This is a genomic window from Streptomyces sp. NPDC053076 (assembly GCF_044546845.1).
Taxonomy (GTDB): Bacteria; Actinomycetota; Actinomycetes; order Streptomycetales; family Streptomycetaceae; genus Streptomyces.
The window spans coordinates 55,954-112,059 of sequence record NZ_JBITZL010000006.1 but is presented as its reverse complement, the minus strand read 5'-3'; the positions used below and the strand labels follow the sequence as shown (position 1 = coordinate 112,059).

Below are 56,106 nucleotides of genomic sequence, written 5' to 3'. Positions count from 1 at the left end.
AAGGTGCCGGCGAGCACCGGGGCGACTTTCTGCACGCCTCCGTAGTCGGCGATGAGCCGCGAGCCGCGCCGGGAGATGAGGAAGCCGGCGACGAGCATCAGCGCGGCCGTGGAGATGCCGTGGTTGACCATGTAGAGCGTGGCACCGGACTGGCCCTGGCTGGTCATCGCGAAGATGCCCATGATGATGAAACCGAAGTGCGAGATCGACGCGTAGGCCACCAGGCGTTTGATGTCCCGCTGGCCGACGGCGAGCAGCGCGCCGTAGACGATGCTGATGAGTGCCAGTACGAGGATGACGGGTGTCGCCCACTTGCTGGCCTCCGGGAACAGCTGGAGGCAGAAGCGGAGCATCGCGAACGTGCCCACCTTGTCGACGACCGCGGTGATGAGGACGGCGACCGGTGCGGTGGACTCCTGCATGGCGTTGGGCAGCCAGGTGTGCAGCGGCCACAGCGGCGCTTTCACGGCGAAGGCGAAGAAGAAGCCGAGGAACAGCCAGCGTTCGGTGCTGGTCGCCATGTGCAGCGAGCCGCTCGCGCGGGCCTCGGCGATCTGCTGGAGGCTGAAGTTTCCGGCGACCACGTAGAGGCCGATCACCGCGGCCAGCATGATCAGGCCGCCGACCAGGTTGTAGAGGAGGAACTTCACCGCTGCGTACGACCGCTGCGTGGCGGCCGCCTCCTCGCCGTGCTCGTGGGCACGGTCCCCGAAGCCGCCGATGAGGAAGTACATCGGGATGAGCATGGCTTCGAAGAAGATGTAGAAGAGGAAGACGTCGGTGGCCTCGAAGGAGATGACCACCATCGCCTCGACCGCCAGGATGAGCGCGAAGAAGCCCTGGGTGGGCCGCCAGCGTCGGCTGCCGGTCTCCAGCGGGTCGGCGTCGTGCCACCCCGCGAGGATGATGAACGGGATGAGCAGGGCGGTCAGCGCGAGCAGCGCCACGGCGATGCCGTCGACGCCCAGCTCGTACCTGACCCCGAAGTCCTTGATCCAGGAGTGGTTCTCGGTGAGCTGGTAGCGGGTGCCGTCCGGGTCGAAGCGGACCAGGATGACGACCGCGAGGGCGAGGGTGGCGAGCGAGACGAGCAGCGCCAGCCACTTGGCGGCGGTGCGCTGTTTGGCCGGTACGGCGGCCGTGGCGACGGCCCCGAGCGCCGGGAGCGCCGCCGTCGCTGTCAGCAGAGGAAAGGACATCGGTATCAGACCGCCCTCATCAGCAGGGTCGCGGCGACCAGGAGTGCCGCACCGCCGAACATCGAGACCGCGTAGGAGCGGGCGAAGCCGTTCTGGAGTCGGCGCAGCCGTCCGGAGAGGCCGCCGAAGCCGGCCGCCGTGCCGTTGACGACACCGTCGACCAGGGTGTGGTCGACGTACACCAGGGACCGCGTCAGGTGCTCGCCGCCGCGCACCAGGACGACGTGGTTGAAGTCGTCCTGGAGCAGGTCGCGGCGGGCGGCGCGGGTGAGCAGCGAGCCGCGCGGGGCGACGGCCGGGACGGGCTTGCGGCCGTACTGGGCCCAGGCGATGGCGACGCCGATGACGAGGCAGACCATGGTGGCGCCGGTGACCGTCGCCGCACTGATCGGGGAGTCGCCCTCGCTGTGGCCGGTGACCGGCTCCAGCCAGTGCAGGAAGCGGTCGCCGATGCTGAAGAAGGCACCGCCGAAGACGGAGCCGACGGCCAGCACGATCATGGGGATCGTCATGACCTTCGGGGACTCGTGCGGGTGCGGCTCGCTGTGCTCGCCCTGGGTCTCGGCCGCGGGCTCGGCGCTCGGTGCCTCCGGGGAACGAGTGGGTTGGTTCCTCCAACGCTCCTCTCCGAAGAAAGTCATCAGCATCACGCGCGTCATGTAGAAGGCGGTGATGGCCGCGCCCAGCAGGGCCGCGCCGCCGAGGATCCAGCCCTCGGTGCCGCCCTTGGCGAACGCGGCCTCGATGATCTTGTCCTTGGAGAAGAAGCCGGACAGGCCCGGGAAGCCGATGATGGCGAGGTAGCCGAGGCCGAACGTGATGAACGTGACCGGCATGTACGTGCGCAGGCCGCCGTACCGGCGCATGTCGACCTCGTCGTTCATGCCGTGCATGACGGAACCGGCGCCGAGGAACAGCCCGGCCTTGAAGAAGCCGTGCGTCACCAGGTGCATGATCGCGAAGACATAGCCGATGGGGCCGAGACCGGCCGCGAGGACCATGTAGCCGATCTGCGACATGGTCGAGCCGGCCAGCGCCTTCTTGATGTCGTCCTTGGCGCAACCGACGATCGCACCGAACAACAGCGTGACGGCGCCGACGACGGTGACGGCCAGCTGGGCATCGGGAGCGGCGTTGAAGACGGCGCCGGAACGGACGATCAGGTAGACGCCCGCGGTCACCATCGTCGCGGCGTGGATCAGGGCCGAGACCGGGGTCGGGCCCTCCATGGCGTCCCCGAGCCAGGACTGCAGAGGCACCTGGGCGGACTTGCCGCAGGCGGCCAGCAGCAGCATCAGGCCGATCGCGGTGAGCTTGCCCTCGGAGGCGTCACCGGTGTGGCTGAGGACCGGGCCGAAGGCGAAGCTGCCGAAGGTGGTGAACATCAGCATGATCGCGATCGACAGGCCCATGTCGCCGACGCGGTTGACCAGGAATGCCTTCTTCGCGGCCGTGGCGGCGCTGGGCTTGTGCTGCCAGAAGCCGATCAGCAGGTACGAGGCGAGACCGACGCCCTCCCAGCCGACGTACAGCAGCAGATAGTTGTCGGCGAGGACGAGCAGCAGCATCGCCGCGAGGAACAGGTTCAGGTAGCCGAAGAAGCGACGGCGCCGCTCGTCGTGCTCCATGTACCCGACCGAGTACAGGTGGATCAGCGAGCCGACGCCCGTGATGAGCAGGACGAACGTCATCGACAGCTGGTCCAGGCGGAAGGTGACGTCCGCCTGGAAGCCGGCCACCGGCACCCAGCTGAACAGGTGCTTGACGAGCGTGCGGTGTTCGGCTCCCTTGCCGAGCAGGTCGACGAAGAGGATCACGCCGAACACGAAGGAGGCGGTCGACAGGAGCGTGCCGATCCAGTGGCCGACGCGGTCCAGGCGCCGGCCGCCGACCAACAGGACGGCCGCTCCGAGCAGGGGCGCCGCGATGAGCAGCGCGATCAGGTTCTCCACGATTCTTCCGACCCCTTACAACTTCATCAGGCTGGCGTCGTCGACCGAGGCCGAGTGGCGGGTACGGAACAGCGACACGATGATCGCGAGGCCCACCACGACCTCCGCGGCGGCGACGACCATCGTGAAGAAGGCGATGATCTGGCCGTCGAGGTTGCCGTGCATCCGGGAGAAGGCGACGAACGCGAGGTTGCAGGCGTTCAGCATCAGTTCGACGCACATGAAGACCACGATGGCGTTGCGCCGGATGAGGACGCCGGTCGCGCCGATCGTGAACAGCAGGGCGGCGAGGTAGAGGTAGTTGACCGGGTTCACTTCGACGCCTCCTCGGGCCGCTTGAACGTCTCCGGCGCGATCGCCCGGCGCTCCAGGCGCTCCTCCGCGCGCTGCTCCAGCGCCCGCAGGTCGTTGAGCGCCTCCGTGGACACGTCGCGGATCTGGCCGCGTTCGCGCAGCGTCTTGTTGACGGTCAGCTCGGACGGGGCGCCGTCGGGCAGCAGGCCCGCGATGTCCACGGCGTTGTGCCGGGCGTAAACACCGGGGGCGGGCAGCGGCGGGATGTGCGTGCCCTCGCGAATGCGCTGTTCGGACAGCTCGCGCTGGGTCTTGGCACGCTCCGTGCGCTCGCGGTGGGTGAGCACCATGGCGCCGACGGCGGCCGTGATGAGCAGCGCGCCGGTGATTTCGAAGGCGAAGACGTACTTGGTGAAGATGAGGGTCGCGAGGCCCTCGACGTTGCCGTTCGCGTTCGCCTGGCCGGTGCCGTTGAACTCCTTCAGGGAGGCGTTGCCGATGCCGGTGAACAGCAGCACGCCGAAACCGACGCCGCACAGAAGGGCCAGCCAGCGCTGGCCCTTGATGGTCTCCTTCAGGGAGTCCGCGGCCGTGACGCCGACGAGCATCACCACGAACAGGAACAGCATCATGATCGCGCCGGTGTAGACGACGATCTGCACGATCCCGAGGAAGTAGGCGCCGTTGGCGAGGTAGAACACCGCCAGGACGATCATGGTGCCGGCGAGGCAGAGCGCGCTGTGCACGGCCTTCTTCATGAAGACGGTGCACAGGGCGCCGATCACCGCGACGGTGCCGAGGACCCAGAACTGGAACGCCTCACCGGTGGAGGTGGTGTAGGCGGCGAGGTGGTGCGTCATCATCGGCCGATCACCTTCTCCGAGGCCGGCTCGTCCTCACCGAAGGTGGATGCGGCCTCCTGCGGGACCTCTCCCTTGGAGACGGCGACCTGCGGGACGGTGCCGGGCGCGGCCTGTGTCACCAGGCCGCGGTAGTAGTCCTGCTCGTCCGTCCCCGGGAAGATCGCGTGCGGCGTGTCGACCATGCCCTCTTCGAGGCCGGCGAGCAGCTGCTCCTTGGTGTAGATGAGGTTGGCGCGGCTCGAGTCGGCCAGCTCGAACTCGTTCGTCATCGTCAGCGCGCGCGTGGGGCACGCTTCGATGCACAGTCCGCACAGGATGCAGCGGGCGTAGTTGATCTGGTAGACGCGGCCGTACCGTTCGCCCGGCGAGTAGCGCTCCTCGTCGGTGTTGTCGGCGCCTTCGACGTAGATGGCGTCGGCGGGGCAGGCCCAGGCGCACAGTTCGCAGCCGACGCACTTCTCCAGGCCGTCCGGATGGCGGTTGAGCTGGTGCCGTCCGTGGAACCGCGGAGCCGTGGTTTTCTTCTGCTCCGGGTACTGCTCGGTCAGCCGCTTCTTGAACATGGCCTTGAAGGTCACGCCGAAGCCGGCCACGGGGTTCTGGAAGCCGGGCTTGGTCTGCCCGGACTCCTGAGGCTCCTCAGCCATCGGACGCCTCCTTTCCATCCGAAGTTCCGTCACTGACAGTGTCCGACCCGCCACTGACAATCAGCTCTCGCTGGCCGCGCGGGCGGCGCCTCGGCACCGACGGCAGCTCCTGTCCGGGCAGCGGCGGCACGGGGAAGCCGCCCGCCATCGGGTCGAAGGCCGGCTGCTCGGCGGTGGGCTGCTCGGCCGTCTTCGCCTTCTCGCGGAACATGTCGGCGACGAAGGAGATGAGCAGCAGGGCGAGGACGCCGCCGCCGACGTAGAGGGCGATGTCGGCGAAGTCGTAGTTCTCGTTGCGCAGGGCGCGGACGGTCGCGACCAGCATCAGCCAGGTCACGGAGACCGGGATGAGGACCTTCCAGCCGAGCTTCATCAGCTGGTCATAGCGGACGCGCGGGAGCGTGCCGCGCAGCCAGATGAAGAAGAACAGCAGCAGCTGGACCTTGATGACGAACCACAGAAGCGGCCACCAGCCGTGGTTCGCGCCCTCCCAGAAGCCGCTGATCGGCCAGGGAGCACGCCAGCCGCCGAGGAACAGGGTGGCCGAGACGGCCGAGACGGTCACCATGTTGACGTACTCGGCGAGCATGAACATCGCGAACTTGATCGACGAGTACTCGGTGTTGAAGCCGCCGACCAGGTCGCCCTCGGACTCCGGCATGTCGAAGGGGGCGCGGTTGGTCTCGCCGACCATCGTGACGATGTAGAGGATGAAGGAGACCGGCAGCAGCAGGATGTACCAGCGGTCGTGCTGCTGCTCGACGATCGTGGACGTCGACATCGACCCCGAGTAGAGGAACACGGAGGCGAACGCGGCGCCCATGGCGATCTCGTAAGAGATCATCTGCGCGCAGGAGCGCAGGCCGCCGAGGAGTGGGTAGGTGGATCCGGAACTCCAACCCGCCAGCACGATGCCGTAGATGCCGACCGAGGCGACCGCGAGGATGTAGAGCATCGCGATCGGCAGGTCGGTGAGCTGCATCGTGGTGCGGTGGCCGAAGACCGAGATCTCGTTGCCGGCCGGCCCGAACGGGATCACCGCGATCGCCATGAAAGCCGGGATGGCCGCGACGATCGGCGCGAGGACGTAGACCACCTTGTCCGCGCGCTTGACGATGAGGTCTTCCTTGAGCATCAGTTTCACGCCGTCGGCGAGCGACTGGAGCATGCCCCAGGGGCCGTGCCGGTTGGGGCCGATGCGCAGCTGCATCCAGGCGACGACCTTGCGCTCCCAGACGATGGAGAACAGCACCGTCACCATCAGGAAGGCGAAGCAGAACACCGCCTTGACGACGACCAGCCACCAGGGGTCGCGGCCGAACATCGAGAGGTCTTCAGCGGCGAGGTACGCGCTCATGCCTCCACCTCCTTGGGGGCCTCGTCGGCGACTGCCGCCGGGCCGATACGGACGAGGGAGCCGGGCCGCGCCCCCGTGTCGGAGGCGACGCCGGCGCCTGAGGAGTTCAGCGGGAGCCAGACCACACGGTCGGGCATCTCGGTGATCCGGACCGGCAGTTCGACCGTGCCGGCGGTGCCGGTGACGGTCAGGGTGTCGCCGTCCTTGACGCCCGCCTCGGCGGCCGTCGCGGCGGACACGCGCGCGCGTGCGGCGTGCCGGGTTCCGGCGAGCGCCTCGTCGCCTTCCTGGAGGACGCCCTGGTCGAGCAGGAGCCGGTGCCCGGCGAGCACGGCCTCCCCGACGGCCGGGCGGGGCAGCACACCCGCGGACTCCATGGGTTCGGAGGCGCGGGGGCCGTCCCAGGGTCCGAGCCGGTCGATCTCCGCGCGCGTGGTGCGCAGATCCGGCAGGCCCAGGTGGACGTCCATGGCGTCGGCGAGCATCTGCAGCACGCGCGCGTCGGTCGGCGCGAGCCGGCGGGTCATCTGGTCGGGCTTGAGCGCGGCCTCGAAGAAGCGGACGCGGCCTTCCCAGTTGAGGAAGGTGCCCGCCTTCTCGGCGACAGCGGCGACCGGCAGGACGACGTCGGCGTGCGCGGTGACCTCGCTGGGCCGCAGCTCCAGCGACACCAGGAAGCCGACGCTTTCCAGCGCCTCACGCGCGCGTGCCGGGTCGGGCAGGTCGGCGACCTCGACACCGGCGACCACGAGCGCGGCGAGCTCGCCACTGGCGGCGGCCTCGACGATCTGGTGGGTGTCGCGGCCGTAGCGCAGGGGCAGTTCGGCGAGCCCCCAGGCGGCGGCGACCTCCTCCCGCGCGCGCGGGTCGGTCGCCGGGCGGCCTCCCGGCAGCAGCGTGGGCAGCGCACCCGCCTCGACGGCGCCGCGCTCCCCGGCCCGGCGGGGGATCCACACCAGCTGGGCGCCGGTGGCGGCGGCGGCGCGTACGGCGGCCGTGAGGCCGCCGGCGACCGAGGCGAGCCGCTCGCCGACGACGATGACCGCGCCCTCGGCGCGCAGGGCCTCGGCGGCACGTGCGCCGGGCCCCTCCAGGCCGACGCCGCTCGCGAGGGCGTCCAGCCACTCCGTCTCGGTGCCCGGAGCGGCCGGCAGCAGCGTGCCGCCGGTCTTCTCCAGGCCGCGGGTGGCGTGCGTGGCCAGCGCGAACACCTGCTGCTTGTGCTTGCGCCATGCCTTGCGCAGCCGCAGGAAGACGCCGGGCGCCTCCTCCTCCGACTCGAAGCCGGCCAGCAGCACGGCGGGCGCCTTCTCCAGGGAGGTGTACGTGACGCCCGTACCGTCGAGGTCACGGCCGTGTCCGGCCACCTGGGCCGCCAGGAAGTCGGCTTCCTCGCCGCTGTGCACGCGCGCGCGGAAGTCGATGTCGTTGGTGTCGAGCGCCAGGCGCGCGAACTTGCTGTAGGCGTAGGCGTCCTCGACGGTGAGCCGGCCGCCGGTGAGGACGCCTGCCCGGGAGCGGGCGGCGGTGAGGCCCTGGGCGGCCGCTTCGAGCGCCTCGGGCCAGGAGGCGGGTTCGAGGACGCCGTCGGCGTTGCGGACGAGCGGGGTCTCGAGGCGGTCCCTCTGCTGCGCGTACCGGAACGCGAAGCGTCCCTTGTCGCAGATCCACTCCTCGTTGACCTCGGGGTCGTTCGCGGCGAGCCGTCGCATGACCTTGCCGCGCCGGTGGTCGGTGCGGGTGGCGCAGCCGCCGGAGCAGTGTTCGCACACCGACGGCGAGGAGACGAGGTCGAAGGGACGGGAGCGGAACCGGTAGGCGGCCGAGGTGAGCGCGCCGACCGGGCAGATCTGGATGGTGTTGCCGGAGAAGTACGACTCGAACGGGTCGCCTTCGCCGGTGCCGACCTGCTGGAGCGCGCCCCGCTCGACCAGCTCGATCATCGGGTCGCCGGCGACCTGGTTGGAGAAGCGGGTGCAGCGGGCGCACAGCACGCACCGCTCGCGGTCGAGCAGCACCTGCGTGGAGATCGCCACGGGCTTCTCGTAGGTCCGCTTCTTGCCCTCGAACCGGGACTCGGCGTTGCCGTGCGACATCGCCTGGTTCTGCAGCGGGCACTCGCCGCCCTTGTCGCAGACCGGGCAGTCCAGCGGGTGGTTGATGAGCAGCAGCTCCATCACGCCGTGCTGGGCCTTCTCGGCGACCGGCGAGGTGAGTTGGGTCTTGACGACCATGCCGTCCGTGCACGTGATCGTGCAGGACGCCATCGGTTTGCGCTGGCCCTCGACCTCGACGATGCACTGGCGGCAGGCGCCGGCGGGGTCCAGGAGGGGGTGGTCGCAGAACCGCGGGATCTCGATGCCGAGCTGTTCGGCGGCCCGGATGACCAGGGTGCCCTTGGGCACGCTGATCTCGGCGCCGTCGATCGTCAGCGAGACGAGGTCTTCCGGCGGGACCGCCGCCTCTCCCCCTCCCGTGGGGCGCTGGCCCGCGGCGGAGCCGCTGTTGGCCTGCTGTACGGTCATGCGTTCACCTCCGGGCGATCCGCCCAGGCCGTCGACTTGGCCGGGTCGAAGGGGCAGCCCCGGCCCGTGATGTGCTGCTCGTACTCCTCGCGGAAGTACTTCAGCGAGGAGAAGATCGGGGATGCGGCGCCGTCGCCGAGGGCGCAGAAGGACTTGCCGTTGATGTTGTCGGCGATGTCGGCGAGCTTGTCGAGGTCGGACATGCTGCCCTTGCCGGCCTCGATGTCCCGCAGCAGCTGCACCAGCCAGTACGTCCCTTCGCGGCAGGGCGTGCACTTGCCGCAGGACTCGTGGGCGTAGAACTCGGTCCAGCGGGTGACGGCCCGCACCACGCAGGTCGTCTCGTCGAAGCACTGCAGGGCCTTGGTGCCGAGCATGGAGCCGGCGGCGCCCACGCCCTCGTAGTCGAGGGGGACGTCGAGGTGCTCGTCGGTGAACATCGGGGTCGAGGAGCCGCCCGGCGTCCAGAACTTCAGCCGGTGGCCCGGCCGCATGCCGCCGCTCATGTCGAGCAGCTGGCGCAGGGTGATGCCGAGCGGGGCCTCGTACTGGCCGGGGCTGGCGACGTGGCCGCTGAGCGAGTACAGCGTGAAGCCCGGGGACTTCTCGCTGCCCATCGACCTGAACCAGTCTTTGCCGTTTTTCAGGATGGCGGGAACCGACGCGATCGACTCGACGTTATTCACCACAGTCGGACAGGCGTAGAGGCCTTCCACCGCAGGGAAGGGGGGACGGAGCCGCGGTTGACCACGGCGGCCTTCGAGCGAGTCGAGCAGTGCGGTCTCCTCACCGCAGATGTACGCGCCCGCACCCGCGTGCACGGTGAGCTGGAGGTCGAGTCCGCTGCCCAGGATGTTCTCGCCGAGGTAGCCCGCCGCGTAGGCCTCGCGCACGGCCTCGTGCAACCGCCGCAGAACGGGGACGACCTCACCACGCAGATAGATGAAGGCATGCGACGACCTGATGGCATAGCACGCGATCACCATGCCCTCGATGAGGCTATGCGGGTTCGCGAAGAGGAGCGGGATGTCCTTGCAGGTGCCCGGCTCCGACTCGTCGGCGTTGACAACTAGATAGTGCGGTTTTCCATCACCCTGCGGAATGAACTGCCACTTCATTCCGGTCGGGAATCCCGCGCCGCCCCGGCCTCGCAGCCCGGAGTCCTTGACGTACGCGATCAGGTCGTCCGGTGACATGGCGAGCGCCTTGCGGAGCCCCTCGTACCCTTCGTGCCTCCGGTAGACGTCCAGAGTCCAGGACCGGTCCTCGTCCCAGAAGGCCGACAGCACGGGTGCGAGCAGCTTCTCCGGGCTCGTGTCCTTGACCTCGGGTACCACGGTCATCACTCCCCCTCCTCGGCGGCAGGCCCTGCCGGGTGGGCGGGGTCGGAGGCCGATGTCTCCTGCGGCGCGTCATGGGAACTGAGGTGCTCGGCCGGCGAGGGCCCGTGCACCCTGTCCTGCGGTTCCTCATGCGGACCTCCGCGCGGATGGACCACGCGCGCGGGTGCGGCCTCTCCCCTTGCCAGGCGGAGGCCCACCAGCGACGCGGGTCCCGCACTGCCGCCCTCCTCGACGGCCCCGGGCCGCTCGTCGGGGAAGCCGGCCAGGATCCGGGCGGTCTCCTTGAACGTGCACAGCCGGGCCCCGCGCGTGGGCTCGACGGGCTGACCCGCGCGCAGGTCGTCGACCAGGCGCTTGGCGCTCGCCGGGGTCTGGTTGTCGAAGAACTCCCAGTTGACCATCACGACCGGCGCGAAGTCGCAGGCCGCGTTGCACTCGATGTGCTCCAGGGTGACCTTGCCGTCGTCGGTGGTCTCGCCGTTGCCGACGCCCAGGTGTTCCTGGAGGGTGTCGAAGATCGCGTCGCCGCCCATCACCGCGCACAGCGTGTTGGTGCAGACGCCGACCTGGTAGTCACCGGAGGGCCTGCGCCGGTACATGGTGTAGAAGGTGGCGACCGCGGTGACCTCGGCCGTGGTCAGGTCCAGCATGTCCGCGCAGAACTGCATTCCGGTGCGCGTGACATGGCCCTCCTCCGACTGCACGAGGTGGAGCAGCGGCAGCAGGGCGGACCGGGAGTCGGGGTAGCGCGCGATCACCTCGCGCGCGTCCGCCTCCAGACGGGCCCGGACGTCGTCCGGGTAGGCGGGTGCGGGCAGTCCGGGCATGCCCAGGCTGACGCCCCGCTCCGAAGAAGAGGTGGTCACCGGTCGACGCCTCCCATCACGGGGTCGATGGACGCGACGGCGACGATGACGTCGGCGACCTGGCCGCCCTCGCACATCGCCGCCATGGCCTGCAGGTTGGTGAAGGACGGGTCGCGGAAGTGGACCCGGTAGGGGCGGGTGCCGCCGTCGGAGACCGCGTGCACACCGAGTTCGCCCTTGGGTGACTCGACGGCCGCGTACGCCTGTCCCGGCGGGACGCGGAAGCCCTCGGTGACCAGCTTGAAGTGGTGGATCAGGGCCTCCATGGAGGTGCCCATGATCTTCTTGATGTGGTCGAGGGAGTTGCCGAGCCCGTCGGGTCCCAGGGCCAGCTGCGCGGGCCAGGCGATCTTCTTGTCGGCGACCATCACCGGGCCGGGCTGGAGCCGGTCCAGGCACTGCTCGACGATGGCGACCGACTGGCGCATCTCCTCCAGGCGGACGAGGAAGCGGCCGTAGGCGTCGCAGGTGTCGGCGGTCGGGACGTCGAAGTCGTACGTCTCGTAGTCGCAGTACGGCTGTGCCTTGCGCAGGTCGTGCGGCAGGCCGGTGGAGCGCAGGATCGGGCCGGTGGCGCCGAGGGCCATGCAGCCGGCCAGGTCGAGATAGCCGATGTCCTGCATGCGGGCCTTGAAGATGGGGTTCCCGGTGGCGAGCTTGTCGTACTCCGGGAGGTTCTTCTTCATCTTCTTCACGAACTCGCGGATCTGGTCCACCGCGCCGGGCGGCAGGTCCTGGGCGAGTCCGCCGGGCCGGATGTACGCGTGGTTCATGCGCAGGCCCGTGATGAGCTCGTAGAGGTCGAGAATCATTTCACGATCACGGAATCCGTAGATCATGATCGTGGTGGCGCCCAGCTCCATGCCGCCGGTGGCGATGCACACCAGGTGGGAGGACATCCGGTTCAGCTCCATCAGGAGCACTCGGATGATCTTGGTCCGTTCGCTGATCTGGTCCTCGATGCCGAGGAGCTTCTCGACGGCGAGGCAGTAGGCGGTCTCGTTGAAGAAGGACGTCAGGTAGTCCATGCGCGTGACGAAGGTGGTGCCCTGCGTCCACGTGCGGTACTCGAGGTTCTTCTCGATGCCGGTGTGCAGGTAGCCGATGCCGCAGCGGGCCTCGGTGACCGTCTCGCCCTCGATCTCCAGGATCAGGCGAAGCACTCCATGGGTGGACGGGTGCTGGGGACCCATGTTGACGACGATGCGTTCGTCGTCGGCGCGGGCCGCGGACTGGACGACCTCGTCCCAGTCGCCACCGGTGACCGTATATACGGTGCCCTCGGTGGTCTCGCGCGCGGAAGCGGCCGACGCGGCGGATGCTGACTGCGTGCTCACGAGTACGACCTCCGCTGGTCCGGAGCCGGGATCTGGGCGCCCTTGTACTCGACGGGGATGCCGCCGAGGGGGTAGTCCTTGCGCTGGGGGTGGCCCTGCCAGTCGTCCGGCATCATGATCCGCGTCAGGGCCGGGTGACCGTCGAAGACGATCCCGAAGAAGTCGTAGGTCTCGCGCTCGTGCCAGTCGTTGGTCGGGTACACGGAGACCAGGGACGGGATGCGCGGGTCGTCGTCGGGGGCGCTGACCTCCAGCCGGATCAGCCGGTTGTGGGTGATCGAGCGCAGGTGGTAGACGGCGTGCAGCTCGCGGCCCTTGTCGTTCGGGTAGTGGACGCCGCTGACGCCGGTGCACAGCTCGAAGCGCAGGGCCGGGTCGTCGCGCAGCGTGCGGGCGACGCGGAGCAGGTGCTCGCGTTCGATGTGGAAGGTCAGCTCGTCGCGGTCGACGACCGTCCTCTCGATGGCGTTCCCGGGGAGGAGTCCTTGCTCCTCCAGGGCGCCCTCCAGTTCGTCGGCGACCTCGTCGAACCAGCCGCCGTAGGGGCGGGTCGCCGGTCCCGGGAGTCGGACCGAGCGGACCAGGCCGCCGTAGCCGGAGGTGTCGCCGCCGTTGTCGGCGCCGAACATGCCGCGCTGGACGCGGATCTCCTCGCCGCCCTGGCCGCGCTGGCCGGGGAGGTTGGAGGCGGAGAGGTCCTTCTCGGGGTTCACCCCGTTCGCGGACCCGTTCGCGCCGTTGGTGCCGTTCGCGTCGTTCACCGCAGCAGCCCCTTCATCTCGATCGTGGGCAGGGCCTTGAGCGCCGCCTCCTCCGCCTCGCGGGCCGCTTCCTCGGCGTTCACGCCGAGCTTGGAGGACTGGATCTTCTGGTGGAGCTTGAGGATCGCGTCCATGAGCATCTCGGGCCGGGGCGGGCAGCCGGGGAGATAGATGTCGACCGGGACGACGTGGTCGACGCCCTGGACGATCGCGTAGTTGTTGAACATGCCGCCCGAGGAGGCGCAGACGCCCATGGAAATCACCCACTTGGGGTTGGGCATCTGGTCGTAGACCTGCCGCAGGACGGGCGCCATCTTCTGGCTGACCCGGCCGGCGACGATCATCAGGTCGGCCTGGCGCGGCGAGCCGCGGAAGACCTCCATGCCGAAGCGGGCGAGGTCGTAGCGTCCGGCGCCGGTGGTCATCATCTCGATGGCGCAGCAGGCCAGGCCGAAGGTGGCCGGGAAGACGGACGCCTTGCGCACCCAGCCCGCGGCCTGCTCGACGGTGGTGAGCAGGAAGCCGCTCGGCAGCTTTTCTTCGAGTCCCATGTCGTTAAAGGCCCCTCAGTCCCATTCCAGACCGCCGCGCCGCCATACGTACGCGTAGGCGACGAAGACGGTGAGCACGAAGAGCAGCATCTCCACGAGCCCGAAGATCCCCAGGGCGTCGAAGGTGACGGCCCAGGGGTAGAGGAAGACGATCTCGATGTCGAAGACGATGAAGAGCATCGCCGTCAGGTAGTACTTGATGGGGAAGCGCCCGCCGCCGGCCGGCGTGGGGGTCGGCTCGATGCCGCACTCGTAGGCCTCGAGCTTCGCGCGGTTGTACCGCTTCGGACCGATCAGCGTGGCCATGACCACGGAGAAGATCGCAAAGCCTGCCCCGAGGGCTCCCAGTACGAGGATGGGCGCATACGCGTTCACCGCTCCTCGCTCCTCTCAGTCGGCACTGACTGCTGGCGGTTGCACTGGGCTCACACCCGCCTCACCGGTCCCACGAGCCCCGCTCGTCCCGGGCGAAGATCGAGAACATGTGAAGCAGGTCACAAGCCCAACTGCCTCGCATCTTATGCCCGCCGCTCTGTGATCTGCGACACGGGGTATTACACAAGCTTTGTGATCTCCACCACCTGACGAAGGATCATGAAGTCGGATGATGAGTGATCTTCACACCCGAAGCGTTCAGTTGATCACCAGAAGTGACATTCTCGCTTGTCATCCCAGGCCAGGGGGGTCGTCTCCATATCAAGAGACTTCCGTTGCATGCAAATTGGCCTTGGACGCGAGGGCCTGATAGTGGCTCGCGTTCACACATCAGAGGGACGCCCGGGGCGGATGTGGACGCGGGTCGGGCCGCGTGCACGCGTTCACGAAGTCGGCACGCGCGGGACGCCGGGATTCCGGTGACCGTTCCGTGACCTCCGCCACATGCGTGAGAGGCTCCCGGGAACCGGGCTTGGCCAACCATCCCAACCAGTGGTAGGCGCGGGGCAATTCGGACGTAATGATCAAAGACCGTGATCAAGGGCTTGATCGCGGGCGTCCGCAATGTCCGTTACGGCGTCAATAAAGAGCGACAGGCCCGGGTTTCCCGGTATCGATTGAACAACTGTGGCGCAGCACACGTTTCTTGAAGATATGAAGGAGCCCCTGGTACCGGTTGTTCCCATGTCCCACACCGCTCACATACGCAGCCACCGGAAGCCCCGCCGCAACGCGTCGACCCTCGCCATGCGGGCCGGAGTTGCCGGTGGCGTCCTCAGCACCCTGGCCGTCGCCGGGGCGTCCGGCTCGGCGAACGCGGCCGAGCCGGTGACGCAGACCCTCGAACTGCCCACCCTGACGGCCGACCTGGCCACTCAGGCGGCCCAGTCCGCGGACGCCACCGAGCAGGCCGCCGCGCACTACCAGCTGCAGGCTGAGCGCGACGCGGCTGCCGCAAAGGCCGCGAAGCAGGCGAAGGCGGACCTCGCCGAGGCCAAGAAGAAGGCGGCGGAGGCCAAGAAGAAGGCCCAGGAGGAGGCCCGCCAGGAGGCCGCCGCGCGCGCCTCGCGCAACGCGCAGCGGACCACGCTCTCCACCACCGTGGGCGGTGACTCCACCTCGACCTCCACCTCAACCTCCACGTCCACGTCGACCTCCACCGGCACGTCCACGGCGACCGGCTCGGCCGCCGCGGTCATCAGCTTCGTCAAAGCGCAGGTCGGCAAGGCGTACGTCTCCGGCGCCAGCGGTCCCTCCGCCTACGACTGCTCCGGTCTGGTGCAGACGGCGTTCAAGCAGATCGGCGTCAGCCTGCCGCGCGTCTCCCAGGACCAGTCGACCGCCGGCACCCAGGTCTCGCTGAGCAACCTCCAGCCGGGCGACATCCTGTACTGGGGCAGCGCGGGCAGCGCCTACCACGTCGCGGTGTACGTCGGTGACGGCATGTTCGTGGGCGCGCAGAACCCCTCCACCGGCGTGGTGGAGCGCCCGCTGTCGTACGACCCGCCCACCGGCGCCGTGCGGGTGCTCTGAGCGCATCCAGCATCTCTCCACACACGTAAGGGCCGCAGCCGCTCGGGGGCAGCGGCCCTTGCGCCGTACCTGAAGCTCACGCCGGCACCCACCGGCCCACTGCCATGCCTCGTCTGCCGAGGCGCCCGGATCGCCACCTGGGCGCCCCATCGCCCACCTAGGCGCCCCATCGCCCTCCTGGGCGCCCGCAACGCCCTGCGGGGCGCTCAGCGCCTCCCCCGCGGCCTCGCAGCGTTCCCTGGCAGGCTCGGCTCGGGCCGCCGGACGGCGGTCGTTCGTGAGCGAAGGAGACAGCGCGATGCCACGCGTGTTCGTGCAGGGCAGTCCCGTCGGCCGATTCCCCCGCTACGCCCCCGAGGCCGGGCGCGGTGCGGTGCGCCGCATCACCGAGGTCGGCGAGGAGGTGCTGCACAGGCCGTGCCGGGACGTCACGGAGTTCGGGCCCGACCTCGCCGCGCTCGTCGACGACATGTTCCGCACCATGTATGTCGCCGACGGGGCGGGACTGGCGGCGAATCAGGTAGGGGTCTCTCTGCGGCTGTTCGTGTACGACTGCCCCGATGACGAAGGAGTCCGACATGTCGGGCACATCGTCAACCCGGTGCTCGAAACGCCCACGCGCGAGCGACGACTGCTGGACGAGGGCGAGGGCTGCCTGTCGGTTCCGGGTGCCGTGGTGGACGTCCCCAGGCCGGACCGGGCCGTCGTACGCGGGCAGGACAAGGACGGCAACCCCGTCGTCATCGAGGGCACCGGGTACTTCGCGCGGTGCCTGGCCCACGAGACCGACCACACCGCCGGGCAGGTCTATCTGGACCGGCTCTCGAAGCGGGACAAGAAGGACGCGTTGCGGCAGATGGCGGACCGGCGGGACGAGGTGTACGCCCGCCGGGCCGCCAAGGCGGAAGCCTTCGGCTCCTGACCGGTCCCCGGCGTTCGGTCACGCCTTCGGGGCCACCTTGCTCAGGCCGTTGATGATGCGGTCCATCGCGTCGCCGCCCGTGGGGTCGGTGAGGTTCGCCAGCAGCTTGAGGGTGAACTTCATCAGCATCGGGTGGGTCAGACCTCGCTGGGCGGCGATCTGCATGACCTTCGGGTTGCCGATGAGCTTCACGAAGGCGCGGCCGAGCGTGTAGTAGCCGCCGTAGGTGTCCTTGAGGACGCGCGGGTAGCGCTGGAGGGCGATCTCGCGCTGGGCGGGCGTCGCGCGCGCGTGGGCCTGCACGATGACGTCGGCGGCGATCTGGCCGGACTCCATGGCGTAGGCGATGCCCTCGCCGTTGAAGGGGTTCACCAGGCCGCCGGCGTCGCCGACGAGGAGCAGCCCGCGCGTGTAGTGCGGCTGGCGGTTGAAGGCCATGGGAAGGGCGGCGCCGCGGATCGGGCCGGTCATGTTCTCCGGGGTGTAGCCCCAGTCCTCCGGCATGGAGGCGCACCACGCCTTGAGGACCTCGCGCCAGTCCAGCTCCTTGAAGGAGGCGGAGGTGTTGAGTACGCCGAGGCCGACGTTGGAGGTGCCGTCGCCCATGCCGAAGATCCAGCCGTAGCCGGGCAGCAGGCGGTCCTGGGCGCCGCGGCGGTCCCACAGTTCCAGCCAGGACTCCAGGTAGTCGTCCTCATGCCGGGGCGAGGTGAAGTAGGTGCGCACCGCGACGCCCATGGGGCGGTCCTCGCGGCGGTGCAGGCCCATGGCGAGGGAGAGCCGGGTGGAGTTGCCGTCGGCGGCGACGACGAGCGGCGCGCGGAAGGTGACCTCGCGCTTCTCGTCGCCGAGCTTGGCGGTGACGCCGGTGATGCGGCCGGTGCGGTCGTCGACGACGGGGCCGGTGACGTTGCAGCGCTCGTGGAGGCGGGCGCCGGCCTTCTGGGCGTTGCGGGCGAGCTGCTCGTCGAAGTCGTCGCGCTTACGGACGAGTCCGTAGTTCGGGTAGGAGGCGAGATCCGGCCAGTCGAGCTGGAGGCGGCTGCCGCCGCCGATGATGCGCAGGCCCTTGTTGCGCAGCCAGCCGGCTTCCTCGGAGATGTCGATGCCCATGGCGACGAGCTGCTTGACCGCGCGCGGGGTGAGGCCGTCGCCGCAGACCTTCTCGCGCGGGAACTCGGTCTTCTCCAGGAGCAGGACGTCGAGGCCGGCTTTGGCGAGGTGGTACGCGGTCGTGGAGCCGGCTGGCCCCGCGCCGACGACGATCACATCGGCGGTGTGGTCGGAGAGGGGCTCGGTCACGGCGGGATCTCCCCAGGGTTCGAAATATGCGTGCCGACCGGCACTGGACTTGGGCAGTCTATTCAGCAGAATTGATCACCCGGCTGAAGGGCTGCCCTGTGAACGGACCTCTCCCCGCGGTACGGCTGCGCGTTCCCACTCACGAGGACGCCGTCGCCTGGCACCGGGTGTTCGACGACCCCGAGGTCATGCGGTTCTTCGGAGGCAGGTCGGCGGCGCTGTCCTGCTACGAGGAACTCACCGCGCGCCAGCGGCGGCACGACGCCGAGCGCGGGTTCTGCCTGTGGACGCTGCTGGACGAGTCGGGGGAGGTCATCGGCTTCACCGGCGCGCAGCCGTGGCGGCCGCAGTGGGGTCCGGTCGGCGAGACGGAGATCGGCTGGCGGCTCGGGCGGGCGTACTGGGGCAAGGGGTACGCCACCGCGGCGGCTCGGGAGACCGTCAGACGCGTGCGGGCGGCCGGTGTGCCTGGCGTGGTGGCGATGGTGATGGCGGGCAACGAGCGGTCGGTCGCGGTGGCCCGGCGGCTCGGCATGGAGCGGGCGGAGACCTATACGCACCCCACGCTGAACGAGCCGGCGCTCTGTTTCCGACTCACCCTCGGTGACGCACCGTAGTCATCTGTCACAGAAAGACACCGACGCCTTCCGGGTGGGCCGCCCGGGAGTTACCCTGCCAGTACCGCTGGGGGTGACATCTGTGCGTATAACACCCAAAACACCCGAAGTGCGTGTCCCCCGTCTGGTCGGCCTGATGGCCGTGGACGCGCGCGAAACGGCCCGGGCGCAGGGCCTGTTCCTCAACGCGCCGGACCGCCCGGACTTCCACCTCGCCGTCGTCGACCACGTCGTGCGCCAGTACCCGCAGCCCGGCGCCGAGGTGCCCCGGGAGTCGATGGTGTACGTGTGGTTCGACTTCGGGGACGGCGAGGGCGGCGGGGGCGTGCGTGAACCCCGTATCCCCGCACCGCCCGGAGGGGGACTGCAACGGGAGCTGGACCAGCCCGGCGACCCCTGCGCGGTGGCCGGATTCAGCTCGCCTTGAAGCCCCGGTGCAACGCGACCACACCGCCGGTGAGGTTGCGCCACGCCACCTTCGACCAGCCCGCCTTGCGCAGCCGCTCGGCGAGGGCGGGCTGGTCGGGCCAGGCCCGGATGGACTCGGCGAGGTAGACGTACGCGTCGGGGTTCGAGGACACCGCTCGCGCGACCGGCGGCAGCGCGCGCATCAGGTACTCGGTGTAGACGGTGCGGAACGGCGCCCAGGTCGGGTGGGAGAACTCGCAGATCACCACGCGTCCGCCCGGCCGGGTGACCCGGTACATCTCCCGCAGCGCCGCATCGGTGTCGTGCACGTTGCGCAGCCCGAAGGAGATCGTCACCGCGTCGAAGGTGTCGTCCTTGAAGGGCAGCCGCGTCGCGTCGCCCGCGGTGAACGGCAGCCAGGTGTGCCTCTTCTTGCCGACCTGGAGCATCCCGAGGGAGAAATCGCAGGGGACGACGTAGGCGCCCGTCCGTGCGAAGGGCAGCGAGGAGGTGGCGGTACCGGCGGCGAGGTCCAGGATCTTCTGCGCGGGGCGCGCGTCGACCGCCGTCGCCACCTCCTTGCGCCAGCGCCGGTCCTGGCCGAGCGACAGCACGTCGTTCGTCAGGTCGTACCGTTCCGCCACGTCGTCGAACATCGAGGCGACTTCGTGCGGCTGCTTGTTCAGGGAAGCGCGGGTCACCCGCCCATTCTTGCAGCCGCCTGTCACGGCAGGAGCCTCGGCTTCCTGCGTGCCGCGACGTCCTCCACCCAACGGCGCCGAGGAGCAGGCCGACGCGGCGCAGCGCCTTCGAGCGGCGTCCGGTGGTGTCAACGAACACGGGTCCCTCGGCGGACCCGTTGCCATGTTTGCGGCGGTGACCGCGCCCGGCGGTGCGACTTTCGATGACGAGTTCGGATTGCATTCCCCGGATATCAGAGAGCCTTTGTGTAACGTTTTCTCGGGAATTCTTGTGAGCCGCCAGTAATTCCTGTGAGTCACCCAGGAAGGCCACCTGCAACCTATTGTTTCGACGAGAAAAAGGGGAATTCCACATTTTCGTGTGAGAGATTCCGCCTCATGAGGAGCCCACTGACACCGATCGCCGGGTTCACCTGCGCGTTCGCGCTCGCCGTGACCAGTTGTTCCATGACGGCCGAGAGCAGGGGCGCGTCCGGAAAAGAGCTGGCCGCCGTGTGCGACAACGCCTCGGAGTTGGCCGCCGCCTACGGCGAGGCACTGGACACGGCCGGTTCCGCACAGGCCGACTTCGACATCGAGGGCGACGGACTGACCGACTCCGCATCCGTGGACCTGCGTTCGCGGTCGATAGCGCGGTTGCAGAAGGAACGGCCGGACCTGGAGGTCTCGTTCACGCTTCCGGTGATGCCGTCGGGGCTCGACTCCGACGGCCTCGCCCTGCTGGAGTCGGGGCGTTCGCGAAGACGTTCTCGAAGTGGCGTCGCAAGCGTCTTGGGTGCGCGCGCTCAGCGGCTCCGGTACACCAGTCGGCCGGCCAGCACGGTCGCCACGCAGGTGGCCGCGCCGCGCTCCGTCAGGGCCGCCTCGTCGGGTACGTCGAACACCGCCAGGTCGGCCCGGCCGCCGACGGTCAAGGGGCCGTGCACCGTGCCGGGAAGGTCGTACCCCTCGGCGAACGGGTCGAGGTCGGGCCGCTCACCGAGCAGCATGCCGCCGGGGGCGCCCGCGGCACCCACGACGCTCAGCCCGGACCGGGCGACGGCCGTGGCCACGAGCGGATCACGGAAGCGGGCTCCGGGGGACGCGACCGCCGTCGTGCCGTACCGCAGCATCCGCTGCAGGCCGCGCCGTACGCTGCCCGCCCAGCGGGTCTCGCCGAGGTCGCCCAGGGCGGCCAGCCGCTCCCCGTACAGGGGCAGTTCGCCCAGTTCGCCGGCTTCGCGCGGGTCGGGGTGGTAGCAGTCGCGCAGCAGCCACAGCGCGTGCCACTGTCGCAGGCCCGGCGTGAGCGCACCCGGCCAGCGCCGCACCCGCGCGCCCGGCGCCGCGGCCGCCACCTCCGCGTACGGACCGACGGCCGTGATCCGGTCGCCGTCCACCACGACGGCTCCGTCCGCGACGGGTGCCGCGCCCACCGGCAGGACCAGCGGGGCGGCGTGGATCGTCAGCAAGGCGCCCCTAGTTCGACGCGAGCAGCTTCAGCTCGGGGTGGGCGGTGCCGCCCGCGATGGCGGTGGAGGAGATGTGCGAGGCCACGCGGTCGTCGACGGGGTCGTTCGCCGGGTCGTCGTGGACGACGAGGTGTTCGTACGTCGTCGCGCGCTGCGCCGGGACACGGCCCGCCTTGCGGATCAGGTCGATGATCTCCAGGCGGTTGGAGCGGTGCTTGGCACCGGCCGAGGAGACCACGTTCTCCTCCAGCATGATCGAGCCGAGGTCGTCCGCGCCGTAGTGCAGGGACAGCTGGCCGATCTCCTTGCCGGTGGTGAGCCACGAGCCCTGGATGTGCTGGACGTTGTCCAGGAAGAGGCGGCCGATCGCGATCATCCGCAGGTACTCGAAGAGGGTCGCCTGCGTGCGGCCCTTCAGGTGGTTGTTCTCGGGCTGGTAGGTGTACGGGATGAACGCGCGGAAGCCGCCCGTGCGGTCCTGTACGTCCCGGATCATCCGCAGGTGCTCGATGCGCTCGGCGTTGGTCTCGCCGGTGCCCATCAGCATGGTGGAGGTGGACTCCACGCCCAGCCGGTGCGCGGTCTCCATGATCTCCAGCCAGCGCTCACCGCTCTCCTTGAGGGGCGCGATGGCCTTGCGGGGGCGCTCGGGCAGCAGTTCCGCGCCGGCGCCGGCGAAGGAGTCCAGACCGGCCTCGTGGATGCGGGTGATGGCCTCCTCGACCGGGACACCGCTGATCCGGGCCATGTGCTCGACCTCGGACGCGCCCAGCGAGTGGATCACCAGCTGCGGGAAGGCGTCCTTGATGGCCTTGAAGTGCTTCTCGTAGTACTCGACGCCGAAGTCCGGGTGGTGGCCGCCCTGGAACATGATCTGAGTGCCGCCCAGCTCGACGGTCTCCGCGCAGCGGCGCAGGATGTCGTCGAGGTCGCGGGTCCAGCCCTTGTCCTTGTCCTTGGGGGCCGCGTAGAAGGCGCAGAACTTGCACGCCGTGACGCACACGTTCGTGTAGTTGATGTTCCGCTCGATGATGTACGTGGCGATGTGCTCGGTGCCCGCGTACTTGCGGCGGCGCACGGCGTCGGCGGCGGCGCCCAGGGCGTGCAGGGGCGCGTCGCGGTAGAGGTCGAGTGCCTCTTCCGGGGTGATCCGCCCACCGGCAGCGGCACGGTCGAGGACAGACTGGAGGTCGGCCTGCTCTGTCACCAGGACGTCCCTTTCGTCAAGGGTGTGGACGGACCGAACCAGCCTACGCCAGCCGTTTCCCACCCAGGACGTCAGGCCGTGTACGCGCCGATGAGCAGCCCGGTGAGGGTGCCGGCCAGGAGGAACGGGCCGAAGGGTACGGCCGTCTTCCGGCCCGCCCGGCGGGCGAGGACGAGCGCGCCGCCGTAGAGCGCGCCGAGCAGGAACGCGGCGAAGGTGCCGAGCAGCACGGTGGGCCAGCCGTACCAGCCGAGTACGGCGCCCGTCCCCACGCCCAACTTCACGTCGCCGAAGCCCATGCCGCCCGGGTTGATGCGGTACAGCACGTAATAGCCGACGCCGAGCGCGAGGGCGCCGTAGAGCGCGGTGCGCCAGTGACCGGCGTGTTCGGGGAGCAGGGCGGTGAGGCCGAGCAGGGCCAGGGCGGTGGCGGCGAGCGGGAGGGTCAGCGGGTCGGGCAGCCGCTGCACGCGGAAGTCCACGGCGGCGAGCAGCACGCCGACGGGCGCGAGCAGCAGCCAGACCGCCAACTCGGGCCGCGTGCCGGTGGCGGCGGCGAGTGCGGCGCAGACGAGTGCGGTGACGGTGGCGAGGAGAGCGGCGGAAGGGACGGGGGACGCGGTGTGCGACGCGGAGGGGGTGTGCCGCGCGGGGGGAGTGGCGGAGGGGGTGTGCGACGCGGAGGGGGCGCCCGGCCGGGAATCAGCGCCGGCGTACGCCTCACCGCTCGCACACTCCCCGGACACCACCCCGCCGCTCCCGCACTCCCCGGACACCACCCCGCCGCTCCCGCACTCCCCGGACACCACCCCGCCGCTCCCGCACTCCCCGGACACCACCCCGCCGCTCGCGCACTCCCCGCACCTCACGCCGCCCAGCCACCCCCGGACCGGATGGCCGCCGGGGCAGCGGTCGCGCCAGGGGTCGCCGGACGGAACGGCGAAGCGGTAGACGGCGCGAGGCAGCGACGCGCCCGCCACGCCGCCCCACGCCACGGCGACGAGCACCAGCACCCCCGTGGTCACCGCACCCACGTTCCCCACCCCCATCACGCCGGCTGTCCGCCCAGGGTCCCTACCCGGTTCAGACGGCCGGCATCGCGTAGGCGTCCTCGCCGTTGGCCATCAGCAGCCGGCTGCCCGAGAGGGCGATCTGCCACTGGTCGCCGGTGGCCTTGTTGTCGGTCCAGCTCCAGCGCTTGCGGCCGGACCTGGCGTCCAGCGCGACGATGCCGCCGCCGACGGCCTGGGCACCGCAGTACAGGGTGGTGCCGGACTTCAGGAACACCTCGGGCGCGCCGCGGTCGTTGTCCTCACACAGCCAGATCCGCTTGCCGGTGCGGACGTCGACGGCCCAGACGCCGCGGTCGTGGTCGGCGACGTAGAGGACACCGTCGATGACGCCGGGGTTGTAGAAACCGCGGCGGCCGTTCGGGGACAGGGTCCAGCGGGTGGCTCCGGTCTTCACGTCCACGGCGGTCAGCTTCTCGCCCGGCAGGAAGACCAGGCCGTCGGAGACGGTGGGCCGCCAGGTCCAGTCGTCGCCCACCTTCTTCGTCCACAGCTGGGCGCCGGTGGCGGTGTCGCGTGCGGTGAGGTTGTACTTGGAGTCGGCGTAGACCAGGTACCTGCCGGAGACGGAACCCTCGACGTCGTAGTCGTCGGTGCCCCAGTCGCGCTTCTGGATCCACACGGTCCTGCGGGTGGCGAGGCTGATGGCGGCGACCGCCGTGCGGTACTCGGTGGCGCTCTTGGACTCGCTGAAGTCGCTCGCCGCGACGTAGACGTGCTGGTCGTCGACGGCGATGGTGTCCTCGATGTCGATGTGCTTGCCGAGCCGGCTGCGCCACACCTCGTCGCCGGTGGCCGCGTCGCGGGCGATGACGACGCCGTCGTACTCGCCGTCCGGCAGGTACATCCGGCCGTCACGGTAGAGCAGTTGGGAGCCTGGGACCACGATGTCCGGCTTGGACCAGCGGGGTTTGCCGGTCTTCACGTCGTACGCCACCAGCGGGTCGCCGCTGATCAGCAGCAGGCCGTCGTGGACGAGCAGCGGTACGGCGGCGGTGGTGTCCTCGGTGAGCGCCCGGTGCCACAGCGGCTGCGGGGCCACTCCGGCGGGCGGGGTGGTGAAGCGCTCGGCGGCGGGCTCACCCGAGGCGCCGCCCTTGCCTCCGGTGCTGGTGACGTCGGCCCCGGTGTCCCGGCCGAACCACCAGGCGGTGCCCCCGCCGACGGCCGCGACGGCGGCGGCCCCGCCGAGGGCCAGGGACAGGACGCGGCGGCGGCCGGGGCGCGCGGACGAGGAGGGGTCGGAGGCGCCGAGTTGCACGGTTCCGGGTACGGCGGTGCCGCCCGCTGGCCTTCCCTGTCCGGGCGCGTGCTGGGGGGTTCCGGCGGGAGGCGTGCCGTATCCGGCAGCCGGCGCGGGCGGGTATCCGTACCCGGCCGCAGGAGCGCCGGCCACCGACGTGCCACTCACCGGAGCACCACCGGTCGGGCCACCAACGCCCGAACCACCCGCAACAGAACCACCGCCGACCGAACCACCACCGACCGAGCCACCACCGACCGAGCCACCGCCCATCGGAGCGGCCCCCGTCGGAGCGGCCCCCGTAGGCGTCCCCGGGCCGGCCGTCATCGTCGGCGCCGGGCCGAACCCACCGGCGACGGCAACGGCGGCGGCACCCGCGCCGGCCGGCGTCGGTGGTTGCGCTTCCGGTGCCTCCAGGTCCAGGATTCCGGCCGCGTGCGTAGCGATCGTCGAAGCGACGGCGGACGGCAGCCAGTCCCGCAGGACGCCCGCGACACCCTGGGGGGCCAGCGCGGCGGCGATCTCGGCCGGAGCGGGCCGGCCCGCCGGGTCCTTCAGCAGGCAGGCGCGGACCAGGCCCAGGAGCGAGCGCGGTACGCCCGTCAGCTCGGGTTCGCCGTGCACGACCTGGTAGAGCAGCGCGGCGTGCGAGGCGGCCCCGGCGCCGAAGGCGCTGCGCCCGGTGGCCGCGAAGGCGAGGACGGCGCCGAGGGAGAAGACGTCGCCGGCCGGGCCGACGTCCTTGCCCATCGCCTGTTCCGGGGGCAGGTAACCCGGCGAGCCGACCACGACTCCGGTCTGGGTCATGCGCGTGCCGTCCACCGCCCGCGCGATGCCGAAGTCGATGACGCGGGGGCCGTCGGCGGCGAGCAGGACGTTCGAGGGCTTGAGGTCGCGGTGGATGAGGCCGGCCGCGTGGATCTCCTGGAGGGCGGCGGCGAGCCCGGCGCCGAGCGCGCGCACGGTGTGCTCGGGCAGCGGGCCGTGCGCGGCGACGACCTCGGTGAGGTCCGGGCCGAGCACGTACGAGGTGGCCAGCCAGGGCAGCGGCGCCTCGGGGTCGGCGTCCACGACCGCGGCGGTGTACGGGCCGGAGACGGCCTGGGCGATCTCGGCCTCGTGCCGGAAGCGCTCACGGAAGCCGGTGTCGGCGGCGAGGTCGGGGCGTACGACCTTGACGGCGACGGTACGGCCGCCCGGTGAACGGGCCAGGTACACCCGGCCCATGCCGCCGGCTCCGAGTCTGCGCAGCATGCGGTAGCTGCCCAACTCCCGTGGATCGTCCGGCTGAAGTGACTCCATGGCGGGATCTCCCCGTCCTTCCCCGTTGCGTCCTGCGCGCTCGGCGTGACCGATGCGTGTGGCTGGTGTTCGCCGACGCGGACACAGTAGTGACGGCGGGAGCCGGTGGGGCGCCAGGGGCGGGGCGGAGCCGGTCAGCGGACCCTTGACATCCGCGAAGTCGGATTCCCTTCTTCCGGACTGTCCGACGTGTACGTCAGGTCGTCACCGGTCGGCGTCAGCTCCACCTGGTGCGGGGCGGGGTCGCAGCCGGCGTGGTTGCCGGCGGCGCCGACCGAGGTCACGAGGATCTGGGTGCCGGTCACCTTCTTCAGGGTGAGGATGTCGGTGCACACGGCGCCGAGCTGGTCGGTCTGCCGGAGCCGTCCCAACTCCTCGCCCACGGCGGCCTGACGGACGGTCACGCGGAACGTGCCCATGGGCAGGTTGCCGCCGAGGCCGGTGGCCTGGCCCTCCCAGGTGCCGAGGTAGCGGTCCGGGATCGCGCCGGACCCGGCACCGGGGGTGGGACTTCCCGCTGCCGGACCGCTCGCCGTGGGGCCCGCGCTGGTGGCACCGCCGGGGAGATCGCCCGCGTCGGGGCCGCCGGTGGTCGCCCCGGGCGCCGGGGAGTGCCCGGGGCCGGCGCCCGCCTCGGTGTCCGCGCCGCCCCCTTCGAACCAGGGCCGCACCAGGGCGCCGAGCCCCACCGACAGCACCGCCAGCGCACCGGCGACCGCCAGCACGACCGTGCAGCTCACCCGGCGCCCCCGGCCGCTCTCCGGCGGCGCGGAGGCCGCCGCCACACTGACGGACACCCGGCCGGGCGGCGGCACGTCCCGCGGCTCGGGCACGACGGCAGCCCCGCCCGGCACCCCATCGATCGCCCCTACGGGAACCCCGCCGGTCGGCCGGCCTGGACCCCCCGTCTCCCCTACGGGAACCCCGCCGGTCACCCCGCCCACCGGGGACCCGGAAGCCGGAACCCCCACCCCGCCCACCGGGGACCCGGAAGCCGGAACCTCCGCCCCGCCCACCGAAGGGCTGCTGAACGACACCGGCCCCGACCGGGCCGCCTCCCCCGTGTCCAGGTTGAGCAGGCGTACGGCGCTGCGGCTGACCTGTTCCACCAGGGTGCCCGGCAGCCAGCCGCCCGCGACCAGGCGGGCGGCGCCTTCGGGGGCGAGCCGCCGGCTCACTTCTGCGGGGCGGGGCCGGGCCGCCGGGTCCTTGGCCAGGCATGCCCGCGCCACCTCCCGCACCTCGCCGGTGAGGGCGCCGAGTTCGGGCTCCTCGTGGACGACCTTGTACAGCAGCGCGGCCGAGGAGTCACCGCGGAAGGGCGGTTCACCGGTGGCCGCGTGGGCGAGGACGGCACCGAGGGAGAAGACGTCGGCGGCGCCCGTGACGCCCTGGCCGAGGATCTGCTCGGGCGACATGTACCCCGGAGAGCCGACCGACACGCCGGTGGAGGTCAGGGAGGCCGTACCGTCCATGGCGCGCGCGATGCCGAAGTCGATCAGCAGCGGCCCGTCCAGGGTCAGCAGGACGTTGGACGGCTTCACGTCCCGGTGCACGAGTCCCCGTTCGTGCACGGCCGTCAACGCCTCGGCGAGGCCCGCGCCCAGGGCCCGTACGGTGTGCGCGGGCAGCGGGCCGCCGTCGGTGACGGCCGCCGCGAGGGAGGGGCCGGCCGCGTACGCCGTGGCGACCCAGGGCACGGCGGCCTCCGGGTCCGCGTCGAGGACCGGCGCCGTCCAGGCGCCGCCGACCCGCCGGGCCGCCTCCACCTCGCGCCGGAAGCGGGCGCGGAACTCCTCGTCCAGCGCGAAGTGCGGGTGCACGATCTTCACGGCGACCGTACGGCCGCCCGCACTGCGGCCGAGATAGACCCGGCCCATGCCACCCGAGCCGAGCCGGCCGAGCAGCCGGTACGGCCCGATGGCGGCCGGCTCGTCGACTTCCAGCGGCTGCATGGCGCACTCTCCCCCCAACGCCCGATGTGCAGCAGCGTAGTGACGAGGAGCTACGGCCGCAGCAGCTCGACCTCCACGTCCGCCGGGAAGCCGGTCGTCGGGCCGACCCGGCGGGCGAACTCCGTGACGGCCTCCAGCTGCGGGGCGCCGAAGCTGAAGTCGAGGGTGGTGAAGTACTGCGCCAGGGTCGCCTCGTCGAAGGACTCCCAGCGGGCCGCCTGTTCGGCGACCTTGCCGACCTCTTCCAGGGAGAGGTTGCGGGAGGCGAGGAAGGACTCGTGGGCCTTGCGGGTGATGACCGGTTCGCGCTCCACGTAGTCCCGGCGGGCCGCCCAGACCGCGAAGACGAACGGCAGGCCGGTCCACTCCTTCCACAGCGCGCCCAGGTCGTGGACGTCCAGGCCGTAGCGCGGGCCGTCGACGAGGTTGGCGCGCAGGGCGGCGTCGCCGATGAGGACGGCGGCCTGCGCCTCCTGCATCATCAGGCTGAGGTCGGGCGGGCAGGTGTAGTAGTCGGGCTGGACGCCGTACCGCTCGGCGAGCAGCAGCTGGGCGAGCCGGACCGAGGTGCGGGAGGTCGAGCCGAGGGCGACCCGGGCGCCGTCGAGTTGCTCCAGCGGGACCTGGGAGACGATCACGCAGGACATCACCGGGCCGTCGCAGCCGACGGCGATGTCCGGGAAGGCGACGAGGTCGTCGGCGTTGCGGAGGAACTCGACGAGTGTGACGGGCCCCATGTCCAGGTCGCCGCGCACGATCTGCTCGCTGAGCTTCTCCGGGGTGTCCTTGGTCAGCTCGAAGTCGAGGAGGGTGCCGGTTCTCGCGAGCCCCCAGTAGAGGGGCAGGCAGTTGAGGAACTGGATGTGGCCGACGCGCGGCCGGGTGCGGGAATTGTCCACATCGCGAGACTAGACCCCGTGCGGTACGGTGCCGGGACCGCCCCCGCCACCAAACGGGCTAGCGAGGGTTCAAACATCCGAGTGACGTGATCTTGATCCCTATTGCATTCGGCCGCCTACATGCTAGGCTCGCCGCAAGTTGCAGTTTGGTTTCCCTTGCAGTACAGAGCCTGCGGAGCATGTGACCGCGGGCTCTCGTAGTTTTCAGACGAATGCAGTTGTGCAGCACCGTTTCGCACGTGCAGGTTCTGGAGCAGGGCAACCCTTTTGAGCCCAAGGAGGGCTTATGGCTACCGGAACCGTTAAGTGGTTCAACGCCGAAAAGGGCTTTGGCTTCATCGCCCAGGAGGGCGGCGGCCCCGACGTCTTCGTTCACTACTCCGCGATCAACGCCACCGGCTTCCGCTCCCTCGAGGAGAACCAGCAGGTGACCTTCGACGTGACCCAGGGCCCGAAGGGTCCTCAGGCGGAGAACGTCTCCCCCGCCTGATCACTGCCTGATCGCAGAACCTGAGTGCAGTACCCAAGGAGCCCCGCGCCGTCCGGCAACGGGGCTCCTGCCTTTTCCCGGTCACGCCCGGTTCACACGTGCTGCATGATCAGTACGAACTTCGTCCCGGCGGCGAGCGCCTCGTAGGCGTGCGGCACGTCCCCGCGGTACGACAGGTAATCCCCGGGCCCCAGCTCGACGGCGTCCCCTCGCGGCCCCGCCTTGACCCTCCCTTCGGCGACCACGATGTGCTCGGTGGTCCCGGGGATGTGCGGCTCGGAATCCCGGACGGATCCGGGCTCCAGCCAGACGTAGTAGATGTCCCTGCGGGCCCCCGGCGGGCAGGCGGACAGCAGCGAGGCCAGGTAGCTGGACCGCTCCGAGTGGACCGTGGGCCCCTCCCCGGCCCGGATCACCTGGATCGCCGGCGCGGGCGGCTCGACCAGCGCGCTGAAGGCGACGCCGAGCGTCACCGCGAGCGCCCAGATGGTCTCCATGCTCGGGTTCCCGCTCCCCGCCTCCAGCTGGGACAGCGTGGACTTCGCGACGCCGGCGCGCTTGGCCAGCTCGGACAGGGACAGACCGGCCCGGCCGCGCTCCCGCTTCAGGGACGCGGCGATCCATTCCATGGGGAGCCGGGAGGGCACCTCGGACATCTTCGTTCGCTCCATCGGTACGATCGTTCGCCTTGACGAACACGGCGTGCGTTGTTCATTGTAGAAAACATGCGTTCGGTACAACGAACAACCGGCACGGCCGAGGATCGCTCCCTGGTCCGTGACAGCTCGCTCGTCTGGCTGGCCAGCGGCGTCGTCGGCGTCTCCTTCGGTGCCGTGTCCGTCGCCGGCGGGCTGCCGGTCTGGGTGCCGGTTCTGATGTCACTGGTGGTGTACGCCGGATCAGCCCAGTTCAGCGCGGTGGGCGTGCTGCTCGCCGGGGGCGGGCCGGCCGCCGCCGTGACCACCGGGCTGCTGCTCAACACCCGTACGGCCGCGTTCAGTCTGGCCGTGGCCGAGATCATCGGCTCGGGCCGGGCGGCCCGCTTCCTCGGCGCCCACCTGGTCACCGACGAGACGGTCGCCTTCGCCCTCGCCCAGCCGGATCCGGCACGGCGGCGGCGGGCGTTCTGGATATCCGGGCTCGGCCTGTTCGCGGTGTGGAACCTCGGCGTCCTGGCCGGCGCCGTCGCGGACAGCGCGCTCGGCGACACCGCCCGCTTCGGCCTGGACGCCGCCTTCCCGGCCGTCCTGGTCGCCCTGGTGCTGCCCTCCCTGCGGGCGGACGCGACGGTACGACGCTGCGCCCTGCTCGGCGCCGCCCTGGCACTCGCGGCCACGCCCGCCGTCCCGCCCGGGGTGCCGGTCCTGCTGGCCCTCGCCGGTCTGTTCCTCCACCGCCGCCCGGCCGCCCGGGGAGCCGCCGCGTGAACGCCACGGTCGTCGTGATCCTCGCCCTGGCCGCGGGGACGTACGCCTTCCGCCTGGTCGGCCCGGTCCTGCACGGCCGCGTGACCGTCCCGCCCCGGGTGCAGGAGCTGGCCTCGGCCGGCGCGGTGGTCCTGCTCGTCGCCCTGCTCGCCATGGGCGCCCTGACCGAGTCCGGCGGCTTCGCCGGCTGGGCCCGCCCCGCCGGGGTCCTGGTCGGCGTGGCCCTGGCCTGGCGCCGGGCCCCGTTCGCCGTGGTGGTGCTGGCCGCGGCGGCCACGGCGGGTCTGCTGCGGCTGGCGGGGCTGGGCTGAGCCCCGCCGATGCTCCCGGACCGCAGCCCTGCCGGTGTCCCGGACGGCAGGAGCCGCCGGTCATTATTAATACAGCATATAGCTAAATATAGGGCCTACCGATACGTCAACAACGTGCTTGTCCGGCTAATCCTTCACCCGATCGCTGCCGCATCCATCCTCGAATGGCGGCGTTATTCGCAACATGACGACGGAAACGAGGGGGCGGGCAGTTGAATCTCTCGCAGGGAGAGCCTATTCGACTGCACGGCAGCCCATGCGGCTCGGCTCCCACACGTACCTGCCCGCACCCAACACCGCCGGCCCCGGCAAGGGAGCCCTGGCGAAGGGCGGCCTCCTCGTCACGCTCGAGGTGACCGAGGAGATCCTCCAGGAATTCATGGACGCGATGAGCTCCCTGGAGAGAGACGTCTCGAGACGCTGGGCGAGTTCGGAAATGTGGGTCTGCGGCACACCGGCGGAATGAGTAATCCGGTCATGCATCCCGAGTACATGGGATTTTACCCGGACGTCCCCGTCACGTATTCAGACGGCTACCAGAGCGGCGAGGAGCAGCATCGAGCGTCCACCGACGCCTTCTATGCGCCCTTCACCTCCCCGGACCCGGCCTGGGACCCCGGGGAAGAGCTGGCCTATATGCTGCGGGACACCATCGAGCAGCAGCCCAGGATCCCGGCCGCGCGCAACGAGGACAACCTCGCGAGTCCGGGCGGGAAGGCCCATCGCGACGCCCTGGTGGAACTCACGGCGGAGTTGCCCCCGGTGCAGACTCCTTTTCGGGGCCATCGCAAGGTCCGGGCGCGACAGCGCACGAGCACCATTCGTGTCGCCAGCTATCTGGTCGCGGCGCTGGCGACCGCCATCGCTTCCGCGGTGAGCATCTTCGGCGGCCTCATCGCGTACGACCCGCTGCGGTTCGTGGCGGCATCGCGCATCCACACCAGTGTGGTGTCCTGGTGGCCCATTCTGGTGTTCGGCCCCTGGCTGGTGGCGTCGCTTTCCATTCTCCGGGCATCGCTGCATCAGCGCCGGGCCTTCCATTCGTGGACCGTGCTGCTGATCTTCTCGGCGATCGCCATGGCGCTGTGTGTGGCGCAGGCGCCGAAAAATATTCTCGACACCGCGGCCGCGGCCCTGCCGAGTTTCGCCTCGCTGGCCTGTTTCCAGCAGGTGGTGCGCCAGATCACCCTCACCAGACCGCCCCGGCGAACCCTGCCCCGGCACCGGGTGCAGACTGCCGAGCCATCCCCCGACGAGACGAAGGACGGAGCGCCGCAGGACGCCACGCCGTCGACGAGTGGCGCGCGGGACGGGCACCGGCGCCGTCCTACGGACCGAGCGAGGACGGTGTGACACCGCCGGCCGGGGCGGCGGGGGCCCGGGCCGGACGCCGCGGCAGGGGTGCCGCATGAAGACCCGTGTCACGGCGCTCCCGCTCCTCCCCGATGTCGGCCGGCTCCGGCCCCGCCAGCAGATGGCCATCGACTGCGCCCTGTGTGCCCGTCCGCTCGGAGCGAGCGGACGGGTGCTGGGTGAGGTGCGCTACCGCGGACTGCTGTTCCGGCTCTGGGTCTGCGTCCTCGGCTGCCAGGCGGCCGCGTCGGGCCGGGTGACCGCCTGGGACGGGGAAGCGCGGTGATGCGCGGCTCATGACGCCGCCGACGCCTACCGGGCGGCGTGCCGCCAGACCGACAGGTCTCCCTGGACGAACGCGAGGTCCGGCAGCGCCGTCGACTTCGTCTGGATCACGAACAGCGCGATGTCCCCCGAGGCGGGGTCCTTGATGCAGATCTCGGAGCCGGCCGCCGCCGCGGCCAGCTTCCAACTGTGGTACTTGGAGTTCCCCAGCAGCAGACGGCACTCGTCGAGGGTGGTGCCGTGCCCGCCCATGATCTGCACGAACACGGCCGTGTCGCTCGTCAGTTCGCAGCCGGCCTCCGCGCAGTCGAAGCGGATGTCCCCTTTGCCGTTCTTGTTGCCGTTCTTGCCTTCGGCCAACGGGTCCGCAAGGCTCAACGAGTGCTGCGCGTCGACGCTCACCGGTGCGTACGGCTCGGCCTGCGGCTCGCGGGGTGCGGCCGAGGCGGACGGTGAGGTCCCGGGGCTGCGGTCGCCGGCCCCCCGCGCCGACGAACCGGACGTGTCCGAGGAGGACTCCGGCGCGGACGCCGAAGGATGCTCGGACGACTGTGCGGAGGCCTGTGCACCGGACGCCGTGGAGTGGGCCCCGTTCAGGCGACGCAGGCCGTCATTCGCGTCCATCACCGACCACGCCAGCGCCGCCACCAGCAGCGCTCCGCCCACCACGCCCGCGGCCGTGATCAGCGCGGCGCGCCGTCTGCGGGCCTTCCGCTCCTGCGGCACCGGATAGCCGGCCGTCGGCCGCGCGTACCCGATCAGCGGCTGCGGGACGACCGCGGTCGGATCGGGGACCGGAGCCGGCACCACGACCTCCGGCCCGGTGACCTCCCGCCAGACGGCAGGTCCCCCGCCCGCGTCGGCGTCCGCCCCCAGCCGCCGCCGGCACCACTCCACGACCTCCGCCGGAGTGGCCCGGTCCGCCGGGTCGGCGGCCAGGCACCGGGCGAACAGCGGACGCAGCGGCTCGGGCAGCAGGGACAGGTCGGGTTCGCCGTGCACGATCCGGTACAGCACGTTGACGCCCGGCCCGTCGCCGTAGAGCGGCCTGCCCAGCGCCGCGAACGCCGCCGTCTGTCCGAGTGCGAAGACGTCCGTCGCGGCCGTGACCTCGCCCCCGGACGCCTGCTCCGGGGCCATGTACGCGGGCGTGCCGATCATGTTCCCCGTCGCCGTGTACGACGTTCCGTCGGTGGCCAGCGCGATTCCGAAGTCGATCACCCGTGGCCCGTCGGCGGCCAGCAGCACGTTCGACGGCTTCAGGTCCCGGTGCACGATGCCCTCGGCGTGGATGGCCTGCAACGCCTCGGCCACCCCCGCCATCAGCCACAGCACGGCGGCCACCGGCAGCGGCCCGCGCCGGACGACGGCCTCGGTGAGGGACGGGCCGGGCACGTACAGCGTGGCCAGCCACGGCGGTACGGCGTCCGCGTCCGCGTCGATCAGCTCGGCGGTGTAGGCCCCCCGCACCCGCCGGGCCGCCTTGATCTCCCGGCCGAACCGCCGCCGGAAGTCCGGGTCGTCGGCCAGTTCCGGCCGCACCACCTTGATCGCCACGGGTCGGCCGCCCTGGGTGTGCGAGAGGTAGACCCGCCCCATGCCACCGGCGCCCAGCCGGGCGGCGAGCCGGTACCCCGCCACCACGGGCGGATCCTCCGCCCGGAGTGGCTGGAAGACCTCCGTCGCATGGCTCATCGCCCCACTACCCCCCATGTAGACGCACTGCCGAAGGCAGCAGCCTATGAGGTCGCTCCCCTCGCCATGAGGCCGACCGGCCCGCCCTTGTCAGTGCCGCCCGCTACGGTCCCTGCCCATGACCGACACCGAGGACTTCCTGACGGCCACCCGCGTCTTCTACGACACCGTCGCCGAGGACTACGCCGGGCACTTCCGGAATCCGCTCGCCGAACGGCCCCTGGAGCGGGCGCTGCTCGCCGCGTACGCGGAACAGGTCGGCCCCGGCGGCACGGTCGCCGACCTCGGCTGCGGGCCCGGGGAAGTCACCGCCCACCTCGCCGGGCTGGGCCTGTCCGTCTTCGGCCTGGACCTCTCCGAGTCCATGGTCGCCATCGCCCGCCGTGAGCATCCCGCACTGCGGTTCGAGCAGGGCTCGATGCTGGAGTTGCCTCTCCCCGACGGTTCGCTGGCCGGTGCCGTCTCCTGGTACTCCAGCATCCACACACCCGCGGACCGACTGCCGCGCCTGTTCGCCGAGTTCCACCGCGTGCTGGTTCCCGGCGGCCTGCTCCTGCTCGCCTTCCAGACCGGCGACGTCCCGCTCCGCCTCGACCGGCCCTGGGACCGGCCCGTCGTACTCGACTTCCACCGGCGCCGACCCGAACGGATGGCCGAGCTGCTGTCCGACGCCGGCTTCGCGCTGCGCTCCAGCACCGTGCGCGAACGCGAGGAGGGGCTCGGCGAGTCAGCCCCGCAGGCGTTCCTTCTCACCCAGAAGGAACGCTGACCAGGCGGCGGGGGCGACGGTGAGGTGAGCGGCGGCCGGTCGCTTCGAGTCGCGGATGTGGATGGCGGTGGGGTGGGGGGCGACCTCTACGCACTGACCGCCCTCGCCGTCGCTATGGCTGGACTTGCGCCATGTGTAGGCGAGTTCTAGGCATTCGCCGCCCCCACCACTGCTGTAGCTCGACTTGAACCAGTTCAACTGCTCTATGGTCATCGCTCTTCCAGCACCTTCTCAATCAGGGCCAGGGACTCATATGGGTTGAGGGCCTGCGCCCGGATGATCCCATAGCGAGCGGCGAGGATGCGGACCTCTTCTCGGTCGGTGATCAGCTTGGGGTGGCCTTGGACCTCCATGTACGCAACCTGCTCCTTCCCCTTCGGGATGAGCAAGGTGAAAGAGCCGCCTAGCGATGGGTGAATTTCCCGACCTGTCGGCATCACCTGAAGCTGCACGTTCCGCATACGGCCGATCCGCAGCAGCTGCCTCAGTTGGTCCCCGTGTACCTGCAACCCGCCAATGGGCCGCTCCAGCACGGCCTGCTCCACAACGAAACTGAACTCGGGCAACGGCCATTGCTCGAAGATGTGCTGGCGCGAGAGCCTGTCCGCCACTCGCTTCTCGATTGTCTCCTCGTCCAGAGGCGGGTGCCGCTGGGTGAACACCGCACGCGAGTAGTCCTCGGTCTGAAGCAGTCCCAGCACGCCCATGGTGCTGTAGTCGTGCAGCGATACGGCTTGCGCCTCCAGCGCCGCATAACCCCGGTACCACTCCGGATGCCGCGTCCGAGCCCTGCTCATCGCCTCCTCGACCTGAGAGATGACCTCGGTGAACAGCCCGCCGGCGTCGAGGACTTCGTCCGCCTTCCGCAGCAGCTCCGGCCTCGGCGTCCGTACCCCCCGCTCCACAGCCGAGATCAGATCAGGGCCGTACCCGACCAGCGTGCCGAACTCCTTCTGGCCCAGCCCCGCCTTCTCCCTCAGTAACTTCAGCTGCTTCCCGATGACGACGAAGACCGCCGCCGCCCCATTCGCCTCCGCCGGTGTCTCCGGCCTCCGCTCTTCCGTCACGCCACCCTCCGACACCCGTACACCAGACGTACCGCACCTGTACGACTACGGACAGTCGCCGAGCCGCCCCTGGTCAGGGTAGAGAGAAGCCACCACGCTCGGTGACGTGAACGTAGAAATCTCCACCCCCCGAACCGAACTCGTCCAGCGGCTCAGCGCCACCCCCCGTGGTGCCCGGCTGGCCCGTCGGCTGACCGGCAGCGCGCTCGCAAGCTGGGGATACCCGCATGACGGCGCCCTCAGCCACACCGCTCAGCTGATCGTGGCCGAACTCGCCGCGAACGCCGTCACCCACGGTCGCGTACCGGGGCGGGACTTCGAGCTGCGGGTGATCCTGCTGCGGGACGAGGACACCTTGCGTATCGAGGTGAGTGACGCCCTAAGCGACCGCACCCTGCGGTTCCTGGACGGGGGCCTGCTGGACGAGCACGGTCGCGGGCTGGTCGTCGTACAGGTGCTGGCCACCCTTTGGGGCGTCGCGCAGCGGGACGTCGGCAAGACCGTCTGGGTCGAGCTGGCCCTCACCGCACGGCGGCGACCGTGTCCGCGAAGGCCCGCGCCGGCGGACTGAGCGCGTCCCAGCGGCGCACGGCCCAGCCGACGGGGAGGGGGCGCAGGCCGGGCAGGGGAACCAGCCGCAAGGGGCCCTCGCCCGGCACCGGCAGGCCGGGTACGGCGGGGACGACCGCCCGCCCGGCCCCCAACTCGGCCAGCAGCAGGGCCGTGTCCCAGTCGGCCACGCTCGGTTCGTAGGCGAACCGCACACCCCGCTCGGCGCACGCCGCTTCGAGGTGTGCGGCGGACGTGGAGTTCGGCGGGAGCCGGATGAGCCGGACCTCGGCCAGCTCGGCCGGGTCCAGGTGCGGGCGGGCGGCCAACGGGTCGTCCGCGCGGACGGCGAGCAGCCACGGCAGCTCCGCGACCGTCCGCTGCTCGATACCCCGGACCGGCGGGCCGATGGTGATCCACGCGAGGTCGAGCGTGCCGTCGGCGAGGGCGTCGAAGCTGCCCCGGCCCGAACTGACCGTGCGGAACTCCAGGTTGACCTTGGGGTGGCTGCGGCGGAAAGTGACGACCGCGTCGGACATGAAGTGCCGGACGGTCGTCGCGCCGGTGGCGACGCGGACGTGACCGCTGTGGCCGTCGACCAGGTCACGCAGCTGTCGTACGGCCAGGTCCAGGCCGTTGATGCCCTCTGCCGCAGCGGCCTCCAGTATCCGCCCGGCCTGGGTCGGGACGACTCCGCGCGGCTGGCGTTCCAGCAGCGCCACCCCCGTCTCCCGCTCCAGCCGTTTGACGTGCTGGCTGACGGCCGACTGGGTGCAGCCGAGGTCCCGGGCGACCGAACTGAGGCTGCCCGCACGGCACACGGCCACGTACACACGGAGGTCGTCCAGAGTCACAAGACCCAAGCTAGCACTTGGGGTTGACAATAGAACCCAAGGATTGACTGGGCTCAGCCGGTCGTACGAGGATCGTGTGCGGGCCGCAACCGACCCAGGCGGCAACCCGCTCCCCGCCCCGTGGAGTCCGGACGACACGGGACCAGCGAGGAGCGGGTGTCGACCTCCGCCGCGAAGTGATCGCCGGGCCGCTCACTTCTCGGCCGGTGCCGTGCTTTCCCGGGGAAGAAGCGAGCGGCCGAACGAGCGGGGTTCTGTGCTCAGCGCTCGTAGAGTCCCTCCACCTCTCGCGCGAAGTCCCGCAGGACCTGCTCCCGGCGGAGCTTCATCGACGGGGTGAGATGACCCGACAACTCGGTGAAGTCCCCCGGCAGCACGGTGAAGCGGCGGATGGACTCGGGACGGGAGACCATTTTGTTCGCCTCGTCCACGGCCCGCTGGAGCACAGCCGTCAGTTCCGCGTCGTCGATCAGGAGTTCCGGGGGCACCGGATGCTTGCCGATCATCTGGCGCCAGTGGGTGATGCCGTCGGGGTCGAGCGTGATGAGGGCCGCGATGTACGGGCGGGCGTCACCGACCAGCATGACCTGGGAGATCAGCGGATGCTGGCGCAGCCAGTTCTCCAGCGGGGCCGGGGCCACCGACTTGCCGCCCGCCGTGATCAGCAGTTCCTTCTTGCGGCCGGTGATGGTCAGATAGCCCTCGTCGTCCAGCTCGCCGAGGTCGCCGGTGGGCAGCCAGCCGTCGCGGGTCGCGGGGACCACCCCGCCCGCCTGCGGGTCCCAGTAGCCGCGCAGCACATGGTCGCCGGCGAGGAGGATCTCGCCGTCCGCAGCGATCCGTACCCGGGTGCCGGGCATCGGCCAGCCGACCGTCCCCAGGCGGGGTTTGAGGGGCGGGGTGACCGTCGACGCGCCGGTGGTCTCCGTGAGGCCGTAGCCCTCGAAGATCTCGATGCCCGCGCCCGCGTAGAACGCGGCGAGGCGCCGGCCGAGCGGGGAGCCACCGCAGATCGCGTACCGGACGCGGCCTCCCATGGCGGCGCGGAGGCGACGGTAGACGAGGGGGTCGTAGAAGGTGCGTTGCGTCTTCAGGGCGCGGCTCGGGCCGCTTCCGGTGCCGGTCTGCCGGGCCTCCAGCGCCTCGCCGTAGCGCTGGGCCACGGCCGCCGCGCGGTCGAACACCGTCACCCGGCCGCTCGCCTCCGACTTGGCCCGCGCGGAGTTGTAGATCTTCTCCAGCATGTAGGGGATGGTCAGCAGGCAGGTCGGCCTGAACTCGGCCAGGTCCGGGAGCAGGTCGTCCGGGGCCAGGCTGGGGGCGTGACCGAGGCGGACCCGGGCACGGACGCAGGCGATGGCCACCATCCGGCCGAAGACGTGGGACATGGGCAGGAAGAGCAGGACCGACGGCTCCTCGCCCTGCGCCTTGAAGACCGGGTGGAGGAGCTCGATCGCGTTGTCGACCTCGGCGAAGAAGTTGCCGTGCGAGAGGGCGCAGCCCTTGGGGCGGCCGGTGGTGCCTGAGGTGTAGATCAGCGTGGCGAGTGTGGCGGGGCCGAGCATGCCCCGGCGTACGCCCACCTCACCGTCCGGCACCTGTGCGCCCGCGTCGGCGAGCCCGGCCACGTGGTCCTTCTCCATCACCCACACATGGCGAAGGTCGGGCAGGTGCGGGAGTTCGGGACCGAGGGCGGCGGCCTGGGCGGCGGTCTCCGTGACGAGGGCGACCGCACCGCAGTCGTGCAGGATCCAGCGGGTCTGGAAGACGGACGAGGTGGGATAGACGGGGACCGTGACCAGGCCGGCCGCCCAGGCCGCGAAGTCGAGCAGGGTCCAGTCGTAGGTCGTACGGGCCATGACGGCGATGCGGTCGCCGGGCACCAGGCCCTCGGCGATCAGCCCCTTGGCCACCGCCTGCACCTGGGCGGCGAAAGCGGCGGCCGTGACATCCGCCCAGCGCCCGCCGGGCAGCTTGCGGCTGAGCACGACCGCGCCGGGGGCCGTCTCCGCGTTCTCGTACGGCAGGTCGGCGAGGGATCCGTGCTTGACCGGGGGTGCGAACGGCGGCACGGACACCTCCCGGACGGCGCCGTCCAGCCGGCGTATCTCCGGTTCGACGAGGACCGGGCGGCCGTCGTAGTCGACGGCGGAGACGGGGGTGCCGGAGGAGACGGGGGTGTTCTGGTACGGCGTGGACACGGGCGGCTCCTCTGGCGTGCGTGCACCTGCGGCGGGCCCCGGCAGGAAAAAAGGGGGGTTACCGCTGGTCAGGCGGCGATCGTACGGGTCCGCTGTGAGGGGGTTGTGCGGGTTCGGGGATGGTCCGGGGCCGGGGATGTGCAGCCTCGGGGGTTATGTGAGGGGCGTTCAACTTCGCCTGGGGTGGGACGAGTCGAGGTGTGCGGGATCTCCGTCACCCCTTGCACGCGCCGGACTTACCTCCGGTAACCTTACTCCTGAGTAAGCAGTTCGGACCCGAGCCGCGCGGGAGTTGCACATGGCCGACCGCTACCTGTTCGTCCGGAAGGCGGCCCGCGGGACGACCTCCCTCAAGGGGGCTTGATGAACGCCGTCACCCTCACCGCCGCACCCGCGCTGGCCCCGCTGCTGGCCCGGGGTGCCCTGCGTTCCCCGTTCAAACGGCCGGCCCCGGACGCGGCCGTCCCGCACACCCGGCTCCTCCTGCCCGGCGTACGCGTCGACCTGGCGAGACTGGCCGCCTACGAGCGGGTCTGCGGCTTCCCGACGGGCGAACCCGATCTCCCGGTCACCTATCCGCACGTTCTCGGCTTCCCGCTGGCCATGCGGCTGATGAGCGGCCGGGACTTTCCGCTGCCGCTGCTGGGCCTGGTCCACACGTCGATCGAGATCGTCCGCGTGACCGCCCTGCCGGCCGACGGGTCGTACGACCTCTCCGTGTGGATCGAGGGCCTGGCCGCGCACCGGCGGGGCACGGAGGCGACGGTGGCCACCGCCGTGCGCTCGGGCGGGGACGTCGTGTGGGAGTCCCGCAGCACGTATCTCGCCCGCCACCGCACCGGCCCGGGTGCGTCACCCGGGCCGCGCGAGGACACCGACGTCCCGCTGCCCGTCGTCGCCGAGTGGGGTCTGTCGGGGGACGTCGGGCGGCGGTACGGTGCCGCGTCCGGTGACCGCAACCCCATCCATCTGCATCCGCTCACCGCCCGCCTCTTCGGCTTCCCGCGGGCCATCGCGCACGGCATGTGGACGGTGGCCCGCTGCCTGGCCGCCCACGGCACGGGCGGCTCCGCCGTGGTACGGGCCGGATTCCGGGCGCCCGTGCTGTTGCCGGCGACGGTGAACTACGGGGCGGACGGCAGCGGACGGTTCGAACTGCGGGGCGCGGGTGGCGGGCTGCACCTGTCCGGAGAGGTACGGCCACTGCCGACGAGGGGCTGGACGGGGACGCCGTGAGTGGGGCGCCGCGAGTGGGGCGCCGCGACTTTGGCGCCGTGAATTGGGCGCCGTGAATTGGGCGCCGTGAATTGGGTGTTGTGAGTCAGGTGCTGCAGGTCCGGCGCCGTTGGTCGGCCAGGCGCCGTGGGTGCGGGTGTGTCGTTGCCGGGTGCGGGCAGTCCGTGGCCGGCCGAGCGGCTTTCTCGGTGTTACGTCTGGTCAGGTGGGGGAGTCCACACGTGGCCCTGCATCAGGTTGCCCAGGCCCGACCAGGCGAAGTTCATCAGGGTGGTCGCGGCCTGGCGGGCGGTGACGGCCGGCGTGGCGTTGGCCCAGGCGGCGAGCGACTCCGCGGCGCCGACCAGCGCCTCGGCCAGCCCGGCCACCTCGTGCTCGGGCAGGTCGGGATCCCGGTGCGCCGCCCGGGCCACGACCGCGACCAGCCGGGTCACGAACGCGACGATCTCCGCGCGCATCGCGGCGACCTCCGCCGCGAAGGGCTCACCGTGCGTACGGGCCTGGAGATGCAGCACCGACCAGCCGTCGGGGTGCTCGGCGGTGTGCGCGAAGAACGCCCGCAGGCCGTCCCAGAGCTGCCGGTCGGCGGGCAGCCCCTGCCGGACGCCCGCACGGACGGCCGCCGTGAGCGCGGTGGCCTCGCGGCGGATGCAGGCGGTGAAGAGGTCTTCCTTCGAGTTCAGGTACAGATAGACCAACGGCTTGGACACACCCGCGAGTTCGGCGATCTCGTCCATCGACGCGGCCATGTACCCGCGCTGTCCGAAGATCCGTACGGCGGCGTCGAGCATCTGCTGCTCGCGCACCGCCCTCGGCATCCGTTTGGTCTTGACGGCACCCATGAGGGCAAGACTAGTTGGGCGCGGCAGCCCCGCCCTGTGCCCGCGACGCGTCGTCGGCCAGATCCTCCTGGCTGCGGTTGGCGTCCAGGTTGGCCTTCATCCGGTCGACCTTGCTCACGATCTGCACCGAGGCCCGGTCCCGCTCCTTGCGCAGCACCACCCAGCTGATCGGCGCCGAGAGGACCAGGGAGAGCAGCAGGACCCAGAGGAGGTTGGAGTCGCCGAAGCCGCGCGGGAAGAGGCCCGCGTAGACGGCCCCCCAGACGATCACGAGGCAGCCCGCGAAGACTCCGAAGCGCATCAGCGTGTAGCGGAGCATCTCAATCCACTCGTCCGATTCCAAAAGGGGTCATCGTCCAGTGAAGCACGCCACCGGGGGGATCTTGCACGGGGGTCAGCCGAGCGGCAGCAGCATGAGGACCTCGTCGCGGTCGTCGTCCGGCGCGACCCGGATGGCGTCCGGCACGCGGCCGACCTCCTTGTAGCCGCAGGAAGCATAGAACCGCTCCAGGCCGTGCCCGCCCCGGCAGCTCAGCCGGATCGACTCGACGCCGTCCAGCCCGCGGGCCGCGTCCGCGACGGCCTCCAGCAGGTCACGGCCGTAGCCGCGGCCCTGGTGCCGGGGGTGGACCATCACCGTGTACAGCCAGACCCAGTGGGCCATCAGCCGGTGACTGTTGCGGGTGAGGAAGGCGGTCGCGGCCACCCGGCCGGCCTCGTCGAGGCCCACGAGCAGCCGGGTGCGGCCCTCGGCCATCTGCACGAAGTGCCGCACCAGCTCCGGCCGTATCTGCTCGCGGCTCACCGGGGGCACGAAGCCGACGGAGCCGCCCGCGTTCGAGACGTCCGTCCACAGGTCGAGGAGGTCGTCGCGGAGGGTGGCGGTGATGGCGGGATCCAAGGTGAAGGTAAGAGGCACCGGGCCAGTGTATCCATTACACCGTTGTTGCTCGCGTGAGGGCTCGTACCGCCACCTTCAGGTCGGCCACCAGGCCCTGGTACGCCTGCTCGCGGTCCTCCGCGCGCAGCACGGACGACGGGTGCACGGTCGGTACCAGCCGCTCCGGGCGGCCGTGGATCTCCTCCTCCAGGACGGTTCCGCGCACCTGGCCGACCCGGAACGACGACCCCAGCAGTGCCTTGCCGGCCGTGGCGCCGAGGATCACGATCAGCTCCGGCTCCACCAGGGCCAGCTCGGCCGCCAGCCAGGGGCCGCAGGCGGTCATCTCGCGCAGGCTCGGCGCCTTGTGGATCCGGCGCTTGCGGGGTTCGGCCTGCGTGAACTTGAAGTGCTTCACCGCGTTGGTGACGTACGCCTCCGCCGGGTCCAGGCCGGCTTCCCGCAGGGCTCGGTCGAGCAGCTTGCCGGCCGGGCCGACGAAAGGTTCGCCCTGCCGGTCCTCCTGGTCGCCGGGCTGCTCACCGACGAGCATCACGCGCGCGTGGGTGTCTCCGGTGCCGAAGACGGTCTGGGTGGCGTTCCGGTGCAGGGGGCAGCCGCGGCAGCCGGCCGCTGCGCGGCGCAGGGCGGCGAGATCGGCGCCGTCGGGAACGAAGGGTTCCGCTGTGTACCGGTCCTCAGGTGCCTTCGTGGTGGGCATACCGGGCGGGTACCCCTTGTCGGGGGCCGCCAACGAAGGGGGCGCTCGGCCCGTCGCCCGACCGCGGCCCCGTCGTGGCTCGTCGCGCAGTTCCCCGCGCCCCTCGGTAGACCCAGTCCCCGCCCGCCGGGCAGTCCCGCGGCCCCGGGCAGGACCGCTCGCCAGCCGCCGGAACCCTCCCGCGGCCCAGGCAGGACCGCTCACCAGCCGCCGGACAGTCCCGCGGCCCTGGGCAGACCAGTCCCCGCCCGCCGGGCAGACCCGCGGCCCCTCGCGGGGGAAGTCAGACCCGCATCGGCTGGGGGGACTCGCGGCGCTTGGGGTCGGCGCCCTCGTACTCGCGGATGATCTCGTAGCGCGTGTTGCGTTCCACCGGGCGGAAGCCCGCGTCGCGGATCAGTTCCAGCAGGTCCTCGCGGGTCAGCTTGTTCGGCGTGCCGTAGTTGTCCGCGTCGTGAGTGATCTTGTACTCGACGACCGAGCCGTCCATGTCGTCCGCGCCGTGCTGAAGAGCCAGCTGGGCCGTCTGCACGCCGTGCATCACCCAGAAGACCTTGACGTGCGGGACGTTGTCGAAGAGGAGCCGGGAGACGGCGAAGGTCTTCAGGGCCTCCGCGCCCGTCGCCATCTGGGTACGGGCCTGGAGGGTGTTGCGTACCTTGCCGTCCTTCAGGTCCACGAAGTCGTGCTGGTAGCGCAGCGGGATGAACACCTGGAAGCCGTTCGTCTCGTCCTGCAGCTCGCGCAGGCGCAGGACGTGGTCGACGCGGTGGCGGGGCTCCTCGATGTGGCCGTACAGCATGGTGCACGGGGTCTTCAGACCCTTCTCGTGCGCCAGGCGGTGGATCCGCGACCAGTCCTCCCAGTGGGTGCGGTGGTCCACGATGTGCTGCCGGACCTCCCAGTCGAAGATCTCCGCACCGCCGCCGGTCAGCGACTCAAGGCCCGCGTCGATCAGCTCGTCGAGGATCTCGGAGGCGGACAGCCCGCTGATCGTCTCGAAGTGGTGGATCTCCGTCGCCGTGAACGCCTTCAGGGACACGTCCGGCAGGGCCTTCTTCAGCTCCCTGAGCGACCGCGGGTAGTAGCGCCACGGCAGGTTCGGGTGCAGGCCGTTGACGATGTGCAGCTCGGTGAGGTTGTCCGACTCCATCGCCTTGGCGAGCTTGACGGCCTCCTCGATGCGCATCGTGTACGCGTCCTTCTCGCCCGGCTTGCGCTGGAACGAGCAGTAGGCGCAGGACGCGGTGCACACGTTCGTCATGTTGAGGTGACGGTTGACGTTGAAGTGGACGACGTCACCGTTCTTGCGGGTGCGCACCTCGTGGGCGAGTCCGCCGAGCCAGGCCAGATCGTCCGACTCGTACAGCGCGATGCCGTCCTCGCGGGTCAGCCGCTCACCGGAGCGGACCTTCTGCTCCAGCTCACGCTTGAGTCCGACGTCCATGCCAACACCTTTCCTACGACAGCCCGACCAACGGTATCCCTAGACCTCTTCGGGCAGCTCCCCGACCCGGTTCTCCCACTTCGTGGACAGCACGATCGTGGTACGGGTCCGCGAGACGCCCTTGGTCCCGCTCAGCCGCCGGATGGTCCGCTCCAGGCCGTCGACGTCCGTCGAGCGCACCTTGAGCATGTAGGAGTCGTCGCCGGCGATGAACCAGCAGTCCTCGATCTCCGGCAGGTCCCGCAACCGCTGGGCGACGTCCTCGTGGTCGGCCGCGTCGGACAGCGAGATGCCGATCAGCGCGGTGACCCCCAGACCGAGCGAGGCCGAGTCCACGGTCGCGCGGTAACCGGTGATGACACCGGCCGCCTCCAGCCGGTTGATGCGGTCGGTGACGCTGGGGCCGGACAGGCCGACAAGGCGTCCCAGCTCCGCGTACGAGGCCCGGCCGTTCTCCCTCAGGGCCTGGATGAGCTGCCTGTCCACCGCGTCCATGCGATCGAAGCCTTCCGGTGAAAGTTCCTGAAGTGATGAGAGGTACTGCTACTTGCCCGCCGCGCCGCCGCCCAGTTCGCCCCGCCACCGCCGGTACAGGCCGTGCCCGACGCCCGCCGCGTCCAGCACCCGTCCGGCGACGAAGTCCACCAGGTCCTGGATGTGGGTGGCTCCCGCGTAGAACGCCGGTGAGGCCGGCACGACCGAGGCGCCGGCGTCGTCCAGCGCGACGAGGTGCCGCAGGGTCTGGCCGTTCAAGGGGGTCTCCCGTACGGCCACGACCAGCGTCCGGCGCTCCTTCAGCGTGACGCTCGCCGTGCGCTGGAGCAGGTCCTTGGACAGCCCGAGCGCCACACCGGCCACGCAGGCGGTGGAGGCGGGCACGATGAGCATCCCCTTCGCCGGGTACGACCCCGAGGACGGCCCGGCCGCGAGATCACCCGCGTTCCAGTACCGCACCCCGCTGACGTCCGCGTCGAAGGTCCCGGGTTTTCCGTCGGCGCCACGGGCCAGCCATTCCCGCAGGTCGTCCCGCCAGTGGGCGTCCCGGAACGAGATGCCCGTCTCGTCCAGCAGCGTCAGCCGCGAGGCCCGGCTGACCACCAGGTCGACCGCCTCGCCCGCCGCCAGCAGCGCCCGCAGCACGGCAGCCGCGTATGGCGTCCCGGAAGCTCCGGACACCCCCACGATCCAAGGCACGCGCTGCGTTTCTCCTGCGTTCACACCTTGAGCGTACCGGCGGGTTCGGCTCCGCTCAGGCCGGGTGGCGTCCAGCCGCTCAGACGGTCAGACCGCGCACGAGGAGATCAAGCAGCGCGCACACGAACAGGGCAATGCCGATGAAGCCGTTGACCGAGAAGAACGCCCTGTTGAGACGGGACAGGTCGTGGGGGCGGACGATGCGGTGTTCGTAGAGGAAGGCACCCGCGACGATCAGCAGGCCCAGCCAGAAGAAGACGCCGGCGTGGGTGGCCAGGGCGTACCAGACGAACAGCGCCGTGGTGACCGTGTGGCAGGCCCGCGCGCCCCAGATCGCGGCCGGGATCCCGAAGCGGGCCGGGACCGACATGACGCCGATCTCCCGGTCGGTCTCGACGTCCTGGCAGGCGTAGATCAGGTCGAAGCCGCCGATCCAGACGCCGACGGCCAGGCCGAGGATGACCGCCGTCCAGGACCACTCGCCGCTGATCGCCAGCCAGCCGCCGATCGGGCCCATGGCCTGGGCGAAGCCCAGGATGGCCTGCGGGAAGTTGGTGAACCGTTTCCCGTAGGGGTAGACCACCATCGGGATCACCGCGACCGGGGCCAGGGCCAGGCAGAGCGGGTTCAGCAGGGCCGCGGCGCCCAGGAAGACCACCAGGGCGACCAGGGCGCCCGTCCAGGCGTGCTTCACCGACATCGCGCCGGTCACCAGCTCGCGGTGGGCCGTGCGCGGGTTACGGGCGTCGATCTCGCGGTCGATGATCCGGTTGACCGCCATGGCGAACGTGCGCAGGCCGACCATGCAGACGGTGACCAGCAGCAGGCGGCCCCAGTGGATGTTCTCGTCCCACCGGTACATCGCGGTGAGGGCGGCGATGTAGGCGAAGGGAAGTGCGAAGACCGAGTGCTCGATCATCACCAGACGCAGAAACGCCTTGGTGCGTCCGGGCTGCGGAAGTGCCGCGGAGGCGCTGCTCACAGGCCGTACTCCTTCCAGCGGCGGTCCACCAGGGCCGCCGTATCCGGGTCCGACAGGACCATCTCGGGCCACCCTCCGTCGCGGGTGTAGCCCTCCTCCGGCCATTTCTTCGTGGCGTCGATGCCCGCCTTGCCACCCCAGAACTGCTGGTAGGAGGCGTGGTCGAGGTGGTCGACGGGGCCTTCCACGACCGAGAGGTCGCGGGCGTAGTCGGTGTTGCCGAGGGCCCGCCAGGCGACCTCGTGCAGGTCGTGGACGTCACAGTCGGCGTCCACGACGACGATCAGTTTGGTGAGGGACATCATGTGCGCCCCCCAGATCGCGTGCATCACCTTCTGCGCGTGCTTCGGGTACTTCTTGTCGATCGAGACGATCGCGCAGTTGTGGAAGCCGCCGGCCTCGGGCAGGTGGTAGTCCACGATGTCCGGGACGATGATCTTCAGCAGCGGGAGGAAGAAGCGTTCCGTGGCGCGGCCGAGCGGGCCGTCCTCCGTCGGCGGCCGGCCGACCACGATCGACTGGAGCAGCGGACGCCTGCGCATGGTCACGCAGTCGATCCGCAGGGCCGGGAAGGGCTCCTGCGGGGTGTAGAAGCCGGTGTGGTCGCCGAAGGGGCCTTCGGGCAGCATCTCGCCCGGCTCCAGCCAGCCCTCCAGGACGACCTCCGCGTTCGCTGGGACCTGGAGCGGGACCGTCTTGCAGTCGACCATCTCGATCCGCTTGCCCGCGAGGAACCCGGCGAACAGGTACTCGTCGATGTCACCGGGGAGCGGGGCCGTGGAGGCGTACGTCACGGCGGGCGGGCAGCCGAAGGCGATGGCGACCGGGAGGCGCTCGCCCCTCCGGGCCGCGACCTGGTAGTGGTTGCGGCTGTCCTTGTGGATCTGCCAGTGCATGCCGATCGTGCGCTCGTCGTGGCGCTGAAGGCGGTACAGGCCCAGGTTCCGGATGCCGGTCTCGGGGTCCTTGGTGTGGGTCAGGCCGAGGTTGAAGAAGGAGCCGCCGTCCTGGGGCCAGGTGAAGAGCGCCGGCAGCCGGTCGAGGTCGACCTCGTCACCGTGCAGGACGACCTCCTGCACGGGCGCGCTGTCGGACTTCACCTTCTTCGGGGGGACGTGGGCCATCGCGCCCAGCTTCCCGAAAGCCTCCCGCACCCCGACGAAGCCGTGCGGCAGCTCGGGCCGCAGCAGTCCGCCGATCTTCTCGGAGATCTCGCCGTACGACTTCAGGCCCAGCGCCTTCAGCAGGCGGCGGTCGGTCCCGAAGACGTTCATCGCGAGGGGCATCGCCGAGCCCTTCACGTTCTCGAAGAGCAGCGCCGGCCCGCCGGACTTCTGCACCCGGTCGACGATCTCCCCGACCTCCAGATACGGGTCGACCTCGGCCTTGATGCGCTTGAGGTCTCCCTCGCGCTCCAGCGCCCGGAGCAGGGAGCGAAGATCGTCGTAAGCCATGCGTCCCAGTATCGGCCACCCGGCAACCCGGGCCGGTCACCGGGGCCGTCTCAGCGCACAGGGGCGGTCGGGACAGCCGCCGTGCCCGCGCCGGGGAACAGGGTGGCGTGTCCGCCCTCGACTCGCACGTGTACCTGCGCGAGAGGCTCGACCCGATCACCGTCGGCTGACACGCCGTCTTGTCACCGACGGTTAATCACTTCCCCGTTCGGCCCGCCACCCGTTCCGTTGAAATGAAGCGGACGGGCATGTCCCGGCCGCGTCCCACGGCATTGCCTTGCCGGGGGCCCGCATCCAGGGGCCCCTTCTGTGAGGGGAGACGCGTGCGAATCACTGACATCCAGCGCTGCGAGGTCCGGCCGGGGCGGCTCGTCGAGTGGACGCTGAGCCCGGCGACCGTCGCGGCCGCGGCGGCGCTCCCGGACGACTCCCGGCCCCCCGCCTACATCCAGGAGTCGCACATCAGGACGGCCCGGACCGTCCGGCAGGACGGGATGTTCGTGCCGACCTGGCTCGGCACCGCCTTCGACCTGCCCGGCCCGGTCGACCTGGACGCGCTGGAGCGGGCCCTGCGCGCCTGGACCGTACGGCACGAGACGCTGCGCAGCGGCTTCCGCTGGGCCGGGGACGAGCTGCGCCGGTTCACGCTCGACGCGTCCGACGTCTCCCTGTCCCGGCGGGAGGCGGGTGACTTCCCCGACGCGGACGGCCTCGTCCGGCACCTGCAGGACCGCTTCGACACGGGCGCGGACGCGCTGCGCTGGCCGAACCTGCTCTACACGGCCGTCGTCCGGGACGACGGCGCGAGCGTGTACCTGGCCTTCGACCACAGCAACGTCGACGCCTACTCCCTGCACCGGATCCCCGCCGAGGTCCACGAGCTGTACACCGCGTGCCCGGCCGGGACCGAACCCGATGCCCGCACCCCGGAGGGGCTGTGGCTGGCGAGCCGCTACCCGGACACGGACATCGCGGCGAAGAACATGCGGCTGTACGTCGAGCGGCTGCGGGACCGGATCGCCTCGGTGGCCCACGGCAGCCTCCCGGCGGTTTCGTGACCCAACGGTCACCACGAACCCTGGCCCGAAGCAACTCTCGCTTTCTACACTGCCGTTGAGGGGGAGATGCGGTGCACAGACGGTTGCACGGGCGGGGAGCACTGTTCGACGTCGATCCGGCCGGGCTCACGCCGCGGCTCGTGGGCCTGCGCCCGCACCAGCACCGCGCACATCCGTACGAGCACCCGGACGAACCGCCGTTCGTGGTGCTCACCGGGGCGCGCGGACTCGGCAAGAGCGCGGTCCTCGCCGAGCTGCGGGACGCCTACAAGGGGCATACGCCGGTCGCGCTGGTCGACTGCGCGGAGGACCAGTTCCGGGCGCCGCCCGCGGACCGGCCCGCCGCCTCCTGGTCGCCGCTCGGACAGGCGCTGCTGATGATCGCCGAGCAGCTCGCCGCGCCGGTGACGGGGGCCGGCCGGATCACCTTCCCACGGCTGATGTCGGGGCTGGTCGCGGTGGCCGCCGGCGGCTGGGGCGACGCCGACTCGGAGCGGATCCGGCGGGAGGTCGAGCGGATTCTGCTGCTGAACGAGAGCGGCTCGTGGATCAGCGGGCTGGCCGGGCGCTGGGCCGGGAAGGTGGCGGCCAAGGTGGTCGCCGCGGCCACCGGCACCGGGCCGCTGGTGTCGGGCGCCATCGAGGCGACCCTGGAGTCCGTCGCCGAGGGGTTCACCAGCCGCCGTCACCAGAAGGCGTCGGTGTGGTACCGGACCTATCCGAACGCGGGCGGCAACGCCCAGCGCGGGCTGATCCTGCTGTCCCAGCACTTCCGCGACGGCGGCAGCTCCCGCGAGCACGCCGAGCGGTATCTGGTGCGGGCGCTGCTGGCCGACCTGACGGAAGCCTACGCGGGGGTGCTGCCGCGGATGCAGCGGCTGGGCCGGCCGCTGGTGCTGCTGGACAACGCGCAGTCGGCCCCCGGCCCGGGGCTGGTGGCGGCCGTACTGCGGGACCGTACCGAGGGCATCACGGACCGGGTGGCGTTCGTCGCGGCCCGGCGCGGCGAGGGCCGCGAGGAGCTGCCGGGCGCGGTGCGGCGGGGGCTGGCGGAGGTGGCCCGGCGCTGCGACTGGACGCCGGACGCGGCCCCCTCCTCGCGGGCGCTGCTGCTCGCGCTGCCGCCGCTGAGCCAGGACGACACCCTGCACATCATCGGCGCGGTCTGCGAGAACGCCGCCGTGCCCGCCCAACTGCCGCATGCCACACATCGGCTGACCGGCGGGAACCCGCTGGGCATCGTGCTGCTCGCCGAGTCGGCCGCGCAGGCCCTGCCCGGGGCGTCCTCGCTGGGCGAACTCCTCACGGCGGGGTTACGCACCGCCGAGGACGAGCCCGCCGTGCCCGCCTACGAGGCGCTGCTGGACCGGCTGGTGCCGGCCGAGCACCTGGACGAGCTGACCGTGCTGGCCGCCGCCCACGACCACGGCTCGGCCTGCGCGCTGGCCGCGGCTCTGCTGCCGGACACCTTCGGCCCGGCGAGCGTGCGGGCGCTGCAGACACTGCTCGCCGAGGAGGGACTGCCCGCCGTACCGGGCCGGTTCGTCGGCGACCCGTTCGTGCGCACCCTGCTGCTGCTCCGGCTGCATCTGCGGGACGCAGACCACACGTCGTGGCGTACCGCGCACGAGACGCTGATCGCCCACTATCCCGACGCCGGGCACGCCCGGTACCGGCTGCACCACGAACTCGCGCTCGGGGAGACCGAGGCGGCGGTCGGCCACCTGCGTGACACCTTCCCCACCGCGGAGCCCCGGACCTGGCTGCACACCCTGCGCTTCATCGCGTCGGCGTCCTACTTCCACGCGCACGACGCCGAGGGCCGCGACTTCACCGGCCGCGGCGACCGGCGGGCCGCGGTCGCGCTCGGCCGCACGGACGCCGAACACGCCGTACCGGAGGGCACGGACGCCGTGCTGCACCTGCGGATACGGCGGTTGCTGCACGCGGTGTGGCTGCTGGCGGACCCGCTGGTACTGCCCGACCCGCAGGTGTGCGACCGGCTCCGTTTCGAGCTGGAGCAGCTGTCCAACCTGCGGCCGGCGGGCAACGCGCTGCTGTGGCGGGCCTCCCGGGACTGGCCGGCGGCGGCGCTGGCCGGCCGCCCGATGGACGGTCCCGGCTCCACGGCCGACGCGGACGACGGCCCGGACGACCACAGCGGGGAGGCGTGATGGCGCGCAGGGGTGTGGGCACGTGGATGCGCGAGGGTGTGTGGGAGATCCCGCTGCGCCGCTACACGGCCCTGCTGGTGGTGGTGGCCCTGGTGGCCGGGCTGGTGATCGCGACCCGGTCCCTGCTGCACGAGGACCGGTCCTGCGGGCCCGGGGTGACCCGGCCGGAGGGCAGCGACGAGTGCGTGGGCGTGGCGACCGGGCCGTACGACTTCGGGCAGCCCTGGCTGCGGGACGTCGTACAGGCGATCGGCCGGGAGAACGACCGGCTCAGGGCCGGCAGTTATGTGACGGTGGCGCTGATGCTGCCGTACACCTCCACGTCGCCGACCAGTCTGAACGACATCCGCCACCAGCTCCAGGGCGCCTACCTGGCCCAGTACCAGGCCAACCACGACTCCAACGGGGAGCGCCCGCAGATCCGGCTGGTGCTCGCCAATCCGGGGGCGACCGGCGCGCACTGGCGGCGGACGGTCGGGCAGCTGACCGCGATGACGACGAGCGCGGACCGGCTCCGGGCGGTCGCGGGCATCGGACAGAGCACCTACGCCAACAAGCAGGCCGTCAGGGAACTGACCCGGCAGGGCATCCCGGTGGTCGGCTCCTCCATCACCGCCGACGACCTCGCCAACGGGCAGCGGGACAAGGACCCCTATCCCGGGCTGGCCCGGGTGGCGCCGACCAACACCGACGAGGCCCGCGCGCTGGCCTCCTTCGCCAAGGTGAGCGCGGGCAAGGCGCTGCTGGTGTACGACAAGCCCGGCGACCCGTACACGCGGACCCTCCAGCAGTCCTTTGGGGCGCTGATCAAGGGCTCGCCGTACGAGCCGCAGCCGTTCACGCCGCCCGACGACCGCACCGAGGAGGGCACGACCGCGAACACGTTCCGGCAGATCACGCACCTGGTGTGCGACACCTCCCGGGAGACGGACACGATCCTGTTCGCGGGCCGGCACACCCAGCTGCGCCAGTTCATCAACGCGCTGGGCGGCCGGGGCTGCCAGGACCGGAAGTTCACGCTGCTGACCGGCGACGAGGCGTCGTACCTGACCCATGAGAAGGACCTGGACCGCGGCGCGCTCCGGCACCACCTCTCCGTGCGCTACACCTCCCTCGCCCATCCGGACGCCTGGACGAAGGATCCGAACCGGACGGGCGGCTCGGCGGCCGACTTCACGGCGCTGCGGCAGCTGCTGGCGGACGCGGCACGGGAGCCGATGGGCCCGATCGGCTCGGTCGCCCTGGACGACGGGCAGCTGATCATCGGCTACGACGCCCTGCGGCTCGTGGTGCACGGCGTCCGCGAGGCGGTGCCGGCCGGCCGGACCGTCCCGGCGCTCGCGGACGTCGGCCTGCAGTGGCCGCAGGTCAAGGGCTCGCTGCGGGTGGACGGGGCGAGCGGCTGGATCTGCCTGGACGGGCACGGCAACCCCTACGACAAGGCGGTGCCGATCGTGGAGCTGACCCCCGAGGGCGGCTCGCGTTTCGTGCGGATCGCCTGGCCCGAGGGGAAGCCCCCGGGGAAGGAGTGCCTGCCGCCGTCCTAGGGTCTTTCGTTCGGGTCAGCCCGGCATGACCCAGCCGAGAGGCCCTAGGTGAACTGCCCGGGGAGGGGATCGGAGGGTTCCTGCCCGACGGAGCCGTGGGCGGGCCCCAGGGCTTCGATCAGACGCTGGAAGCAGGTCCGCCAGCCCTGCTCCGACGCCGCCTCGCCCTGGAACTCGTGCGTGAGGCGGAGCGCGCTGCCGCCCTCCTCGTCCCGCTCCAGGTGGAACCGGATCCGGCCGCCGCTCTCCACCGTGTACTCCGCGACCCGGTCCACGTCCCACGCCGTGACCTGCCCGTCGCCCAGGCCGCGCAGGGTGACCGCGCCGCCGAGCCGGGGTTCGAGCACATCGGCGGGGGTGAACCAGGCGGCCAGCCCCTCGGGCGTGGCCACCGCGGGCCAGATCTCCTCCATGGTCCGCGGGAGCAGCACCACGAAGTGCAGGATGTGTATGTTCCCGTGGGTCTGGCTGGTGCCCTGGGCGATGGAACCCCTCATGACACCAGCCTGCCTCCGGGGCGGGGGATGCGCACGTGGTCACCCGGGTGCCCGTCCGCACGGCGAGGGCCGGCGCCCCCCGGGATGCGCACGTGAGCGTCCGGGTGCCCGTCCGCACGGCGAAGGCCGGCTCCCCTGACCTTCGTCACGGGAACCGGCCCCTTCCGCCGCGGCGGGCGGCTACACGCCGGCGTACGAGTGCTTGCCGGAGACGAAGATGTTGACGCCGTAGTAGTTGAACAGCCAGCAGCCGAACGCGATCATCGCCAGGTAGGCGGCCTTGCGGCCCTTCCAGCCGGCCGTGGCGCGCGCGTGCAGGTAGCAGGCGTAGGCGATCCAGGTGATGAAGGACCAGGTCTCCTTCGGGTCCCAGTTCCAGTACCGGCCCCAGGCGTCGCCCGCCCAGATCGCGCCCGCGATGATCGTGAACGTCCACAGCGGGAAGACGGCCGCGTTGACCCGGTAGGCGAACTTGTCCAGGGAGGCGGAGGCGGGCAGCCTCTCCAGCACCGAGGTGGCGAATCTGCCGGGCTTGCCGCCGGTCTGGAGCTTGTTCTCGTACGAGTCCTTGAACAGGTACAGGATCGTGGCGACCGCGCCGACGTAGAACACCGCGCCGCAGAAGATCGCGGTGGAGACGTGGATGTACAGCCAGTACGAGTGCAGGGCAGGCACCAGCTGGTCGCTGGCCGTGTACAGGACGGTGACCGCGAGACCCAGGTCGAGCAGGACCGTGGTGGTGAGGAACAGCCCGAGCCAGCGCACGTTCTTCTTCAGCGCCAGCAGCGCGAGGTACACGCCGACGGCGACCGTGGAGAAGGTGATGTTGAACTCGTACATGTTGCCCCACGGCGCCCGCTCCACGGAGGCCGCGCGGGTGGCGACACCGGCCAGCTCCACCAGGAACGCGAGCACGGTGAGGGAGACGGCGATCCGGCCGTAGAGGTCGCCCTGCTCGTCGCCGCCGTGCGCGCCGGGCCCGTCCGGCACGTCCCGGGCGCCGGACGCCGAGCGCACGACGACCTTGGGCCGCTCCAGCACGGTGGTGCCTCCCGCCCGCTGGACCGTGACGGCGGGGGCACCCGTCGTCCGCGCGCCGTCGGCGGTGAGCGCGGCGGCCGTACGGGCGACCTTGCTGCGGCTGCCGAACAGCCACTCGGCGATGTAGGCGAAGAAGGCCAGGGTGTAGACGGCCATCGACGAGTAGATCAGCGTGTTGCTGAGACTCGCGAGATGTTCGTTGGTGGCGGCGGCGAGAGTCACTTCTCAGCCCCTTCGGCAGGTACGGCTTGGGGGTCGGGGGTTTCTGCGGGGCCGGCGTCGGAGCCGGCACCGGATCGGGGTTCGGGGGCGCCCGGCGCCCGGTCATAGAGGATGCCGGCGAGGTCGCCCAGCTCGTCGGGCACCTTCGCGGACTCGCTGCGGCCGAGCCCGGCCATCTCGACCACCGTCACGCCGTCGGCACCGCGTGCCGCCCGCACCCACACGCGGCGGCGCTGGATGAAAAGGGACCCGGCGAGACCGAAGATGGCGGCGACGGCACCGCCGAGCGCCCAGCCGCTGCCCGGCTCCTGGACGATCTCGAAGCCGGCCCACTCCTTGATGTCCTTGTCGAAGGTGATGGACCCGGCGCCGTTCGGCAGCGTGAGCGTGTCGCCCGGCCGGAGCTGCTTCTTCAGCAGCTGGCCCTTGCCGTCCTTGAACGCCTTCATGTGCCTCTTGTCGAGCTGGTACACGCTCTGCGCGAGGCCCGCGTTCACGCTGCCCAGATCGCCGTGGTAGGCGTTCACCGCGAGCAGCGGGTTCACCAGCGCCGGGAACTGGGAGAGCATCGTGCCGCTCTTGGGATCGAAGGTCGGCACGAAGAACGCCTGGAAGGCGAGCTGCTCCTGCTTGCCCTTGGGGTCGCGGTAGCCGTCCAGCACCTTGACCACGCCGTTGGAGGAGACGTTGCCGTCGAGCGGCAGGAGCGGGACGGCGTCGTGGTAGACGACCTTGCCCTTGCCGTCCCGGACGGTGACGACGGGCGCGTAGCCGTGGCTGACGAGGTAGACCTTGGCGTCGTCGATCTTCAGCGGCTCGTTGACCTTGACGGTGGTCGACGTCTCCTTGCCGTACGCGCCCACGCTGTACTTGATCTTCGCCTCGAAGGTGCGCGGCGTGCCCTTGTTCGGGCCGCTGGCCTCGTAGGTGCCCTCGAAGTCCTTGAGGTCGAAGCTGAACGGGACCAGGTCGTCCGGGCTGAACAGGCTGCCGGACTTGAGGTCGTCGTACATCAGCAGCGAGTTGGCGAAGCCGTCGCCCTCCACCATCAGCTTGGTGCCGTCCGACTT

Annotated in this window: 54 protein-coding genes and 2 pseudogenes (2 of these 56 cut by a window edge); 17 read left to right on the top strand and 39 right to left on the bottom strand. The window is 70.9% G+C overall.

The window, feature by feature from the left end; genetic code table 11:
• The 13 genes in view from ACIGYR_RS24430 to ACIGYR_RS24370 are tightly spaced (at most 15 nt apart) and all read right to left on the bottom strand, a layout consistent with a single transcriptional unit that may run on beyond the window.
• A protein-coding gene (locus ACIGYR_RS24430) for an NADH-quinone oxidoreductase subunit M (RefSeq protein ID WP_399596728.1) crosses the window boundary here: on the bottom strand, window positions 1–1,199 show its 5' portion. The gene continues 373 nt to the left of window position 1, outside the view; only the first 1,199 of its 1,572 coding nucleotides appear in the window; it begins with the start codon at window positions 1,197–1,199; its stop codon lies off the left edge, out of view.
• Between the two features lie 5 nt (window positions 1,200–1,204).
• A complete protein-coding gene (nuoL, locus tag ACIGYR_RS24425) occupies window positions 1,205–3,151 on the bottom strand; it encodes an NADH-quinone oxidoreductase subunit L (protein WP_399596726.1) in 1,947 nt (648 codons plus the stop codon).
• Between the two features lie 15 nt (window positions 3,152–3,166).
• The gene (nuoK, locus tag ACIGYR_RS24420) at window positions 3,167–3,466 is read right to left on the bottom strand and encodes an NADH-quinone oxidoreductase subunit NuoK (RefSeq protein WP_030778338.1); all 300 of its coding nucleotides are present in this window, start codon (window positions 3,464–3,466) and stop codon (window positions 3,167–3,169) included.
• Window positions 3,463–4,305 carry an NADH-quinone oxidoreductase subunit J gene (locus ACIGYR_RS24415; RefSeq protein ID WP_399598569.1) on the bottom strand — a complete coding sequence of 281 codons (843 nt, stop codon included), beginning with the start codon at window positions 4,303–4,305 and terminating at the stop codon, window positions 3,463–3,465. Before ACIGYR_RS24415 ends, nuoK begins: the two co-directional genes overlap by 4 nt.
• On the bottom strand, window positions 4,305–4,955 hold the full coding sequence (gene nuoI, locus ACIGYR_RS24410; RefSeq protein WP_391848132.1) for an NADH-quinone oxidoreductase subunit NuoI: 651 nt from the start codon (window positions 4,953–4,955) through the stop codon (window positions 4,305–4,307). The genes ACIGYR_RS24415 and nuoI overlap by 1 nt, the downstream gene beginning before the upstream one ends.
• Window positions 4,948–6,312, bottom strand: a complete 1,365-nt coding sequence (gene nuoH / locus ACIGYR_RS24405; protein WP_399596722.1) for an NADH-quinone oxidoreductase subunit NuoH — start codon at window positions 6,310–6,312, stop codon at window positions 4,948–4,950. Before nuoH ends, nuoI begins: the two co-directional genes overlap by 8 nt.
• Window positions 6,309–8,837: an NADH-quinone oxidoreductase subunit G gene (locus ACIGYR_RS24400; RefSeq protein ID WP_399596720.1), complete on the bottom strand. Its 2,529-nt coding sequence runs from the start codon at window positions 8,835–8,837 to the stop codon at window positions 6,309–6,311. The genes nuoH and ACIGYR_RS24400 overlap by 4 nt, the downstream gene beginning before the upstream one ends.
• Complete coding sequence (gene nuoF / locus ACIGYR_RS24395) at window positions 8,834–10,180, bottom strand: NADH-quinone oxidoreductase subunit NuoF (protein ID WP_391848129.1); 1,347 nt, start codon at window positions 10,178–10,180, stop codon at window positions 8,834–8,836. Before nuoF ends, ACIGYR_RS24400 begins: the two co-directional genes overlap by 4 nt.
• A complete protein-coding gene (nuoE, locus tag ACIGYR_RS24390; RefSeq protein WP_391848128.1) occupies window positions 10,180–11,046 on the bottom strand; it encodes an NADH-quinone oxidoreductase subunit NuoE in 867 nt (288 codons plus the stop codon). Before nuoE ends, nuoF begins: the two co-directional genes overlap by 1 nt.
• Window positions 11,043–12,383 (bottom strand): NADH-quinone oxidoreductase subunit D, encoded by a 1,341-nt coding sequence (locus ACIGYR_RS24385; protein ID WP_391848127.1) that lies wholly within the window; start codon window positions 12,381–12,383, stop codon window positions 11,043–11,045. Before ACIGYR_RS24385 ends, nuoE begins: the two co-directional genes overlap by 4 nt.
• Window positions 12,380–13,144 (bottom strand): NADH-quinone oxidoreductase subunit C, encoded by a 765-nt coding sequence (locus ACIGYR_RS24380; protein ID WP_399596717.1) that lies wholly within the window; start codon window positions 13,142–13,144, stop codon window positions 12,380–12,382. The genes ACIGYR_RS24385 and ACIGYR_RS24380 overlap by 4 nt, the downstream gene beginning before the upstream one ends.
• Window positions 13,141–13,695 (bottom strand): NADH-quinone oxidoreductase subunit B family protein, encoded by a 555-nt coding sequence (locus ACIGYR_RS24375; RefSeq protein ID WP_030174336.1) that lies wholly within the window; start codon window positions 13,693–13,695, stop codon window positions 13,141–13,143. The genes ACIGYR_RS24380 and ACIGYR_RS24375 overlap by 4 nt, the downstream gene beginning before the upstream one ends.
• Window positions 13,696–13,710: 15 nt before the next feature.
• On the bottom strand, window positions 13,711–14,070 hold the full coding sequence (locus tag ACIGYR_RS24370) for an NADH-quinone oxidoreductase subunit A (protein ID WP_003992243.1): 360 nt from the start codon (window positions 14,068–14,070) through the stop codon (window positions 13,711–13,713).
• A gap of 744 nt (window positions 14,071–14,814) precedes the next feature.
• Between ACIGYR_RS24370 and ACIGYR_RS24365 the strand changes: the two genes are divergently transcribed.
• Together ACIGYR_RS24365 and def are read left to right on the top strand one after the other, a co-directional pair.
• On the top strand, window positions 14,815–15,663 hold the full coding sequence (locus ACIGYR_RS24365) for a C40 family peptidase (protein WP_399596714.1): 849 nt from the start codon (window positions 14,815–14,817) through the stop codon (window positions 15,661–15,663).
• A gap of 298 nt (window positions 15,664–15,961) precedes the next feature.
• Entirely contained in the window at window positions 15,962–16,585 is a 624-nt protein-coding gene (gene def, locus ACIGYR_RS24360) for a peptide deformylase (RefSeq protein WP_399596711.1), read from the top strand.
• A gap of 18 nt (window positions 16,586–16,603) precedes the next feature.
• Here the strand turns inward: def and ACIGYR_RS24355 are convergent, their stop codons facing one another.
• On the bottom strand, window positions 16,604–17,887 hold the full coding sequence (locus ACIGYR_RS24355) for a geranylgeranyl reductase family protein (RefSeq protein WP_399596709.1): 1,284 nt from the start codon (window positions 17,885–17,887) through the stop codon (window positions 16,604–16,606).
• Window positions 17,888–17,985: 98 nt separating this feature from the next.
• Between ACIGYR_RS24355 and ACIGYR_RS24350 the strand changes: the two genes are divergently transcribed.
• A complete protein-coding gene (locus tag ACIGYR_RS24350; RefSeq protein ID WP_399596706.1) occupies window positions 17,986–18,504 on the top strand; it encodes a GNAT family N-acetyltransferase in 519 nt (172 codons plus the stop codon).
• Window positions 18,505–18,613: 109 nt separating this feature from the next.
• Complete coding sequence (locus tag ACIGYR_RS24345; RefSeq protein ID WP_399596704.1) at window positions 18,614–18,931, top strand: PASTA domain-containing protein; 318 nt, start codon at window positions 18,614–18,616, stop codon at window positions 18,929–18,931.
• Here the strand turns inward: ACIGYR_RS24345 and ACIGYR_RS24340 are convergent.
• Window positions 18,918–19,613 carry a demethylmenaquinone methyltransferase gene (locus ACIGYR_RS24340; RefSeq protein WP_399596702.1) on the bottom strand — a complete coding sequence of 232 codons (696 nt, stop codon included), beginning with the start codon at window positions 19,611–19,613 and terminating at the stop codon, window positions 18,918–18,920. The two genes, ACIGYR_RS24345 and ACIGYR_RS24340, sit on opposite strands and share 14 nt — an antisense overlap.
• Before the next feature lie 462 nt (window positions 19,614–20,075).
• On the opposite strand from ACIGYR_RS24340, the pseudogene ACIGYR_RS24335 reads away from it, so the two are divergent.
• Window positions 20,076–20,342 (top strand): annotated as a pseudogene (locus ACIGYR_RS24335) (hydrolase); the annotation flags it as partial.
• 56 nt (window positions 20,343–20,398) lie between these two features.
• Here ACIGYR_RS24335 and ACIGYR_RS24330 read toward each other — a convergent pair.
• From ACIGYR_RS24330 to ACIGYR_RS24305, 6 genes are all read right to left on the bottom strand, one after another.
• A complete protein-coding gene (locus ACIGYR_RS24330; protein WP_399596700.1) occupies window positions 20,399–21,064 on the bottom strand; it encodes an imidazolonepropionase-like domain-containing protein in 666 nt (221 codons plus the stop codon).
• Window positions 21,065–21,071: 7 nt separating this feature from the next.
• A complete protein-coding gene (mqnC, locus tag ACIGYR_RS24325) occupies window positions 21,072–22,271 on the bottom strand; it encodes a cyclic dehypoxanthinyl futalosine synthase (RefSeq protein ID WP_391848117.1) in 1,200 nt (399 codons plus the stop codon).
• A gap of 71 nt (window positions 22,272–22,342) precedes the next feature.
• Window positions 22,343–23,296 (bottom strand): prepilin peptidase, encoded by a 954-nt coding sequence (locus ACIGYR_RS24320; RefSeq protein WP_399596697.1) that lies wholly within the window; start codon window positions 23,294–23,296, stop codon window positions 22,343–22,345.
• 58 nt (window positions 23,297–23,354) lie between these two features.
• Complete coding sequence (locus ACIGYR_RS24315) at window positions 23,355–25,886, bottom strand: PQQ-binding-like beta-propeller repeat protein (RefSeq protein ID WP_399596695.1); 2,532 nt, start codon at window positions 25,884–25,886, stop codon at window positions 23,355–23,357.
• Window positions 25,887–26,020: 134 nt separating this feature from the next.
• The gene (locus tag ACIGYR_RS24310) at window positions 26,021–27,841 is read right to left on the bottom strand and encodes a serine/threonine-protein kinase (RefSeq protein WP_399596692.1); all 1,821 of its coding nucleotides are present in this window, start codon (window positions 27,839–27,841) and stop codon (window positions 26,021–26,023) included.
• Window positions 27,842–27,891: 50 nt separating this feature from the next.
• Complete coding sequence (locus ACIGYR_RS24305; protein WP_391848114.1) at window positions 27,892–28,740, bottom strand: menaquinone biosynthetic enzyme MqnA/MqnD family protein; 849 nt, start codon at window positions 28,738–28,740, stop codon at window positions 27,892–27,894.
• 286 nt (window positions 28,741–29,026) lie between these two features.
• Between ACIGYR_RS24305 and ACIGYR_RS24300 the strand changes: the two genes are divergently transcribed.
• Complete coding sequence (locus ACIGYR_RS24300) at window positions 29,027–29,230, top strand: cold-shock protein (protein ID WP_161292216.1); 204 nt, start codon at window positions 29,027–29,029, stop codon at window positions 29,228–29,230.
• A gap of 92 nt (window positions 29,231–29,322) precedes the next feature.
• On the opposite strand, the gene ACIGYR_RS24295 is transcribed toward ACIGYR_RS24300, so the two are convergent.
• Window positions 29,323–29,886 (bottom strand): helix-turn-helix domain-containing protein, encoded by a 564-nt coding sequence (locus ACIGYR_RS24295; RefSeq protein ID WP_399598566.1) that lies wholly within the window; start codon window positions 29,884–29,886, stop codon window positions 29,323–29,325.
• Window positions 29,887–29,955: 69 nt separating this feature from the next.
• On the opposite strand from ACIGYR_RS24295, the gene ACIGYR_RS24290 reads away from it, so the two are divergent.
• The 5 genes from ACIGYR_RS24290 to ACIGYR_RS24270 all read left to right on the top strand — a co-directional run bounded on the left by ACIGYR_RS24290 (window position 29,956) and on the right by ACIGYR_RS24270 (window position 32,607).
• Window positions 29,956–30,657, top strand: coding sequence for an AzlC family ABC transporter permease (locus ACIGYR_RS24290; protein ID WP_399596688.1), 702 nt, complete (start codon window positions 29,956–29,958; stop codon window positions 30,655–30,657).
• Window positions 30,654–30,968 (top strand): AzlD domain-containing protein, encoded by a 315-nt coding sequence (locus ACIGYR_RS24285; RefSeq protein ID WP_399596685.1) that lies wholly within the window; start codon window positions 30,654–30,656, stop codon window positions 30,966–30,968. Before ACIGYR_RS24290 ends, ACIGYR_RS24285 begins: the two co-directional genes overlap by 4 nt.
• A gap of 256 nt (window positions 30,969–31,224) precedes the next feature.
• Window positions 31,225–31,434: a hypothetical protein gene (locus tag ACIGYR_RS24280; RefSeq protein WP_399596683.1), complete on the top strand. Its 210-nt coding sequence runs from the start codon at window positions 31,225–31,227 to the stop codon at window positions 31,432–31,434.
• A gap of 11 nt (window positions 31,435–31,445) precedes the next feature.
• Window positions 31,446–32,321 (top strand): DUF2637 domain-containing protein, encoded by an 876-nt coding sequence (locus ACIGYR_RS24275; protein ID WP_399596680.1) that lies wholly within the window; start codon window positions 31,446–31,448, stop codon window positions 32,319–32,321.
• A 55-nt stretch (window positions 32,322–32,376) separates the two neighbouring features.
• A complete protein-coding gene (locus ACIGYR_RS24270) occupies window positions 32,377–32,607 on the top strand; it encodes a hypothetical protein (protein WP_391848109.1) in 231 nt (76 codons plus the stop codon).
• 26 nt (window positions 32,608–32,633) lie between these two features.
• Here ACIGYR_RS24270 and ACIGYR_RS24265 read toward each other — a convergent pair whose 3' ends face one another.
• Window positions 32,634–34,301 (bottom strand): serine/threonine-protein kinase, encoded by a 1,668-nt coding sequence (locus tag ACIGYR_RS24265; protein WP_399596677.1) that lies wholly within the window; start codon window positions 34,299–34,301, stop codon window positions 32,634–32,636.
• Between the two features lie 118 nt (window positions 34,302–34,419).
• Between ACIGYR_RS24265 and ACIGYR_RS24260 the strand changes: the two genes are divergently transcribed.
• Entirely contained in the window at window positions 34,420–35,070 is a 651-nt protein-coding gene (locus ACIGYR_RS24260) for a class I SAM-dependent methyltransferase (protein ID WP_399596675.1), read from the top strand.
• Here ACIGYR_RS24260 and ACIGYR_RS24255 read toward each other — a convergent pair.
• Together ACIGYR_RS24255 and ACIGYR_RS24250 are read right to left on the bottom strand one after the other, a co-directional pair.
• Entirely contained in the window at window positions 35,029–35,283 is a 255-nt protein-coding gene (locus ACIGYR_RS24255; RefSeq protein ID WP_399596672.1) for a DUF397 domain-containing protein, read from the bottom strand. The two genes, ACIGYR_RS24260 and ACIGYR_RS24255, sit on opposite strands and share 42 nt — an antisense overlap.
• Window positions 35,280–36,137 carry a helix-turn-helix domain-containing protein gene (locus ACIGYR_RS24250; protein WP_399596669.1) on the bottom strand — a complete coding sequence of 286 codons (858 nt, stop codon included), beginning with the start codon at window positions 36,135–36,137 and terminating at the stop codon, window positions 35,280–35,282. Before ACIGYR_RS24250 ends, ACIGYR_RS24255 begins: the two co-directional genes overlap by 4 nt.
• Window positions 36,138–36,243: 106 nt before the next feature.
• Here ACIGYR_RS24250 and ACIGYR_RS24245 point away from each other — a divergent pair, with 106 nt between their 5' ends.
• A complete protein-coding gene (locus ACIGYR_RS24245) occupies window positions 36,244–36,708 on the top strand; it encodes an ATP-binding protein (protein WP_391848104.1) in 465 nt (154 codons plus the stop codon).
• On the opposite strand, the gene ACIGYR_RS24240 is transcribed toward ACIGYR_RS24245, so the two are convergent.
• The gene (locus tag ACIGYR_RS24240; protein WP_399596666.1) at window positions 36,659–37,540 is read right to left on the bottom strand and encodes a LysR family transcriptional regulator; all 882 of its coding nucleotides are present in this window, start codon (window positions 37,538–37,540) and stop codon (window positions 36,659–36,661) included. The two genes, ACIGYR_RS24245 and ACIGYR_RS24240, sit on opposite strands and share 50 nt — an antisense overlap.
• A gap of 260 nt (window positions 37,541–37,800) precedes the next feature.
• On the bottom strand, window positions 37,801–39,741 hold the full coding sequence (locus ACIGYR_RS24235; RefSeq protein ID WP_399596664.1) for an AMP-dependent synthetase/ligase: 1,941 nt from the start codon (window positions 39,739–39,741) through the stop codon (window positions 37,801–37,803).
• Window positions 39,742–40,104: 363 nt separating this feature from the next.
• On the opposite strand from ACIGYR_RS24235, the gene ACIGYR_RS24230 reads away from it, so the two are divergent.
• On the top strand, window positions 40,105–40,977 hold the full coding sequence (locus ACIGYR_RS24230) for a MaoC family dehydratase (protein WP_399596661.1): 873 nt from the start codon (window positions 40,105–40,107) through the stop codon (window positions 40,975–40,977).
• A gap of 191 nt (window positions 40,978–41,168) precedes the next feature.
• Here ACIGYR_RS24230 and ACIGYR_RS24225 read toward each other — a convergent pair whose 3' ends face one another.
• The 9 genes from ACIGYR_RS24225 to ACIGYR_RS24185 all read right to left on the bottom strand — a co-directional run bounded on the left by ACIGYR_RS24225 (window position 41,169) and on the right by ACIGYR_RS24185 (window position 48,497).
• Window positions 41,169–41,819, bottom strand: coding sequence for a TetR/AcrR family transcriptional regulator (locus tag ACIGYR_RS24225; RefSeq protein WP_399596659.1), 651 nt, complete (start codon window positions 41,817–41,819; stop codon window positions 41,169–41,171).
• A gap of 10 nt (window positions 41,820–41,829) precedes the next feature.
• A complete protein-coding gene (locus ACIGYR_RS24220; RefSeq protein ID WP_391848099.1) occupies window positions 41,830–42,138 on the bottom strand; it encodes a DUF4229 domain-containing protein in 309 nt (102 codons plus the stop codon).
• A 75-nt stretch (window positions 42,139–42,213) separates the two neighbouring features.
• Window positions 42,214–42,738: a GNAT family N-acetyltransferase gene (locus ACIGYR_RS24215; protein WP_399596656.1), complete on the bottom strand. Its 525-nt coding sequence runs from the start codon at window positions 42,736–42,738 to the stop codon at window positions 42,214–42,216.
• Between the two features lie 16 nt (window positions 42,739–42,754).
• Window positions 42,755–43,420 (bottom strand): UdgX family uracil-DNA binding protein, encoded by a 666-nt coding sequence (locus tag ACIGYR_RS24210; protein WP_399596653.1) that lies wholly within the window; start codon window positions 43,418–43,420, stop codon window positions 42,755–42,757.
• Between the two features lie 283 nt (window positions 43,421–43,703).
• Complete coding sequence (gene mqnE, locus ACIGYR_RS24205; RefSeq protein WP_391848096.1) at window positions 43,704–44,867, bottom strand: aminofutalosine synthase MqnE; 1,164 nt, start codon at window positions 44,865–44,867, stop codon at window positions 43,704–43,706.
• A 39-nt stretch (window positions 44,868–44,906) separates the two neighbouring features.
• Window positions 44,907–45,362, bottom strand: coding sequence for an Lrp/AsnC family transcriptional regulator (locus ACIGYR_RS24200; protein ID WP_184964519.1), 456 nt, complete (start codon window positions 45,360–45,362; stop codon window positions 44,907–44,909).
• 48 nt (window positions 45,363–45,410) lie between these two features.
• Complete coding sequence (locus ACIGYR_RS24195) at window positions 45,411–46,061, bottom strand: UbiX family flavin prenyltransferase (protein WP_399598564.1); 651 nt, start codon at window positions 46,059–46,061, stop codon at window positions 45,411–45,413.
• A 79-nt stretch (window positions 46,062–46,140) separates the two neighbouring features.
• Entirely contained in the window at window positions 46,141–47,043 is a 903-nt protein-coding gene (gene mqnP / locus ACIGYR_RS24190) for a menaquinone biosynthesis prenyltransferase MqnP (RefSeq protein ID WP_391848095.1), read from the bottom strand.
• On the bottom strand, window positions 47,040–48,497 hold the full coding sequence (locus tag ACIGYR_RS24185; protein WP_399596649.1) for a menaquinone biosynthesis decarboxylase: 1,458 nt from the start codon (window positions 48,495–48,497) through the stop codon (window positions 47,040–47,042). Before ACIGYR_RS24185 ends, mqnP begins: the two co-directional genes overlap by 4 nt.
• A gap of 323 nt (window positions 48,498–48,820) precedes the next feature.
• On the opposite strand from ACIGYR_RS24185, the pseudogene ACIGYR_RS24180 reads away from it, so the two are divergent.
• From ACIGYR_RS24180 to ACIGYR_RS24170, 3 genes and pseudogenes are all read left to right on the top strand, one after another.
• A pseudogene (locus ACIGYR_RS24180) lies at window positions 48,821–49,420 on the top strand (acyltransferase papA2); the annotation flags it as partial.
• Window positions 49,421–49,626: 206 nt separating this feature from the next.
• Window positions 49,627–51,729, top strand: a complete 2,103-nt coding sequence (locus ACIGYR_RS24175; RefSeq protein WP_399596646.1) for a hypothetical protein — start codon at window positions 49,627–49,629, stop codon at window positions 51,727–51,729.
• Window positions 51,729–53,276 carry an ABC transporter substrate-binding protein gene (locus ACIGYR_RS24170; RefSeq protein ID WP_399596644.1) on the top strand — a complete coding sequence of 516 codons (1,548 nt, stop codon included), beginning with the start codon at window positions 51,729–51,731 and terminating at the stop codon, window positions 53,274–53,276. The genes ACIGYR_RS24175 and ACIGYR_RS24170 overlap by 1 nt, the downstream gene beginning before the upstream one ends.
• A gap of 44 nt (window positions 53,277–53,320) precedes the next feature.
• Here ACIGYR_RS24170 and ACIGYR_RS24165 read toward each other — a convergent pair whose 3' ends face one another.
• The 3 genes from ACIGYR_RS24165 to ACIGYR_RS24155 all read right to left on the bottom strand — a co-directional run.
• Window positions 53,321–53,773: an SRPBCC domain-containing protein gene (locus ACIGYR_RS24165; protein WP_399596642.1), complete on the bottom strand. Its 453-nt coding sequence runs from the start codon at window positions 53,771–53,773 to the stop codon at window positions 53,321–53,323.
• 180 nt (window positions 53,774–53,953) lie between these two features.
• Entirely contained in the window at window positions 53,954–55,036 is a 1,083-nt protein-coding gene (gene ccsB, locus ACIGYR_RS24160) for a c-type cytochrome biogenesis protein CcsB (RefSeq protein ID WP_399596638.1), read from the bottom strand.
• A protein-coding gene (locus tag ACIGYR_RS24155) for a cytochrome c biogenesis protein ResB (protein ID WP_399596636.1) crosses the window boundary here: on the bottom strand, window positions 55,033–56,106 show its 3' portion. 657 nt of this gene lie beyond the right edge of the window; 1,074 of the gene's 1,731 nt are visible here — the last part of the coding sequence; its start codon lies off the right edge, out of view; it ends in the stop codon at window positions 55,033–55,035. The genes ccsB and ACIGYR_RS24155 overlap by 4 nt, the downstream gene beginning before the upstream one ends.

Bases quoted from the DNA above. Each gene is read 5' to 3' on its own strand.
- ACIGYR_RS24415 (WP_399598569.1), bottom strand. From the start codon at position 4,305: ATGACGCACCACCTCGCCGCCTACACCACCTCCACCGGTGAGGCGTTC.
- nuoI (WP_391848132.1), bottom strand. From the start codon at position 4,955: ATGGCTGAGGAGCCTCAGGAGTCCGGGCAGACCAAGCCCGGCTTCCAG.
- nuoH (WP_399596722.1), bottom strand. From the start codon at position 6,312: ATGAGCGCGTACCTCGCCGCTGAAGACCTCTCGATGTTCGGCCGCGAC.
- ACIGYR_RS24400 (WP_399596720.1), bottom strand. From the start codon at position 8,837: ATGACCGTACAGCAGGCCAACAGCGGCTCCGCCGCGGGCCAGCGCCCC.
- nuoF (WP_391848129.1), bottom strand. From the start codon at position 10,180: ATGACCGTGGTACCCGAGGTCAAGGACACGAGCCCGGAGAAGCTGCTC.
- ACIGYR_RS24375 (WP_030174336.1), bottom strand. From the start codon at position 13,695: ATGGGACTCGAAGAAAAGCTGCCGAGCGGCTTCCTGCTCACCACCGTC.
- ACIGYR_RS24365 (WP_399596714.1), top strand. From the start codon at position 14,815: ATGTCCCACACCGCTCACATACGCAGCCACCGGAAGCCCCGCCGCAAC.
- def (WP_399596711.1), top strand. From the start codon at position 15,962: ATGCCACGCGTGTTCGTGCAGGGCAGTCCCGTCGGCCGATTCCCCCGC.
- ACIGYR_RS24315 (WP_399596695.1), bottom strand. From the start codon at position 25,886: ATGGAGTCACTTCAGCCGGACGATCCACGGGAGTTGGGCAGCTACCGC.
- ACIGYR_RS24310 (WP_399596692.1), bottom strand. From the start codon at position 27,841: ATGCAGCCGCTGGAAGTCGACGAGCCGGCCGCCATCGGGCCGTACCGG.
- ACIGYR_RS24300 (WP_161292216.1), top strand. From the start codon at position 29,027: ATGGCTACCGGAACCGTTAAGTGGTTCAACGCCGAAAAGGGCTTTGGC.
- ACIGYR_RS24295 (WP_399598566.1), bottom strand. From the start codon at position 29,886: ATGTCCGAGGTGCCCTCCCGGCTCCCCATGGAATGGATCGCCGCGTCC.
- ACIGYR_RS24290 (WP_399596688.1), top strand. From the start codon at position 29,956: ATGCGTTCGGTACAACGAACAACCGGCACGGCCGAGGATCGCTCCCTG.
- ACIGYR_RS24280 (WP_399596683.1), top strand. From the start codon at position 31,225: ATGCGGCTCGGCTCCCACACGTACCTGCCCGCACCCAACACCGCCGGC.
- ACIGYR_RS24275 (WP_399596680.1), top strand. From the start codon at position 31,446: ATGCATCCCGAGTACATGGGATTTTACCCGGACGTCCCCGTCACGTAT.
- ACIGYR_RS24270 (WP_391848109.1), top strand. From the start codon at position 32,377: ATGAAGACCCGTGTCACGGCGCTCCCGCTCCTCCCCGATGTCGGCCGG.
- ACIGYR_RS24265 (WP_399596677.1), bottom strand. From the start codon at position 34,301: ATGAGCCATGCGACGGAGGTCTTCCAGCCACTCCGGGCGGAGGATCCG.
- ACIGYR_RS24260 (WP_399596675.1), top strand. From the start codon at position 34,420: ATGACCGACACCGAGGACTTCCTGACGGCCACCCGCGTCTTCTACGAC.
- ACIGYR_RS24255 (WP_399596672.1), bottom strand. From the start codon at position 35,283: ATGACCATAGAGCAGTTGAACTGGTTCAAGTCGAGCTACAGCAGTGGT.
- ACIGYR_RS24230 (WP_399596661.1), top strand. From the start codon at position 40,105: ATGAACGCCGTCACCCTCACCGCCGCACCCGCGCTGGCCCCGCTGCTG.
- ACIGYR_RS24225 (WP_399596659.1), bottom strand. From the start codon at position 41,819: ATGGGTGCCGTCAAGACCAAACGGATGCCGAGGGCGGTGCGCGAGCAG.
- ACIGYR_RS24220 (WP_391848099.1), bottom strand. From the start codon at position 42,138: ATGCTCCGCTACACGCTGATGCGCTTCGGAGTCTTCGCGGGCTGCCTC.
- ACIGYR_RS24210 (WP_399596653.1), bottom strand. From the start codon at position 43,420: ATGCCCACCACGAAGGCACCTGAGGACCGGTACACAGCGGAACCCTTC.
- mqnE (WP_391848096.1), bottom strand. From the start codon at position 44,867: ATGGACGTCGGACTCAAGCGTGAGCTGGAGCAGAAGGTCCGCTCCGGT.
- ACIGYR_RS24200 (WP_184964519.1), bottom strand. From the start codon at position 45,362: ATGGACGCGGTGGACAGGCAGCTCATCCAGGCCCTGAGGGAGAACGGC.
- ACIGYR_RS24185 (WP_399596649.1), bottom strand. From the start codon at position 48,497: ATGGCTTACGACGATCTTCGCTCCCTGCTCCGGGCGCTGGAGCGCGAG.
- ACIGYR_RS24170 (WP_399596644.1), top strand. From the start codon at position 51,729: ATGGCGCGCAGGGGTGTGGGCACGTGGATGCGCGAGGGTGTGTGGGAG.
- ACIGYR_RS24165 (WP_399596642.1), bottom strand. From the start codon at position 53,773: ATGAGGGGTTCCATCGCCCAGGGCACCAGCCAGACCCACGGGAACATA.